The sequence below is a fragment of the Stenotrophomonas sp. Pemsol genome (genome assembly GCF_003586545.1).
Lineage (GTDB): Bacteria > Pseudomonadota > Gammaproteobacteria > Xanthomonadales > Xanthomonadaceae > Stenotrophomonas > Stenotrophomonas sepilia.
Map to the genome: position 1 here is coordinate 322,343 of NZ_CP025780.1, position 57,408 is coordinate 379,750.

The 57,408-nt window shown below is 66.3% G+C and carries 47 protein-coding genes, 1 other RNA gene, 2 pseudogenes and 1 riboswitch (1 of these 51 running past the window's edge); of the genes and pseudogenes, 30 read left to right on the plus strand and 20 right to left on the minus strand.

Features of this window, described 5'->3' with window-relative positions; translation table 11 throughout:
• Both PEM_RS01425 and PEM_RS01430 read right to left on the minus strand, forming a co-directional pair.
• A protein-coding gene (locus PEM_RS01425) for a hypothetical protein (protein ID WP_069139489.1) crosses the window boundary here: on the minus strand, positions 1 to 783 show its 5' portion. Its footprint begins 180 nt before the window's first position; only the first 783 of its 963 coding nucleotides appear in the window; the start codon lies at positions 781 to 783; the stop codon falls past the left edge of the window.
• 12 nt (positions 784 to 795) lie between these two features.
• Positions 796 to 1,443, minus strand: coding sequence for a hypothetical protein (locus PEM_RS01430; protein WP_111128406.1), 648 nt, complete (start codon positions 1,441 to 1,443; stop codon positions 796 to 798).
• Positions 1,444 to 1,536: 93 nt separating this feature from the next.
• Here PEM_RS01430 and PEM_RS01435 point away from each other — a divergent pair, with 93 nt between their 5' ends.
• Positions 1,537 to 2,727, plus strand: coding sequence for a hypothetical protein (locus PEM_RS01435; RefSeq protein WP_240431578.1), 1,191 nt, complete (start codon positions 1,537 to 1,539; stop codon positions 2,725 to 2,727).
• Between the two features lie 44 nt (positions 2,728 to 2,771).
• Here the strand turns inward: PEM_RS01435 and PEM_RS01440 are convergent, their stop codons facing one another.
• Positions 2,772 to 3,656, minus strand: coding sequence for a hypothetical protein (locus PEM_RS01440; RefSeq protein WP_111128402.1), 885 nt, complete (start codon positions 3,654 to 3,656; stop codon positions 2,772 to 2,774).
• A 150-nt stretch (positions 3,657 to 3,806) separates the two neighbouring features.
• Entirely contained in the window at positions 3,807 to 4,427 is a 621-nt protein-coding gene (locus tag PEM_RS01445; protein WP_005415264.1) for a hypothetical protein, read from the minus strand.
• Positions 4,428 to 4,720: 293 nt separating this feature from the next.
• Positions 4,721 to 4,866, plus strand: a riboswitch (FMN riboswitch).
• Between the two features lie 74 nt (positions 4,867 to 4,940).
• Here PEM_RS01445 and PEM_RS01450 point away from each other — a divergent pair.
• The 5 genes from PEM_RS01450 to thiL all read left to right on the plus strand — a co-directional run bounded on the left by PEM_RS01450 (position 4,941) and on the right by thiL (position 8,862).
• Positions 4,941 to 5,567, plus strand: a complete 627-nt coding sequence (locus PEM_RS01450; RefSeq protein WP_111128400.1) for a riboflavin synthase — start codon at positions 4,941 to 4,943, stop codon at positions 5,565 to 5,567.
• A complete protein-coding gene (gene ribB, locus PEM_RS01455) occupies positions 5,564 to 6,664 on the plus strand; it encodes a 3,4-dihydroxy-2-butanone-4-phosphate synthase (protein WP_005415266.1) in 1,101 nt (366 codons plus the stop codon). The genes PEM_RS01450 and ribB overlap by 4 nt, the downstream gene beginning before the upstream one ends.
• 171 nt (positions 6,665 to 6,835) lie before the next feature.
• Positions 6,836 to 7,303, plus strand: a complete 468-nt coding sequence (gene ribH / locus PEM_RS01460) for a 6,7-dimethyl-8-ribityllumazine synthase (RefSeq protein WP_005415267.1) — start codon at positions 6,836 to 6,838, stop codon at positions 7,301 to 7,303.
• The gene (gene nusB / locus PEM_RS01465) at positions 7,300 to 7,779 is read left to right on the plus strand and encodes a transcription antitermination factor NusB (protein WP_005415268.1); all 480 of its coding nucleotides are present in this window, start codon (positions 7,300 to 7,302) and stop codon (positions 7,777 to 7,779) included. Before ribH ends, nusB begins: the two co-directional genes overlap by 4 nt.
• A gap of 120 nt (positions 7,780 to 7,899) precedes the next feature.
• Positions 7,900 to 8,862, plus strand: coding sequence for a thiamine-phosphate kinase (thiL, locus tag PEM_RS01470; protein ID WP_111128398.1), 963 nt, complete (start codon positions 7,900 to 7,902; stop codon positions 8,860 to 8,862).
• A gap of 192 nt (positions 8,863 to 9,054) precedes the next feature.
• Here thiL and PEM_RS01475 read toward each other — a convergent pair whose 3' ends face one another.
• The 7 genes from PEM_RS01475 to PEM_RS20540 form a co-directional block, all read right to left on the minus strand.
• Positions 9,055 to 9,426 (minus strand): DUF805 domain-containing protein, encoded by a 372-nt coding sequence (locus PEM_RS01475; RefSeq protein ID WP_111128396.1) that lies wholly within the window; start codon positions 9,424 to 9,426, stop codon positions 9,055 to 9,057.
• Positions 9,427 to 9,554: 128 nt separating this feature from the next.
• On the minus strand, positions 9,555 to 9,965 hold the full coding sequence (locus tag PEM_RS01480; protein ID WP_111128394.1) for a hypothetical protein: 411 nt from the start codon (positions 9,963 to 9,965) through the stop codon (positions 9,555 to 9,557).
• Positions 9,966 to 10,413: 448 nt separating this feature from the next.
• Positions 10,414 to 10,806, minus strand: a complete 393-nt coding sequence (locus PEM_RS01485; protein ID WP_162911569.1) for a DUF805 domain-containing protein — start codon at positions 10,804 to 10,806, stop codon at positions 10,414 to 10,416.
• Between the two features lie 117 nt (positions 10,807 to 10,923).
• On the minus strand, positions 10,924 to 11,337 hold the full coding sequence (locus tag PEM_RS01490; protein WP_111174759.1) for a hypothetical protein: 414 nt from the start codon (positions 11,335 to 11,337) through the stop codon (positions 10,924 to 10,926).
• Between the two features lie 655 nt (positions 11,338 to 11,992).
• Complete coding sequence (locus tag PEM_RS20425; RefSeq protein WP_240431579.1) at positions 11,993 to 14,644, minus strand: autotransporter outer membrane beta-barrel domain-containing protein; 2,652 nt, start codon at positions 14,642 to 14,644, stop codon at positions 11,993 to 11,995.
• A gap of 415 nt (positions 14,645 to 15,059) precedes the next feature.
• Complete coding sequence (locus PEM_RS01500) at positions 15,060 to 17,399, minus strand: autotransporter outer membrane beta-barrel domain-containing protein (protein WP_111128389.1); 2,340 nt, start codon at positions 17,397 to 17,399, stop codon at positions 15,060 to 15,062.
• Positions 17,400 to 17,551: 152 nt separating this feature from the next.
• Positions 17,552 to 18,208 carry an autotransporter outer membrane beta-barrel domain-containing protein gene (locus PEM_RS20540; RefSeq protein ID WP_276117406.1) on the minus strand — a complete coding sequence of 219 codons (657 nt, stop codon included), beginning with the start codon at positions 18,206 to 18,208 and terminating at the stop codon, positions 17,552 to 17,554.
• A 335-nt stretch (positions 18,209 to 18,543) separates the two neighbouring features.
• Here PEM_RS20540 and PEM_RS01510 point away from each other — a divergent pair, with 335 nt between their 5' ends.
• Together PEM_RS01510 and PEM_RS01515 are read left to right on the plus strand one after the other, a co-directional pair.
• Positions 18,544 to 21,774, plus strand: a complete 3,231-nt coding sequence (locus PEM_RS01510) for an autotransporter outer membrane beta-barrel domain-containing protein (protein WP_111128387.1) — start codon at positions 18,544 to 18,546, stop codon at positions 21,772 to 21,774.
• 215 nt (positions 21,775 to 21,989) lie between these two features.
• Positions 21,990 to 23,990, plus strand: coding sequence for an acyltransferase family protein (locus PEM_RS01515; protein ID WP_111128381.1), 2,001 nt, complete (start codon positions 21,990 to 21,992; stop codon positions 23,988 to 23,990).
• Between the two features lie 110 nt (positions 23,991 to 24,100).
• On the opposite strand, the gene PEM_RS01520 is transcribed toward PEM_RS01515, so the two are convergent.
• From PEM_RS01520 to PEM_RS01535, 4 genes are all read right to left on the minus strand, one after another.
• Positions 24,101 to 25,486 carry an FAD-linked oxidase C-terminal domain-containing protein gene (locus tag PEM_RS01520; protein WP_111128380.1) on the minus strand — a complete coding sequence of 462 codons (1,386 nt, stop codon included), beginning with the start codon at positions 25,484 to 25,486 and terminating at the stop codon, positions 24,101 to 24,103.
• Entirely contained in the window at positions 25,483 to 26,064 is a 582-nt protein-coding gene (locus PEM_RS01525) for a metal-dependent hydrolase (protein ID WP_111128379.1), read from the minus strand. Before PEM_RS01525 ends, PEM_RS01520 begins: the two co-directional genes overlap by 4 nt.
• A gap of 85 nt (positions 26,065 to 26,149) precedes the next feature.
• Entirely contained in the window at positions 26,150 to 26,518 is a 369-nt protein-coding gene (locus PEM_RS01530; protein WP_170944933.1) for a YraN family protein, read from the minus strand.
• Positions 26,508 to 28,229 (minus strand): penicillin-binding protein activator, encoded by a 1,722-nt coding sequence (locus PEM_RS01535; RefSeq protein WP_111128433.1) that lies wholly within the window; start codon positions 28,227 to 28,229, stop codon positions 26,508 to 26,510. The genes PEM_RS01530 and PEM_RS01535 overlap by 11 nt, the downstream gene beginning before the upstream one ends.
• Positions 28,230 to 28,310: 81 nt before the next feature.
• On the opposite strand from PEM_RS01535, the gene rsmI reads away from it, so the two are divergent.
• The 4 genes from rsmI (at position 28,311) to rnpB (ending at position 31,141) form a co-directional block, all read left to right on the plus strand.
• A complete protein-coding gene (rsmI, locus tag PEM_RS01540; protein ID WP_061478399.1) occupies positions 28,311 to 29,129 on the plus strand; it encodes a 16S rRNA (cytidine(1402)-2'-O)-methyltransferase in 819 nt (272 codons plus the stop codon).
• Between the two features lie 334 nt (positions 29,130 to 29,463).
• On the plus strand, positions 29,464 to 29,781 hold the full coding sequence (locus PEM_RS20205) for a hypothetical protein (protein ID WP_070489890.1): 318 nt from the start codon (positions 29,464 to 29,466) through the stop codon (positions 29,779 to 29,781).
• 118 nt (positions 29,782 to 29,899) lie between these two features.
• On the plus strand, positions 29,900 to 30,709 hold the full coding sequence (locus PEM_RS01545; RefSeq protein ID WP_162911570.1) for a PDZ domain-containing protein: 810 nt from the start codon (positions 29,900 to 29,902) through the stop codon (positions 30,707 to 30,709).
• An 80-nt stretch (positions 30,710 to 30,789) separates the two neighbouring features.
• Positions 30,790 to 31,141, plus strand: an RNA gene (rnpB, locus tag PEM_RS01550) — RNase P RNA component class A.
• 88 nt (positions 31,142 to 31,229) lie between these two features.
• On the opposite strand, the pseudogene PEM_RS01555 reads toward rnpB, so the two are convergent.
• A pseudogene (locus PEM_RS01555) lies at positions 31,230 to 31,708 on the minus strand (DM13 domain-containing protein).
• 354 nt (positions 31,709 to 32,062) lie between these two features.
• A complete protein-coding gene (locus tag PEM_RS01565; protein ID WP_069139503.1) occupies positions 32,063 to 32,851 on the minus strand; it encodes an NRDE family protein in 789 nt (262 codons plus the stop codon).
• A gap of 324 nt (positions 32,852 to 33,175) precedes the next feature.
• Here PEM_RS01565 and mraZ point away from each other — a divergent pair, with 324 nt between their 5' ends.
• From mraZ to lpxC, 15 genes and pseudogenes are all read left to right on the plus strand, one after another.
• Positions 33,176 to 33,622 carry a division/cell wall cluster transcriptional repressor MraZ gene (mraZ, locus tag PEM_RS01570; RefSeq protein WP_004143635.1) on the plus strand — a complete coding sequence of 149 codons (447 nt, stop codon included), beginning with the start codon at positions 33,176 to 33,178 and terminating at the stop codon, positions 33,620 to 33,622.
• A gap of 14 nt (positions 33,623 to 33,636) precedes the next feature.
• A complete protein-coding gene (gene rsmH, locus PEM_RS01575; RefSeq protein ID WP_012479154.1) occupies positions 33,637 to 34,605 on the plus strand; it encodes a 16S rRNA (cytosine(1402)-N(4))-methyltransferase RsmH in 969 nt (322 codons plus the stop codon).
• Positions 34,602 to 34,865 carry a cell division protein FtsL gene (gene ftsL / locus PEM_RS01580; protein ID WP_005415286.1) on the plus strand — a complete coding sequence of 88 codons (264 nt, stop codon included), beginning with the start codon at positions 34,602 to 34,604 and terminating at the stop codon, positions 34,863 to 34,865. Before rsmH ends, ftsL begins: the two co-directional genes overlap by 4 nt.
• Positions 34,862 to 36,706: a penicillin-binding transpeptidase domain-containing protein gene (locus PEM_RS01585; RefSeq protein ID WP_005415287.1), complete on the plus strand. Its 1,845-nt coding sequence runs from the start codon at positions 34,862 to 34,864 to the stop codon at positions 36,704 to 36,706. Before ftsL ends, PEM_RS01585 begins: the two co-directional genes overlap by 4 nt.
• Positions 36,703 to 38,211: a UDP-N-acetylmuramoyl-L-alanyl-D-glutamate--2,6-diaminopimelate ligase gene (locus PEM_RS01590; protein WP_065178759.1), complete on the plus strand. Its 1,509-nt coding sequence runs from the start codon at positions 36,703 to 36,705 to the stop codon at positions 38,209 to 38,211. The genes PEM_RS01585 and PEM_RS01590 overlap by 4 nt, the downstream gene beginning before the upstream one ends.
• Positions 38,208 to 39,602 (plus strand): UDP-N-acetylmuramoyl-tripeptide--D-alanyl-D-alanine ligase, encoded by a 1,395-nt coding sequence (murF, locus tag PEM_RS01595; RefSeq protein WP_005415290.1) that lies wholly within the window; start codon positions 38,208 to 38,210, stop codon positions 39,600 to 39,602. Before PEM_RS01590 ends, murF begins: the two co-directional genes overlap by 4 nt.
• Complete coding sequence (gene mraY / locus PEM_RS01600) at positions 39,592 to 40,677, plus strand: phospho-N-acetylmuramoyl-pentapeptide-transferase (protein WP_005415291.1); 1,086 nt, start codon at positions 39,592 to 39,594, stop codon at positions 40,675 to 40,677. The genes murF and mraY overlap by 11 nt, the downstream gene beginning before the upstream one ends.
• A gap of 1 nt (position 40,678) precedes the next feature.
• The gene (gene ftsW / locus PEM_RS01605; RefSeq protein ID WP_005415292.1) at positions 40,679 to 41,998 is read left to right on the plus strand and encodes a putative lipid II flippase FtsW; all 1,320 of its coding nucleotides are present in this window, start codon (positions 40,679 to 40,681) and stop codon (positions 41,996 to 41,998) included.
• Entirely contained in the window at positions 41,995 to 43,083 is a 1,089-nt protein-coding gene (murG, locus tag PEM_RS01610) for an undecaprenyldiphospho-muramoylpentapeptide beta-N-acetylglucosaminyltransferase (RefSeq protein WP_111128375.1), read from the plus strand. The genes ftsW and murG overlap by 4 nt, the downstream gene beginning before the upstream one ends.
• A gap of 40 nt (positions 43,084 to 43,123) precedes the next feature.
• Positions 43,124 to 44,560, plus strand: coding sequence for a UDP-N-acetylmuramate--L-alanine ligase (gene murC / locus PEM_RS01615; RefSeq protein WP_005415294.1), 1,437 nt, complete (start codon positions 43,124 to 43,126; stop codon positions 44,558 to 44,560).
• Complete coding sequence (locus PEM_RS01620) at positions 44,557 to 45,519, plus strand: D-alanine--D-alanine ligase (protein WP_005415295.1); 963 nt, start codon at positions 44,557 to 44,559, stop codon at positions 45,517 to 45,519. The genes murC and PEM_RS01620 overlap by 4 nt, the downstream gene beginning before the upstream one ends.
• A pseudogene (locus PEM_RS01625) lies at positions 45,516 to 46,190 on the plus strand (cell division protein FtsQ/DivIB); the annotation flags it as partial. The gene PEM_RS01620 and the pseudogene PEM_RS01625, both read left to right, overlap by 4 nt.
• 71 nt (positions 46,191 to 46,261) lie before the next feature.
• The gene (ftsA, locus tag PEM_RS01630; protein WP_005408083.1) at positions 46,262 to 47,497 is read left to right on the plus strand and encodes a cell division protein FtsA; all 1,236 of its coding nucleotides are present in this window, start codon (positions 46,262 to 46,264) and stop codon (positions 47,495 to 47,497) included.
• 169 nt (positions 47,498 to 47,666) lie between these two features.
• Positions 47,667 to 48,902 carry a cell division protein FtsZ gene (ftsZ, locus tag PEM_RS01635; protein ID WP_005415297.1) on the plus strand — a complete coding sequence of 412 codons (1,236 nt, stop codon included), beginning with the start codon at positions 47,667 to 47,669 and terminating at the stop codon, positions 48,900 to 48,902.
• Between the two features lie 205 nt (positions 48,903 to 49,107).
• The gene (gene lpxC / locus PEM_RS01640) at positions 49,108 to 50,019 is read left to right on the plus strand and encodes a UDP-3-O-acyl-N-acetylglucosamine deacetylase (RefSeq protein ID WP_005415298.1); all 912 of its coding nucleotides are present in this window, start codon (positions 49,108 to 49,110) and stop codon (positions 50,017 to 50,019) included.
• A 281-nt stretch (positions 50,020 to 50,300) separates the two neighbouring features.
• On the opposite strand, the gene PEM_RS01645 is transcribed toward lpxC, so the two are convergent.
• Positions 50,301 to 50,750 (minus strand): DUF721 domain-containing protein, encoded by a 450-nt coding sequence (locus tag PEM_RS01645; protein ID WP_049413132.1) that lies wholly within the window; start codon positions 50,748 to 50,750, stop codon positions 50,301 to 50,303.
• A 12-nt stretch (positions 50,751 to 50,762) separates the two neighbouring features.
• On the opposite strand from PEM_RS01645, the gene PEM_RS01650 reads away from it, so the two are divergent.
• From PEM_RS01650 to PEM_RS01660, 3 genes are all read left to right on the plus strand, one after another.
• A complete protein-coding gene (locus PEM_RS01650) occupies positions 50,763 to 51,719 on the plus strand; it encodes a M23 family metallopeptidase (RefSeq protein ID WP_053498833.1) in 957 nt (318 codons plus the stop codon).
• 302 nt (positions 51,720 to 52,021) lie between these two features.
• Positions 52,022 to 54,754 carry a preprotein translocase subunit SecA gene (gene secA, locus PEM_RS01655; protein ID WP_005415301.1) on the plus strand — a complete coding sequence of 911 codons (2,733 nt, stop codon included), beginning with the start codon at positions 52,022 to 52,024 and terminating at the stop codon, positions 54,752 to 54,754.
• Between the two features lie 101 nt (positions 54,755 to 54,855).
• The gene (locus tag PEM_RS01660) at positions 54,856 to 55,809 is read left to right on the plus strand and encodes a Nudix family hydrolase (protein ID WP_065178756.1); all 954 of its coding nucleotides are present in this window, start codon (positions 54,856 to 54,858) and stop codon (positions 55,807 to 55,809) included.
• Positions 55,810 to 55,911: 102 nt separating this feature from the next.
• Here the strand turns inward: PEM_RS01660 and PEM_RS01665 are convergent, their stop codons facing one another.
• The gene (locus PEM_RS01665; RefSeq protein ID WP_053498830.1) at positions 55,912 to 56,496 is read right to left on the minus strand and encodes a DUF4124 domain-containing protein; all 585 of its coding nucleotides are present in this window, start codon (positions 56,494 to 56,496) and stop codon (positions 55,912 to 55,914) included.
• Between the two features lie 40 nt (positions 56,497 to 56,536).
• A complete protein-coding gene (gene metF / locus PEM_RS01670; protein WP_005415304.1) occupies positions 56,537 to 57,364 on the minus strand; it encodes a methylenetetrahydrofolate reductase [NAD(P)H] in 828 nt (275 codons plus the stop codon).
• Positions 57,365 to 57,408: the final 44 nt, after the last annotated feature.

A 57,408-nucleotide genomic window follows, 5' to 3' on the forward strand; every position in this document is an offset into this window, starting at 1 on the left:
ACCACCGAACGGCATGTCCTTTCTTGAGGTAATCGTTCCGCCCTGAATCCTGACAGTTCCTGCAATCAGCTGATCGGACACCTTCTGTAGATCGTTCGAGGCAAACGGGAGAGAAAGCTGGGATGCGACAATCACCGAGGGTTGGCGGCCTTCGGGATCCGTATCCAGTTCGCCAGCCGTGAGCAGCATTGCCGAGCTTGAGAGCGTATCGATCAGCCGGAACGGCGGCTCCGGCGTGAGGGTGAAAGGCAAAGCCGCAATCTTCTGTTCGCGTGTGGCCTGTGCGCCGATCGTTACCGAGGAAAGGGCCTGCATCGCTTGGCTGTGCGTCAGTGCATGGTCGCGTGGAGCTTGCACCGTGATCATGACAGTGGGGGAGCCGCGGAAAAGCGCCATCCACTTCTCGAAGCTGTAACCGTGCGCCACCTGGCTGCCAATGACTACGGGAACCGTTCGCCCTTCGATGCTGAGCGATTCCAGTCGATCGACGTGGACGCCCTGGCTGGCAAAGCGGTTTCGCGCAGCGGGCTCATCCACGAAGAGTGCTCCGACTGCGCTGCTGGCCTCGGCGGGCAGTTCGGCGATCAGGATACTGGCTCGTCCATCTTCACTGACAAAGCCGGAGAAGTTGGGGGCGAGGGTGAACCCGGGAGGCGGCGACAGGCTGACGACCGAGCCGGGTACGGCCATTGGCGGTTGTGAGGCCTGTGAGCAGCCCGCGAGCAGCACGGCCTGCAGGAAAAGCAGGGCCGAGCGCGCGATACTGTGGAAGTGGGTGAGCATCTCGAAAGCCCTCTATTCTGCCCGGACCTGATCAGTGTCTTCCTCAGCTTCAATACGCTCGTTCCAAGCGGAGAACGGCATCAGCTCCTTCAGTAGATTCACGCCAAGGAACAGCATGTCCGCACTGCTCCATGGACCCTTGTCGCCAATACGCGAGAACTCCGCCCTCGCCATGTACGTGGTGTCAGGCGCGTCGCGCAGGGTTCTCGCATAGGTCCCAAGAAAATCCCTGAACGCATCGCCATCCGGGTCCCCGGCGCGTGAGCGAGCCAGATTCTCCCGATAGGCGTCAAAGGCGCCAGAAACATCGGGGAGCGTGCACTGATAGTCCACAACGCCGCGACGGGAGGAACTGTCCTCTTCGATCGTGACTGCACGGCAGTGGATGGTTTTCCGGCGCGCGGTGATGGCACTGGCCGTGGGTTCTTCGAACCCAGCGGCAAGATTTCCGAAGGCATACAGCGCATCAACGATGTCTCCGATGTCCGGGTAGTCGTCCGTGCCTGCCGTGCGCAGGCTGTTGCGCAAGGCGGCCTTGGCGTCCTCGTCATTCTGGGTGATGACGCGCGCATAGGCATCGAAGGTGTCTTCCAGTGACAGCGCAGCAGCATCTGCGGCCAGCGGCGCGCACAGCAGCAGGGCGAAAAGAGCTCTCAACATGGCGTGGGCGGAAGCGGGAAGATTCGCTGAGGATCAGCGGCGTTCCATGCATCGGTCCATGCAACTTCTCTGAAAATCTACGGATTGCTGTCTGTGGCAGCAACCTCGGGAGAATTTGAAACTTTCTTCATAGCTGCCTTCGTGACGCGAATGCAGAGTGCTGGGTTTCCCACAGCGGTGACCATCGTGGCGCAATCCTTCCGGATCCGTATGCTTCCTGCGCTCGTTGCGCTTGGGATGGTTGTTTCACCTGCCGCATTCGCAGATGGCGATGAGCCCGGTGCCGTGCGTACCATCACAAGCGAACAGGCGCTGCAGGATCTGACCGCCGTCATTGAGTGCCGGGCTCCTGCTTCGGTGCAGAAACCGTTGTCGCGCCACCTGTGGGCGGTCGCGCTGGGCGACGAGGTTGCGCATCCGTTCGATTCGTGGGTCGTCGCCGAGCAGCCCAACGCGTCCCTGCGCGAAGTCGTTCTACCGTCGTCAATCACGGTGTTCGGCCATCCGACGCAGCGCATTGCAGTGCTTTCCGAAACGGTGATGGCGATCATCGACGGTGTATCGCTGGACGAGATTTCGAGTCAGTTGCAGACGCGGCCATTGAGTGAAACGGTCGCCCCTCATATCCACGTTCGGGAGCTTTCACTTCGAAACAGGGGAGCCTTCGGTTTCCAGGTGCGCTCGCTGACTGCATCGCGTATCTCCAGCCATACCGGTGCCGTGCTGATAGGTTGCGAGGATCGCTATGGCGACCGGATGTCGCAGCTGCGCAGGCGTGGCAAAGAGCCAGATACCATGTTCGCGCCAGGCATTGATGTCGCTGCAGAGCTGGACGATGTGCTGAGCTGCAGGGCCGATGCGCTCCGCGCCTATACGGCGGGTTGGGCGGTGGGCATGTCAGCCCACACGGCTGACCCGCGCTTCAGGGATTGGAAGACTGGGGAGGACGAAGAGGGCTATTCCTGGTGGGCGCCGCCGTCGCCGCTGATGATCGCCGGCAAGCCCGTTTCGCGTTTCGTGAAGCTCGGTCAGACCCTCTATGCCGAGCTCGATGGAGACATCGCGCAGGCCCTGGCTGAAGACTGGGATCTTCCTCCCTACGACGGCTGGGACGACGTCGCCTACGTCGGCTTCCACGACACCGACACGGCGGCCGATGGCTGGCTGGAAGATCGCGCGCGCATCGTACGCGCGTGGGCGCCCGGCAAGACCCTGCACGGCTGCGAATACCAGCAGAACCGTCCGGAGTTCGGTGAACATCCGGACGATGATGACGACGGCTGAGGACCGCAGGGAATCGCTGGGCACGCCCCGGCGCTACATCGTGCTCATGTGCACTCGTCCGTCCACATCATCTCGGCGATCGGGCGCAGTGCCTTGCACTCCTGCGTCATCTCATCGGCCGACTTCACCTGTGCCTTGGCCTTCAGTTCCTCGGCCATCGCATCCACGCCGCTGATCTGGTCGGGTGCGATCTTCGCCACGCAGCTGCGGTGCTGCTGCAGCAGCAGGTCGCAGCCGGGTACGCCGGTCACCTTCGGTGCGCTGGCCGCCTGCACGTCCTGCATCCATTCCTCGAACGGTGCCAGCGCCCCGGTCACGGTGCCCACCAGATCATCGAAGTTGCCGCTGTACCAGTAGCCGTTGTCCTTGGCCGGGTACAGGGTGAAGGTGCCGCTGACCGGCACGCGCGCGCCGCTCTGCAGCGCCTGGGTGTAGGCGTCGGTGAACTGCTTGCGCGAGGCCGGGCGGGCGTCGGCGGCAAGGCTGGCGGCGAACAGCGGACGTACCTTGCCCAGGTCGGGCACCTGGCAGCTGAAGGTGATGCGCGCCAGCTTCTGGTCGTCCACGTACTCGTTGTCTTCAATCACGCTCTTGCTGGCACGGCACTTCGAGTCACGCAGGGCCTTGACATACATCGCCTCGCTGGTGGCCGCGTCGGCCTTGGCGCCGGTGCTGGCAAGCACGACCTGCCACGGTTCGGCCAGCGCCTTGGCCAATGCGCCCGGGTTCGGGGTTACCGCGTCCTGGCCGTCGAAGGCGGGCTTCAGCGCATCGTTGAGGGTGCGGGTCGCGGCGGCGTCGTCTTCCAGCAGGACGCGGGCATACAGATCGAAGGCCTGTTCGGGCGTCAGTGTGGCCGGGGCGGCGCTGGCCAGCAGCGGGGCAGCCAGCAGGGCGCTGGCCAGCAGGGTACGCAAGGGGGTCTTCATGACGGTGTTTCCTGTTCCAGAGGCGCGCAAGCCTAGCGCATCTTTGCGCAGGCCCGACGGCGCCCTGTGATCACGTGCCGACGCGCGGGGCAAAAAAAACGGGCCCCTTGCGGGGCCCGTTCGATCGCACGACGAGGAGCGACCGTTGGATCAGAAGCTGGCGCGGACGCCGGCCGAGTACTGGGTGACGTCGCGGTAGCCGGAGATCTCGCCCACCAGACCCCAGGTCTTGGTGAAGTTGATCTGGCCGCCAACAGTGCCGACCCAGGTGCCCTTGTAGTTGTTGCCGCCATCCATGTAGCCGGCCTTGGCCCAGGCTTCGGTCATGCGCGACGGCTTGCCGCGGATGCCCATGGTGACGCGGCCCAGGTTGGTGTGGTCCTTGCCGTGGTAACGCACACCGTCATAACGCAGGGTCGATTCGGCGTTCTGGCGCACCCAGGCGGCATCGGCGGTGAAGTCCAGGCGGTCGGTCCACGGCATGTGGTAGCCGATACCCAGCTCCGGCTGGTTCAGTTCCAGCTTCAGCGAATCTTCGCCGTAGTGGCGGGTCTTGCTGGTGCGCGACCAGCCACCGAACACGTAGACCTGCTCGGCCAGCGCGACCGAACCGCGCAGGTAGCCACCGTCGACCTTCGGGTCGTCCAGCAGGTTGTCGTCAACCTGGACCTGGGTCCAGCCGCCTTCAACGTAGGTGTAGCTCAGGGCCTCGGCCGAAGCCGAGAACGGGGCGGCGGCCAGCAGGGCGGCCACGATCAGGATCTTGCGCATGGGAATTCCTGTGAGTTTCAGTCCATTGGCGGGCCTGCCCTCGCGGCTGCCCGTGGCGACCTCATGTCGTCCGCTGCGGATTTTAATGAAAGTTTTACAAAATGCGAGAGACGGCCGTCACAGGCTGGGGCGGACCGGGGTTGGGGATTGGATCCGTTTGCCATCGGGAAACGGCCCTGACCCCAGTGCTGCTGCGCCACCGGTCCATGGGGTCAGAGCCCTTTCCTGCGGAAAGGGATCCGACCCCGTTCAGCACGGGCTGGTACACTGCGCGGGCCGGTTCGCCGGTACACAAACGTCTTCAGGGCGGGGTGCAATTCCCCACCGGCGGTAGGTGCGCAAGCACGAGCCCGCGAGCGCCCCGGCCCACGGCCGGGGGTCAGCAGATCCGGTCCAATGCCGGAGCCGACGGTCATAGTCCGGATGAAAGAAGACGGTGCCACAGGGCTCTTGCCCTGCGTGCACCTGTTTGCCTTGCGGCGTTTTTCGCTCACTTTTCGCGGAGAACGTTACTTGTTTACTGGAATCATCGAAGGCGTCGGCCGTCTGGCCGCACGCGAATCCATCGGCGGCGATGTCCGCTTCACCTTCAATGTCGGGAATCTGCCGTTCGACAACGTGCAGATGGGCGAGAGCATTGCCATCAACGGCGTCTGCCTCACCGTCATCGCGTTCGACGCCCGCAGCTTCCAGGCCGACGCCTCCACCGAGACTCTGGGCCTGACCACGCTGGGCCAGCTGGGCGAGGGTGCGGTCATCAACCTGGAACGGGCCATGCGCCCGACCGACCGCCTGGGCGGCCATCTGGTCAGCGGCCACGTCGACGGCCTCGGCCAGGTGCTGTCCATCCATGAAGATGCACGTGCCCAGCGCTGGCGCTTCGCCGCGCCGGCCTCGCTGCGCCGCTACATCGCCAGGAAGGGTTCGATCTGCGTGGACGGCGTCAGCCTCACCGTCAACGAAGTGGACGATGAAGGCTTTGAAGTCGCCCTCATTCCGCACACCGTGGCCAACACCGCCTTCTCCGCCACGGGCGTGGGCAGTCCGGTCAATCTGGAAATCGATCTGGTCGCCCGTTATGTGGAGCGGTTGATCAGTGTGCCGACCAACGGTCAGCACCCACACGGAGATGCCGCATGAATTTCGCCCCGATTCCGGAAATCCTGGAAGACATCCGCCTGGGCCGCATGGTGGTCATCGTCGATGACGAAGACCGAGAGAACGAAGGCGACCTGATCATGGCCGCCGAGCTGGTCAAGCCGTCGGACATCAACTTCATGGTCACCCATGGCCGTGGCCTGGTGTGCCTGCCGCTGACCCGCACCCGCGCCGCCGACCTCGGCCTGGCGCCGATGGTGCAGGCCAATACCGCGCAGTTCCAGACCAACTTCACGGTCAGCATCGAGGCCGCCGAGGGCGTTACCACCGGCATCTCGGCTCACGACCGCGCCCACACCATCCGCACCGCAGTGAAGCCCAACGCCAAGCCGTCGGACCTGCACCAGCCGGGCCACATCTTCCCGCTGATCGCCCAGCCGGGCGGCGTGCTGACCCGCGCCGGCCATACCGAAGCCGGCGTCGACCTGGCCATGCTGGCCGGGCTGGAACCGGCCGGCGTGCTGGTGGAGATCCTGAACCCGGATGGCAGCATGGCGCGCCGCCCGGAACTGGAAGTGTTCGCCCGCGAGCACGGCCTGAAGATGGGCTCCATCGCCGACCTGATCGCCTACCGCCTGGCCACCGAAAAGACTGTTGAACGTGTGGACGAGCGCGACATCGACACCGAATTCGGCCCGTTCAAGCTGGTGACCTACCGCGACCGCATCGCCCACGACCTGCATTTCGCCCTGGTGCGCGGCACGCCGGATGCGGAAACACCGACCCTGGTGCGCGTGCAGGTGGAAAACCCGCTGGCCGACCTGCTGCACTGGCGCCGTGACGACTTCGGCGTGGCGGCCACCGACGCCCTGCGTGCAATCGATGCCGAGGGCGCAGGCGTGATGGTGGTGCTGTCGGCCCCGCGCGATGGCGAAGCCCTGCTGGCCCGCCTGCGCCAGCAGCCGGCGCCGGTGGTGCCGGGCAAGGACAAGGACGTGGGCCAGTGGCGCCGCAACGGTGCCGGCGCACAGATCCTGTCCGACCTGGGCCTGGGCAAGCTGCGCGTGCTGGGCACCCCGCGCCGCCAGATCGGCCTGGCCGGGTACGGCCTGGAAGTGGTGGAGACGGTGACCCTGTAATGAGTAGTGCCGGCCGCTGGCCGGCAACCGCATCCCCGGGATTGCCGGCCAGCGGCCGGCACTACCGGTGGGGGCCGACCGTTGGTCGGCACACCCTGCAGGCCCCCGCCAGCCACGGCCGGGGCCCATCCACGCTAGAATTACCCCCTTATCGAGTCCCCCAAGCCGCATATGAGCCACTACGAAGGCGATCTTCGCACTCCCGAGTCGGCGCGCTTCGCCATCCTGGCCAGCCGCTGGAACGCCCGCATCACCGACGCGCTGGTCGCAGGCGCCCGCCTGAGCCTGGCCGGCAACGGCATCACCGAAGCCAACATCGACGTGATCCGCGTGCCGGGTGCCTGGGAACTGCCGCTGGTGGCTGCACGCCTGGCCGCCGCGCATGAACACGCCGCCATCCTCACCCTGGGCTGCGTGATCCGTGGCGACACCCGCCACTACGAACACGTGGCCGACCGCTGCGCCGAAGGCCTGATGCGCGTGCAGTTGGATTTCGGCGTGCCGGTGCTGAACGGCGTGCTGGCGGTGGAACGCGTTGAAGACGCCGAGGCCCGCGCAGGCGGCAGCCACGGCAACAAGGGCGAGGAAGTCGCACTCGCCGCACTGGAAATGGTCAATCTGCTGGAGCAACTGCCATGAACAAGAACACCCAGGGCAAGCCCTCCGGTAAACCCGTCCGCCGCGATGGCGTCGATCCGGTGCTGCGCTCGCGCGCCCGTCGTCGTGCCGTGCAGGCCATCTACGCCTGGCAGATCTCCGGCGGCAACGCGCAGTCGCTGATCGCCCAGTTCGCCCACGAGCAGGCCCGCGAAATCGCCGACCTGGCGTACTTCGAGGCGCTGGTGCACGGCGTGCTCGACAACCGTCGCGACATCGACGAAGCGCTCGGCCCGTACCTGGACCGTGGCATCGAGGAAGTGGATGCGATCGAACGCGCGGTGCTGCGCCTGGCTGCCTACGAGCTTCGCTACCGCCTGGACGTGCCGTACCGCGTGGTGATCAACGAGGCCATCGAATCGGCCAAGCGCTTCGGTTCCGAACATGGCCATACCTACGTCAACGGCGTGCTGGATCGTGCCGCCGTGGAATGGCGCAAGGTCGAATCGGGTCACTGACCCGCCTGTGGTAGTGCCGGCCGCTGGCCGGCAGCTGCAGGGATCCTGAGGTTGCCGGCCAGCGGCCGGCACTACCGCCCACCGCGCCTTGCGCGGCTCGTACAACAGCGGGAACGCCCCATGTCCCTGGCCGAATTCGCCCTCATCGACCGCATCCGCGCCCGCACCCTCGAGCGCGACGACATCCTGCTCGGCATCGGTGACGACGCCGCGTTGCTGCAGCCGCGTGCCAACGAACAGCTGGTGGTCACCGCCGATACGCTCAACAGCGGCGTGCACTTCCCGGTTGAGACGCCTGCCTTCGACATCGGCTGGAAGACCCTGGCGGTCAATCTGTCAGACCTCGCCGCGATGGGCGCGCGCCCGGCGTGGTGCACGCTGGCACTGTCGCTGCCGGAAGCATCTGAAGATTGGATCGAGGCCTTTGCCGATGGCTTCTTCGCCCTGGCCGACCAGCACGACATCGCGCTGATCGGTGGCGACACCACGCTCGGTCCGCTGTCGCTGTCGGTGACCGCGATGGGCCAGGTCGGGCGCGGCCAAGCCCTGCGGCGCGACCGCGCACAGGCAGGCGATGACATTTGGGTCAGTGGCACGCTCGGCGATGCCGCCGGTGCGCTGCGCCTGTGGCAACAAGGTGCGTTGAGCATCGCCACCGCCACGCTGCTGGCCGACTACGAAAGCCTGCGCCTGCGCCTGCTGCGGCCGACGCCGCGCGTGACCCTCGGCCTGCGCCTGCGGGCCTTCGCGCACGCGGCGGTGGATGTGTCTGACGGCCTGCTGGCCGACCTCGGTCATATCGCCACGCGTAGCAACCTGGCCGCGCACGTGGATGCCGATTTGCTGCCGATCTCGCACGCACTGCGGGAACTGCTCGGTCGTGAGGCCGCACGCGACTGCGCACTGCGCGGTGGCGACGACTACGAGCTGTGCTTTACCGCCGCCGCCGACCAGCGCGACGCGCTGCACTACCTGGCCGAATCGCTGGACGTGCCGCTCACCCGCATCGGCCGTATTGCCGAAGGGCAGGGCGTGCACGTGGACGGCGAAGCCGCCGGCGGCGGTTACCAGCACTTCGCGTAGCCGCAGCGGTACTGCCCTGCTGGGTCAACCTTCGGGGTGGGGTCAGATCCCTTTGCGCCGCAAAGGGATCTGACCCCAAGTGAAGCACATCGATGTTGCTCTGGTAGGTGCCAACCTGGGTTGGCACGAACGTGTCAGCCGCCGGTGGCAACACCGTGCCGACCAAGGTCGACACCTACCAACGCGGGCTGGTTACACGTGCGGAACCGGCGCACCGAAGCGGTTGCCACCCGGCGTGCCGGGCAGCAGCAGGAACACCAGCAGCACCAGGCTGACGAACGGCACGAACCCCAGCAACAACCACCAGCCCGAACGATCGGTATCGTGCAGGCGGCGGATGGTGGCCGCGATGGACGGCAACACGAATGCCAGCCACATCACGACGCCCAGGCCGGTGGCGACCAGCGCCAAGCCCTGCGAACCGCTGTAGCCGGCGTAGAAGCTCAGCAGATACAGCGGGATCGAAATGATCATGATGAACAACTGGAACCACCAGAATTCGCTGCGGCTTGCGCGGCCAGTGAACTGCGCATAGCGGGTGAGCGGAACCATCATCTTGTGCATCGATACACTCCCTGGAAAGAAGTGCGCACTATTGGTGCTGCCGTGACGATGAGCCATCGGAATCATTGCAATCGCCAGTGGCAGGCGACTGAACTGGGCGCTCCTCCGCAGTTCAGGACGCGAGCTGCTCACGCTGCCCGCAACTGCACATCCACATACTCGGCCAGCCCGCGACACGCCAGCAGCAGGCCCTCGCGCGCGCCATCACCCATCTGCTGATCGATATCACCGTCCACGCGTACGCGTTCGGTGGCGTGCAGCAGTTCCAGCAGGAAACTCAGCCCCGCATTGGCGCGATCGATGCGCGCCAAGGCCAGGCGCTGCCCGGGTGTACGGTTGTTGCCGGGCCACGGCTGGCCATCGGCGGCATCGCCCTGGCGGATGTACTGCAGGCAGGCCTGCAGGGTGATGGTGCCAGCGCTGTTACCGGTCTGCAGCGCAACGAAGGTGTCTTCCAGCGTGCGGGCGAGGTCATCGGGCAGGCGCGTGGCGGCCTCGCCCAGGGTGGCGAACAGGTGCGGGTAAGGGGAAGCGGTCATGGCGGCGTCCTTGTGCAAGCGGCAAGGGGCCACCCTGCTTAACAGCGAGGGTGGCGGACGGTGCGTGGTTCCAATACCGGTGGCTAACGTCGTCAAACGCCGGCGGGCACGAGGCCCCCACGCACCGCCCGCCATAGATGCGCGGACAGAATGCCTGCCGACGCCACCCAACAAGGAAAGGGCGACGCCGGCAGGCAAGCGTAAACGACATTAACCAGACGGGATTGGAAGCCCGTGCCACCCGTTGTCGGTGGCGGTCCATCATTTGCACGCAGCGCCAATGCTGCCAATGAGAAAAATTGGAAAGTAGAAAAAATACGAATGTTCGCAGCGCTCTGGCGAAAGCCGTCAATGCATGCAGATCGCGACATCATTTGTAGTGCCGAGCCGATGCTCGGCTTATCACGTGCAGCCGCGTGCTCGGCATCTACAAAATGCGAAATTGGATCTAGCGTGGCGCAGGTCCATAGACGTTATCGCCCTCCTGACCAGGGCGAAGCATCTGCAGCAGTACAAAGGCGGGTCCAACTGCAGGGACCATGAACGTAAGGCACATCCAGCCAGACTGCCCCAGATCTCGAAATCTACGAGCGACGAGCGCGTAGAACGGGACAAGGCTGAGCATGATGTAGCCAAACCAGATGTACGCAAACAGATCGCTCAATCGCATGCCCTCCCCAAGGACATCAGGTGGAAATCGGCGGGAGGCGTATGCGGCGATACCGACGATCAGTAGGCTCACCATGACCTGCAGGAGCGAGAACAGCCAGAACTCGCGTCTTGATGATCGCCCTTTGAAACAGGCGAAAAGACGAAAGGGGCGTAGTGCAAGACTGATCATGTTGAAGATGGATGATGGGCCGGTCGCCGAGCGTACCGGCCTTGTCCGGAGCATGCGATACAACAAGTTGCAGATTGATCGCTCTTCAACGCCGCCCCGTCGATTGACGAATCGGCCCTAGTGATGGGTGGGATCTCGCGTCGTGAGCTGGATCTGCTCTGATTTCGCAAAGGCGTCTTGGGCGTCACTCAGCCTCTGGAGGTCTGTATCCATGCGCTCGATGGCGGGTTCCAAGCGAGCCAGAAGCGATGCGGATTGCTCAGGGGTGTAGCCATCTGGAAGCTCTGCCAGGGCCACCATGATGGAGAACATGTCTTCGACGCTTTGCAGTGATATGAGGAGATGCCGGTGCAGATCCGCTGCCTCAGAGCGATGTGTCATGCGTTCTGCAGCTGCTCGCCGCTCGACGGCATTCTTGTGCGCCACCTGTAGTCGATACTGAAACTTTGAGAGGTCATCCCCATTATTGATCGCACCATAGAATTCATCTGCCCATGGGCCGTCGTTCCACGTATTGATCGTTTCGACCATGCTGTTCCACTTCGCTACGTTCTCCTCCAGGTAGCGGTCATTCGGATATGTGTAGCCCCGCGCATGTGGGAGAGCATCACATGCCGCAAGAAGGCCAATAGCCAGGAGCAGCAGAAGACGGGTCGCGCATTTCATATGAGTTATCAACGGCTGGGAGGAAGGGCCTAAGCTGGCGTGGTCAGATGGACCAGAAGCAGCTGCGACGCTCGACTCGGTGCTCGGGCATCCAGTGGATGGTGAGTCTAGGAGCGCAGATGTGAGGCGCTCAAGGTCAAAGGCGACAAGGGGGTGTCGTCGTGGTTGAGTCGTAGGTACTCCCGGTGAGTGATCCAACCGTCATGACGCCTTTCTGACGACGCGTGGGCATATTGATGATCCGCGTGTGCGAGTCGATTGCACCCATCGTGCTCGGAGCGGGTCGCTCTTTGTCAGGTGGACTGGAACAACAACTGAGGCTCATGGCGCGGGGTAGCGATGCGATAGACGATGGACTGGTTCGTATGACCTGCGATGTCGTCCGCCAGAGGCGACCTGCTCGCCGCAGTCGCCGGTAGAATGGACGCCTTCGGCGCTGCGGACGAGCGGCCGAGCATGGCCCGGCTCTACAGAACGCAGTACGGCGCCGGAATCATCCGGCGCCGTGCGTGTTTCTACATTACCAGCGGTACGACATGCTCAGATTGGCGGTGGCTTCGCGGTACCCATGGTCACCGCGCATCACACCAAATCCACCCCAGGCACTCAGCCCAGAACGGAAGTCCACACGTGCACCGGCATTGAGCTCGTAGCGGTTGCGCGGCACGCTGGCCTTCAGCGCTTCATCATCGAACGCCATGCCGTTGCTGGCGCCATCGCGGTACCAATTGGCCACCACATACGGGCTGACCGAGGCACCCGCTGCCGAGCGGGATTCGCCCTGCAGGCGCAGGCCCACGCGACCGGACAGGCCGCTGTCGCCCAGGCTGCGCACCACGGTGCCGTTGGTTTCCTCGTGGCGATCGGTGCTGGCGTCGGTGTAGACCAACTGCAGTTCCGGCTGCAGGCTCAGCGCGGTGCGGCCGATCTGGCCGATGCCGAAACGGTAGCCTGCTTCCAGCGACGACTGCCAGATGTCCGAGTCGTAGCGTTCCTCGGCCAGGCCTTCGCCCTGCACGCGGTTGCGGAACTGGCCGCGCTGAACGCTGGCATCCACATACAGTGCATCGTTGCTCCAGTTGCCGTACACGCCCAGCGCGCCGCCGTTGACCTTGCCGCGTGCGCTGTAGCCGGTCAGCTGCGAACGCGAGGTGGCATCGGACTTGGCCAGCGTACCCATCACGCCCACGCGGCCCTGGCCGTTGTCGAACACGCCGATATCTGCACCCAGCTGCAGGCGCGAGCGGTCCACGCGCAGGTCCAGCTGGTCTTCCACCGCCGACAGCTTGCTCTGCGTGGCATCCACGCGAGCCCAGCCACGCACGCCCTCAACGGCGGAGGTGCTGCCGCCCTGGCGGTCGCGCCAGCCGTGGCGCAGCAGTTGGTCCATTGCGAATTGGTTGGCCAGGTACGCACCCGCTTCCGGGCGCAGCACCGGGGTGGGGTCGACGGGATCGATCGGGTCAATCGGATCGATGGGTGTGCACTCAGGGAGTGTCGGGTCTACCGCGCATGGGTCTGGGTCGGCGCCGGCCTGCGAACGCAGGTACCAGTTGCCATTGGCATCCTTCACCAGGAAATACTCGTACTGCCCGCCTACCGCGCGACCAATCAGGTCGAACTGCGCGTTGGATGTACCACCGATGTCGATCAGCTCGATGCCGCGGTTGGTCTTCGCACCAACACCACCGGCATTGAGCACACGGACATTGGCTTGACCGTTGGCATCGCCGTTAATCACCAACTTGTCGGTCGCCGAGGTGTCGTCGCCCAACGCCGTGTTGAAGACCACCAATGTGCCATCGGCGTTGAACTCATCGACGGTCAAGGTGTTGAAGGTGCTGCCATCGCCCAGTTCGAGAATGGTCGAGCCGCGCATTGACAGGCGTCCCGTCGCGCTGTCTCCGGTCATTCTCCAGCGGGAATCGTTGATCCTGATATCGTCGATGTTGCTGGCTGCTCCAACCAATGCACTGTTGTTCTCGAGCAGCACGGAAACGTTCGTCCTCTGCTCAGCAACGAGGTTGCCGATGAGATGGGACTCGGAGGCCGTCAGCGCAACGGTGCCGCCGCCAAGCGCGTTCAGCGCAACCGCACCGGTGACGAGTGAACCATCGGCCAGGTCGATGAATGCGGTTGTTCCAGGATTGCCGCCCGCAAAGAGGCCCGGCCCTGTTCCCCCGCTGACGGACGAACCTTGTAACTGCAGGGTGCTGTCCGATGATGCAGCGATAACAGCGACGCCTTCCTCAGCGCCGGACAGTGATGATCCACGAACCGCTGCGGCGGCGTTGTTGATCTGCAGGGCACTGCTGTTGGAGGACGTGCCTCCAACAAGGGTCGAGTTGGATATCTCCAGCGTCGCACCGTACACCGCTGCCGCCAGACGCCCGGCGGAGATCGTACTGTCGGATAGCTGGATGACGCCGCCGGGGGCACTTCCAGGTCCGGTTCCTATGCGAAGTCCTGTCCCATCGCTGTTGATCGTCGATCGACGCATTTGTGCATCACCCGCACGGATCTCGACGCCGATGTCGGCAGACGTCACGCGTAGATCCTCGGCGGAGAGGTTGCCGCCGATCTGCAGGATTCCCTGCACGCCGCCGGCCGTGCCACCCCGTCCTTGGGCGATCACATCCACGTTGCGCAGTTCGAGCGTGCCGCCCTCCTTGCTGAACGCTCGGGTTGCCACAGTGATAGTACTGTTGGCCATATCCACGTGCGTGTCGTACTGGCGGAAGCCTGTGTAGTCCGACTCAACCGTCATGTTCTGCATCGAAAGGCTACTGCCTGACCGAATGACGCCCGCATACGGATCGAACCCCCCTGTCGCGATGATGCTGCTGTTTGCCAGCGTGGCCTGGGAGGAATCCTGGAGCCAGAGACCATCGGCGATGCTTGCACCATCGGCAATCAGTGTCGCGCCTCTTGCGGTCACACTTCCACTTGTTGCCCCCCGTGCCAGAGTGAGCGTGGCACCTGTTTCCACACTCCAGTTATCAGTGGCATCACCTTCATTGACGGTGTGCGAGGTGCCCGGCGCAACCGTGCCGGCCAACGCCGCCACGGGTGACATGGAAAGGGTAATGAGGATAGGCAATAGGCCCTGCACAAGCGTGCGCCGCGTCAGAGGGCGTGGTTGGAAGTGAACGGTCATGGTCTTGTCCTTCATGGTTGGAAGTCGCGAGACTCCGCATGACGTCAGAAGATCCCTATTCACGCATGCGCGTATTATGTTGACGCGACGTGAAGAGGGCGTGGTTCAGTGTCGTTTGCGCCAGTACTTGTCTGGAATGAAGTCAGTCTCGCGAAACCGCCCCCCAACGACCATGCAAATAGTTGCAAAGCCAGCTCTCGCCAGACCACTTGGCCTCGTGTGTTCAGTGTCTGTCAGTCGCTATTGGGTCTGTGGCAGCCTGCACGCAGTTTGAGATTCCCGGCACGGACCTGTGCGTTGGCTCCATGCCGGGCCATCTCGTTAAATGGGGACGATTGGATAAGCCGGGATGCAGCGCAGCCGAGCATGGCTCGGCTCTACAGAAAGCAGCACGGCGCCGGAAACATCCGGCGCCGTCCTTTCAATTACATCACCAGTTGTACGACATGCTCAGATTTGCCGTCGCTTCGCGGTAGCCGTGGTCACCGCGCATCACGCCGAAGCCCCCCCACGCACTCAACCCGGAACGGAAGTCCACGCGCGCACCGGCGTTCAACTCGTAGCGGTTGCGCGGCACGCTGGCCCTCAGCGTTTCATCATCAAACGCCATGCCGTTGCTGGCGCCGTCGCGGTACCAGTTGGCCACCACATACGGGCTGACCGACGCGCCGGCTGCACTGCGGCCTTCGCCCTGCAGGCGCAGGCCCATGCGGCCAGAAAGTCCACTGTCGCCCAAACTGCGCACCACGGTGCCGTTGGCTTCCTCGTGGCGGTCGGTGTTGGCGTCGGTATAGACCAGCTGCAGCTCCGGCTGCAGGCTCAGCGCGGTGCGGCCGATCTGGCCGATGCCGAAGCGGTAGCCGGCTTCCAGCGAGCTCTGCCAGATATCCGAGTCGTAGCGTTCCTCGGCCAGTCCTTCGCCCTGCACGCGGTTGCGGAACTGGCCGCGCTGCACGCTGGCATCCACATACAGCGCATCGCTGCTCCAGTTGCCATACACGCCCAGCGCGCCACCGTTGACCTTGCCGCGTGCGCTGTAGCCGGTCAGCCGCGAACGCGAGGTGACATCGGACTTGGCCAGCGTGCCCATCAGGCCCACGCGGCCCTGGCCGTTGTCGAACACGCCGATGTCCGCGCCCAGCTGCAGGCGCGAGCGGTCCACGCGCAGGTCCAGCTGGTCTTCCACTGCCGACAGCTTGCTCTGCGTGGCATCCACACGCGCCCAGCCACGCACGCCCTCAACGGCAGAGGTGTTGCCGCCCTGGCGGTCGCGCCAGCCGTGGCGCAGCAGCTGATCCATCGCGAACTGGTTGGCTAGGTAGGCGCCGGCTTCCGGGCGCAGCACCGGTGTGGGGTCGACTGGGTCAATGGGATCGACCGGGTCTACCGGTTCAACAGGATCAACAGGATCAACCGGTTGGCACTGCGGTAGTGCGGGGTCGGCATCACACGGATCCGAGCGCAGGTACCAGTCGCCGTTGGTGGCGTCCTTGAACAGGAAGTACTCGTACTGCCCGCCCACCGCGCGGCCCTGCAGGTCGAACTGCGCGTTGGACGCACCGCCGACGCGGATCAGCTCGATGCCCTTGTCGGTCTTGGCGCCTGCGCCGCCGGCATTGAGCACGCGCACGTTGGCCTGGCCGTTGGCATCGCCCTTGATGATCAGCTTGTCGGTGGCCGAGGCATCGTCGCCCAGTTGGGTGTTGAACAGCAGGGTGCCGCCAGCGCCATCGAAGGTATCCATGCTGAGCGTGTTGAACGTGCTGCCGTTGCCCAGCGCCACGGTGCCGGTGCTGCCCAGGGCGAGGTGGCCGACGTTGCTGCCGCCGGTCATCAGCCAGGTGCTGCCGCTTTCGATGCTGGCCGAGGTGACGTTGATAAAGCGGCCATCGATCTGTGCCTTGTTGCGCAAGCGAACATCCAGTCCGCCATGGCTGACACCTGCCGTGTCCAGAACAATGTCGCCGGCCACGCGCGAATCATCCACGGCAAACCTGATCGATGCAGGACCCGGGTTGCCAGGACGATATGCAGCCACCTGTAGCAGCGTCCCGTTTCCTGCGTGAACACGTGTGCCGTTTGCGAGGGTGATCTCGAAGCGATCCTGTGCGCCCATCGTGGCAACCCGTATGGCAGGCCCCCGGCCGGAGCTCAGCGTCGAGGCGTCGACTGTCAGTCGCACCGGAGCTGTAGCGTAATCGTCACCGTAGAGCAGCGCGCCGACGTTGGCCGCCTCGATGCGGGAACCATTCCGGATCGAAGTCCGGCCATGACCCAAGCGCAACCCGAGACCGTCCTGATTGTCCCAAGGTGTAGATCCTCCGTCATCGACCTGGATGAGGGTTGAATCAATGACCGCGACGCCATCGACAGCCTGGAGGACTGCCGAACTCAGATCCACACCGATGGACTGTATCGCGGAAGGGTCCAGGCCTTCGCTGCGTGTCACCAGGATGCGGCTGCCGGTCAGGTGCACAGAGGCGGAGCCCGCCACGATCAGGCCCTTGCCGCGGAAGGTTGAGTCGCGTGCGGTCAATGACGAGGTGTCGCCCAGCAGCACGGAGCCTGGTTCCCAGGAGGAAGGATCGCTGATCGTGGCACCATCAAGTTCGACCACGCTGTCATCGAATGCCTCGATGCCGAGCGCTTCCGCGTTCTGTACGTGCAGGCTTGAGCCTGCGTACAGCGTCCAGGTCTCTACGGGGTCTCCGGCGGAGACAAGTGCGGACTCACCGACCAGTTCACGGGAGAATGCCGCGTTGCTATGCATGGCAAGTAACGCCAGCAACAGGCCAGAACCTAGTGGGTGCAAGCGGAGATTCGTCGGAAGGACGAGGGCGTTCGGATTGAGCATGGCGTTATCGAGAGGCTGGAGAAAGGAGAGGCCCACCCCGTCGCTCTGCGATAGGGCGGGCAAGACGACTACCAGCGATTGGCCACCACGTGCGGCCTGACCGACGCACCGGCGGCACTGCGGCCCTCGCCCTGCAGGCGCAGGCCCACGCGGCCGGACAGGCCGCTGTCGCCCAGGCTACGCAGCCCTACCGCGCGGTCCTGCAGGTCGAACTGTGCATTCGATGCACCGCCCACGCGGATCAGCTCGATACCCTTTTCGGTCTTGGCGCCTGCGCCACCGGCATTGAGCACGCGCACGTTGGCCTGCCCGTTGGCGTCGCCCTTGACGATCAACTTGTCGGTGGCCGAGCTGTCGTCACCCAGCTGGGTGTTGAACAGCAGGGTGCCACCGGCGCCATCGAAGGTATCCACGCTGAGCGTGTTGAACGTGCTGCCATTGCCCAGTGCCAGGTGGCCGACGTTGCTGTCGCCGGTCATCAGCCAGGTGCTGTCGCTGTCGATGCTGGCCGAAGTAGCGTTGATGGCTTCTGCACCCTGCAGGTCAAGCCAGGCGCCATTGCGAATCGTCCATTCTTCAATGGGGGTGCCCGCTTCGATCGTGGCTTCTGTGCCGTCCAGCGTACCGGCAAAGGCATTGGATGCCGGCAGCGGGGCCAGCGCTGCCGGCAGGCAATGCGCCAGTGACTGCATCGGCAGGGGTACCAGTCGGCAACGATCTTGCATGATCATCTCCATAGGCGAGAAAAACGTTCAGCTCGGCACTGACTGCAATCCGGCTTAGGGGCGATTCAGGCAGTAGGCTTATAAGTCAATACTTCGTGAGGGTGACGTCATTTCGTGGCACTAGCGTCAGTCTGTGCTGCGAGGGGCCCAGTTTCTCCGTGGCGCCGCACCGCGACCATGCAACTAGTTGCAAAGGACGCTTACCCGCTGTCGCGCCCCAGATTGTGTTCAGTTACATGTGGTAGCCGGCTGCGGCCACCCGGAATTGCAAGAGATTCGATGTCTGTGGCTGCAGCAATCTTCAACCATGCCTCCCACTTTTCCGGAGGCATGCCATGCACTTCCCCATTTCCCAACCATCCGCTCTGGCGCTGTCGTTGGCCGCCGCACTGGCCTCAACTGCACCCGCGCTGGCGCAGCAGATCATTGCCGACGGCGACGAGCAGACTCCAGCGGCGGGTGACTACGCCACCACAGAACCCGTCGAGCCTGGCAACCCTGCGGGCTACGCGTTCCATGCCATCAATGGCGGCAGCATCGTTCCCGCAGGTGAGGTCAATCTTCGAACCGAAGGCATGCGAGCGGCCGCCGCGCGGGCCGATGGCACGGGGAGCCGTGTCGAGCTCCAGCAAGGGAGTGCGACCACCACCGGCTATGGTGCTGCAGGTCTCTCCGCCGCCAATGACGGGCTGGTGCAGGCCACCGGTACGCGTATACAGACCTTTGGCACGGCATCCAATGGCGCCGAGGCAATGGGTGGCCAGCTGGTACTGGATCAGGTTCATATCACCACGCACGCGGCGCTGTCACACGGTGTCTCGGTGAAGGGTGGCAATGCGCATGTGGTGGATAGCGTGATCGAGGTCAATGCCAGCCAATCCAATGGACTGGATGCGGATGCCGGCAACGTGGTCGCAGAGCGGACCCGCATCGAGATTGGTGGGAGTGGCTACGGTGTCTCGGTCAAGAACGGCGGGGACGTGCACCTGCGCTCGGTCCAGATCAATGGGCGTGGCGCGGGTGCTACGGGGGTATTGGCCGCATTGGGAAGAACGATACTGGAGGATGTGGACATCAACCTCAGCCATGAGCGCTCCGGCGCCGGTTTGATGATTGGTGGTGACGTCGAAATGCGCGGGGGCAGCATCCATGCCGGCGGAACCAATGCCAGTGTGATCAGTTTTGCCACTGGCAGCAGCGGAACGTTGCTGTTGGAGGGTGTTGAGCTGTCCGGCCACCACGGCATCCACATGACTGCAGGTGCCGAGTTGACCATGCGCAACAGCCGCCTGGAGAGCACTGCGGTGGGCATCAACATCAACCAGCGCGACGGCGTGGCCAGCGTGGCGGGCTCTTCCATCACCACGCGCGATGGTGTTGGCATCCTGATGATGGGCAAGGGTGAGCTGGATGTGGACGGCTCGGAGATCACCGCGGACGGTGAGTTCTGGCAGGCCATCTCGGTGCTGGATGGAACCGCCCGGGTGGCGTCCAGCCGATTGCGCACGCTCGGCCAGAACGGCCACGGCCTGTATGCGGAGGGTTCCGGCGGGAAAAATCCGCAGGTGAGCGCAGGCATGACCGACATCCTGACCGAAGGACACGGCGCCATCGGCGCGATCGCGCGCTTGGGCGGTACCGTGCACTTGTCCGACAGTGTGGTGCGCACCACCGGCATCAACTCGCACGGTGTGTTGTCGGGCGGTACAGGCGAAATGACCCTGACCAATACCCATGTACGCACCGAAGGCGAGGGCGCATGGGCGGCAGTGATCAACGACAACGGTCGGATGCGCATCGACGGCGGCTCGCTGGTGAGTGCGCAGCACGGCGGCGTGTGGCTGCGCAGCAGCCGCGACCCGGGCCTGACGTTGTCCAATGGTGCCTTGGTGTCGGGTGGCAACGGCATCGGGTTGGCGTTGGACGCCGCTGTGGCCGGGCGCTTCGATCTGGTGCTGGACGGTCGCTCGCAGCTGGTGGGTGACATCGTCATCACTCCCGAAGATGACGACGCCGGGCTGGTGCCGCAATCCGAAGTGCATGCGCGCCTGGCCGACGGTTCGCTGTGGCAGGGTTCATCCGATCTGGTGCAGACGCTGGCGATCGAGGGTGGCAGCCAGTGGACGCTCACGGGCGATGCCACGGTTGGTGGACTGCAGGTGCTTGGCAGCGGGCTGGCGTTGTCCGATGGCACCGGTCGCTTCAACACGCTCACCGTGGACGGCGACCTGCACAGCGAGAACGCCATCTTCCTGTTCCAGGGCGCGCTGGCAGGCGATGACAGCGCGATCGACCGCCTGCATGTGCGCGGCGACAGCTCGGGCGATGCAAGCATCCTGGTGAAGAACATGGGCGGTGTGGGGGCGCCCACGGTGGATGGCATCCGGTTGATCGAGATCGACGGTGCGTCCCTGGCGAGCTACACGCTGGCCGGGCGTGCGGTCGGTGGGTCGTACGAGTACTTCCTGTTCAAGGGCGGTGTGACCGATCCTTCCGATGGCAACTGGTACCTGCGTTCGCAGTGGTTTGATGCCTGCAAGGACAACCCGGCCGGGCCAGGATGCGTGGTCGATCCTGGCCCGGATCCGATCGATCCGACCGACCCTGTGGACCCGGTGGATCCAGTCGATCCGATCCTGCCGCCGCCGGTACTGCGCCCGGAGGCCGGTGCCTACCTGGCCAACCAGTCTGCAGCGATCAACCTGTTTGCACACCGCATGCATGAGCGCAGCGGCACCCGTTCGCGGGGCACTGAGCGCCAGGCCTGGGCACGGGTGGGCCGGCAGCAGGCCGATTCCAGCGCGGTCGGCAGTCAGCTGTCGGTGGACGGCGCCGCCTCGGTGCTGCAGATCGGCAGCGATCTGCTACAGCGTGGCAATGCCGCGTTCGGCGTCGTGCTCGGCAGCGGCCGCGCCGACAATCGTGCCGTCTCGCGGCTGACCGGCTACAGCGCCACCGGCCGGGTGCGTGGCAACGCAGTGGGTGTATACGGCACCTGGCTGCAGGATGCTGGAGGCGCGCAAGGTGCCTACGTGGACGCAGCGCTGCAGTACGGCCGCTTCGACAACCGGGTGCAGGGCATCGGCCTGGAACCGGAGCGCTATGACTCACGCATGGCCAGTGCGTCGCTGGAGACCGGCTACACCTTCACCGTGTGGCAGGGCCCCACCAGCGCGCTGTACGTGCAGCCGCAGCTGCAGCTGAGCCATGTCGACTTCCGCGCCGATCGGCACGTGGAGAGCAATGGCACGGTGGTCGACCAAGCCGATGCCGGTGGCCTGAGCGGGCGCCTGGGCGTGCGCGTGTTCGGTCACGGCACTGCAGCCGGCAACACGGTGCAGCCGTACCTGGGCGTGAACTGGTTGCGTGGCAGCGGCAGCAGCACGTTGCAGTTCAACGGTGAGACGCTGGGCGCGGACCTGCCACGCAACCGCTACGAGATGCAGGCCGGTGCCGAGCTGAAGCTGGGCCAGCGCTGGGGTGCGTGGGGCGGCGTGAGCGTGCAGCGCGGCGAAGGCGGCTATCGCAACGTGGGTGGCCAGGTGGGCCTGCGCATGGCCTGGTAAGCGGGCGTGCAGCGGGGTCGGATCCCATTGCCATGGCAGTGGGCTCTGACCCCTGGCTGCTGCCGTAGAGCCGAGCCTATGCTCGGCTCACCGCGATCTGAACGAAGAGCAGCCGAGCATGGCTCGGCTCTACAACCGCGTCGAGCGGGGGCGGGACCTGAACGATGTCCATGTCTGTCGCGATCGTCCATTGAATGACTACGCAAACGGTGGCGATGCTGCCGGATCGCTCGCTGCCGGTCACCCGCATGTCTGCTCCCGAACGTTCCCACAACGCTGCCATTGACGGCCTGCGTGCATTGGCGGTGCTGGCCGTCATCCTGTTTCACACCAACGCAGCCTGGTTACCGGGTGGCTTCACCGGTGTGGACCTGTTCTTCGTGGTGTCCGGCTTCGTGATCAGCCAGTCGTTGGCTTCGCGCGCCCATGCGTCGCTGGGCGCGATGCTGCTCGACTTCTACCGGCGCCGCGTGCTGCGCCTGTTGCCGGCGCTGCTGGTGATGCTGGTGACCACTTTCATACTGTCTGCGCTGTTCATTCCCCGCGCGTGGCGCAATGAGCAGTTCGACCAGACCGGCTGGGCCGCGCTGGTCGGCTTCAGCAACATCGTGCTGGCTGGCCAGCAGGACGACTACTTCTCACCCGGCGCGGAACTGAACCCGTTCCTGCACACGTGGACGCTGGGGGTGGAGGAACAGTTCTACCTGGTCTTCCCGCTGCTGTTCTTCGTCTGGCTGCGCGGGCGTGAGCGCTGGCCGTGGTCGCGCTGGTTGTTGCCGGTGCTCACCCTGCTGTCGCTGGCGTGGGCAGGCTGGCAGGCGCAGACGGCACCGGCGGCAGCGTTCTACCTGCTGCCGGCGCGGTTCTGGGAGCTGGCTGCGGGCGCGTTGCTGTACCAGTGGATGCGCACGCGCACGCCGGGCCAGAACGGTGATGCGGTTGCAGTGGTCGGTCTGGCACTGCTGGGTGCAGGCGTGGTGATCGCACCGCAGCTGGCGATGCCGGTTCCCGGCGTGCTGGCCACCGTGGCCGGTACCCTGCTGCTGTTGGCAAGCGTGTCGATGCCGGGGACATCACGCCTCGCCCGCGCGCTGGGCTGCGCACCGCTCGCCTACCTGGGGCGCCTGTCCTATTCGCTGTACCTGTGGCATTGGCCGCTGCTGGTGCTGCTGCGCTGGACCTACGGCCTGCACGGCGCCGCGCTGTGGCTGTATCCGGTACTGCTGCTGGCGCTATCGGCTGTGTCGTATCACTTCATCGAGCGTCCGCTGCGCAGTGCGTTGCCGCTGCTGCGCCTGGCACCGGCCAAGGTGCTGGCGATGGCGTTGCCGGTGGTGGCGCTGTGTGGTGCGGGTGCGTGGGCCACCGTGGAGTACCACGAGCAGGTCTCGCTGAGCGTTACCCGTGACGGCTATGCATGGCAGGCGCGTCGCTACCCCGCGTGGCGCCCATTGGAGCCGGTGAGTGCGCCGGCGCTTGAAGGACGGCGCCTGTTCGTGTCCGGCGATTCGCACGCGGCGGCGTATCGCACCATGACCAGCATGGTCGCGCGCCAGACCGGCATGGAGGTGCGCCAGCAGGATCGCGGCGGCTGCAGCTTCGTCAATCTGCTGCGGGCCAGTCCAGCCGATTGCCAGGACTTCATTGAGCACACGCTGTCGACCATCGAGCGCGAGGCACGCCCGGGTGACATCGTGCTGCTGGCGGCCTTGCGCATGCCGGAGCTGCGTGGATTCGACTGGCAGCGTCAGGATGCGCAGGAAATCTACCGTCAACTGCTCGCCGAGCGCACCCCGACCGATGCGCAGGCCGCGCGTGATGAGGCTGATCATGTTCTTGGACGTCTGCAGAAGCTGGGCGTGCAAGTGGTTTTGGATGCACCGCTGCCGTTGTTCAAGGCCGGTGCGTACCGCTGTTCGGACTGGTTCAACCGCCGCAACCCGGCCTGTGCCGGTGGCCTGAGCATGCCGCGCGATGATCTGGAGAGGCTGCGTGCGCCGCAGATGGCGTTGCTGGCCGAGCTGGCAGCGCGCTATCCATCGCTCACGGTGTGGGATCCGCTGCCGCTGCTGTGCGGGCCAACAACCTGTTCGGCGGTGGAAGACGGGGAGCCGCTGTTCTTCGACAACGATCACCTGAGCGGGCATGGCAACCGCGTGCTGTTGCCCAGTTTCCGGCAGACCCTGATCGATATTGCAGGCGACACGCCGGTGTAGAACCGAGCTCACGCTCGGCTTGCCACGCGGTGCGGGCTTCATCGCGATGTGGCCGAAGAGCAGCCGAGCATGGGCTCGGCTCTACAGGAGTGCGAAGGAGTGTGCGCGGTCTATGCCGGCGGCAGTACCTTGCCCGGGTTGAGGATACCGTCCGGGTCAAGCGCGGCTTTGATCGCGCGCATCGTCGCCAGCGTAGCCGGTGTGAACGCCCGTGCCATGAAATCGCGCTTGGCCAGGCCGATGCCGTGTTCGCCCGACAACGTGCCACCCAGTGCCAGCGTCAGCTCGAAGATCTTCGGCAGCGCGGCATGCGCGCGCGTGTTTTCATCTGCATCCTCCGGGTGATAGAGGATGTTGACGTGCAGGTTGCCGTTGCCGGCGTGGCCGAAGGTGACGATGGTGAGCGCGTAGTCCCGTGCCAGGGCCTGCACGCCGGCCACCAGTTCCGGAATGCGCGACACCGGAACCACCACGTCTTCATTGATCTTGCCCGGCGCGACGCTGCGCAGCGCAGGCGACAGCGCCTTGCGCGCCGCCCACAGCTGGTCGCGCGCGCGGCCTTCCATCGCCACGTCCAGCTCGATCATGCCGTCGCCTTCGGCGGCGCTGGCCAATGCCTGCAACAGATAGGGCAGGGTGTCGTGGTCACCATCGGCCTCGACCAGCAGCATCGCCCCTGCTTCCGGCACATCGGCACCATTCAGCCGCAGCAGTTCCAGGCTGCGCGCATCCATGAATTCCAGGCGGGTGGGTACCACCGGCTGCGACATCAACCGCGACACGGCGGCCGCAGCAGCATCGGCATCGCGGTACAGCACGCGCAGGCCGGCCTGGCTGACCGGCAGCGGGGTCAGTTTCAGCGTGGCTTCCACGATCAGTGCCAGCGTGCCTTCGCTGCCTACCAGCAGGTGGGTGAGGTCGTAGCCGGTGGCATCCTTGGTGTAGGCGCCACCGCAACGGATCACGTCGCCGGTTCCGGTCACCGCCACCAGGCCCAGCACGTTGTCGCGGCTGGTGCCGTACTTCACCGCGCGCGGGCCGCCCGCATTGCAGGCCAGGTTGCCGCCGATGCTGCAGATTTCGGCGCTGGACGGGTCCGGCGCCCAGAACAGGCCGTGCGACGCCAGCGCCTGCTGCAGCGTGCCGTTCAACACGCCCGGCTGCACGACCGCGCAGCGATCACCGGCGCGGATCTCGACGATGCGGTCCATGCGGGTGAACGAGAGTACGATGCTGCCCGGCTGCGGGACCGCGGCACCGGTGGTACCGGTGCCGGCACCGCGCGCGACCAGCGCCACGCCATGCACGCGGCATGCACGCACCAGCGCCTGCACCTGATCGATGTCCGCCGGAAACGCCACTGCAGCCGGCCGCTGATGGCGCCATGAGTTGTCCTGTGCGTTGGCCTCCAGCGCGCCGTCATCCATGCGCCAGCCCTCCGCGCCCAGCAGGGTGGACAGTTCAGTAACCAATGCGGTGGGCAGGGCAGGACTCATGACGGATCTCGTGGGGCAGCAGGAGCGGGTTGGATCAGTTTCCAGGCGACAACGGCGCCGGCCAGTGGCAGCCACACCCAGCGCAGTTCGGAGAGCAGGGTAGCCACGCCGCGTGCGCTGAAGAACTGTGGCGCGAACGGTGACACGCGGATGGGGCGCCACGGCGCGAAGAAGCGGTGTTCGCTCCACGGCCAGGCCAGCGCAACGCCCAGGCCACCGGAGGTCATCGCATCCAGCAGCGGATGGCTGGCGGCGCAGACGAAGACAAATACCGCCGCTTGCACGGTAGATACCAACCTTGGTTGGCACACACCCGCCGACCAAGGTCGGAGACTACCAAAGAACGCCAACACCGCAGCCAATGCTGCCAACACGCCGGCAAACAGCAGTGAATGACTGGCGCCACGATGGCCGAACGCATCGGCGTAGGGAATATGCAGCGCAAAGGCCAGTACATCGGCATCGGGCAGCATGGCGGCGATCACGCCGGCGGCCAGCAGGCGCGGTGGGATGCGGCCACGATCCGCGGCGCACCACAGCGCCAGCGGCACAGCGGCATGGGTGATGATCGACGGCATCAGTCACGCGCCATGGTCGTACCGGCCGCGGGCCGGCTGCAGGTCCGACGGGTAGTGCCAGCCGCTGGCCGGCAAAGAGTAGCCATCAGCAGTCATCCAATCGGAACGCATCCCGCAGCCAATGCAGCTGCGGCGGTTCGCCGGTGGCTTCGACCACATCGAAACGGCAGGGTGCATTGGCCAGCGCCGGGTTGTCCTGCAGGTACAGTTGCGCGGCATGGGCCAGGCGCCGGCACTTGCGCGCATCCACTGACGCGGCGCCGCCACCGAAATCGGATCGCGCGCGGTAGCGCACTTCCACGAACACCACGGTGCCGGCATCGTCCATCACCAGGTCCAGTTCACCGCCGCGATAGCGCACATTGCGCGCACGCGGCTGCAGTCCGGCCTGTTGCAGGTGCTGCTCGGCGGCGGCTTCCACCGCCGAGCCCCGTTGGCTGCGTTCAGCGACCACCGACGATCGGCATCGGCCGGCCGCCATTGAAGGTCGACCAGGCCGGCTGGCGCAGGATGTTGCCGTTGCTGTCCAGGAACAGGGTGCCGGTGGCACCGTCCAGGCCGCCTTCGTTGGACAGCTTGTCCAGGTAGGCGGTGATCTTCCAGGCGTCGGCACCGAAGGCGAACAGGCGGCCGGCCGCACCGCGTGCGCTCGGCAGGGTGCTGGCCACCTGGCTGGCCGACGGCAGGCCGGACACACTGCGCACGTTCCAGGCTTCGTTCGGATAGACGATGCCGTCCAGCGCGACGTCTTCTTCCACCTTGCCGCTGCCAACGGTCAGCTGCGAGGTGCCAACGCGGGTCGCGCCGCCTGCACCGGCCAGCGCCAGCTGCGGCGCCAGCAGGCGCGCCTGCGGCGCACGCACGGCGAGGAACACGGCATCGACCTGGCCGGCGTTGCGCACCTGCGCGCCGACATCGCCGACGGCATCGGTGACGCCGATCGTGGCCACCACCTGGCCACCGCGCTGCGCGAAGCGCTGGGCAAAGGCGGCGGCGGCACGGCGGCCGGTGTCGTCAGCGCTGTTGATCACCAGCGCCTTGCCGCGCTCGCGGCCACGCAGGTACTCGGCGGCGACGATGCCATCGTCTTCCGGCGCCAGCGAGAAGCCGGCACTGCCGGCCGGCGGTGCGTCCTTGCCGCGGTTCAGGGCCAGCACCGGCACCTGCAGCTGCTGGCGGCCGTACACCGCGTCCACTTCGTCGCGGCCCAGCGGGCCGACCACGAAGTCGGCGCCGGAGGCGACGGCCTTGTCATAGGCGGCCAGGGCACCGGCCGGGGTGCCGGCGGTGTCGAAGAAGTTGATGTCCGGGCGGCGCCGGCTTTCACCGTAGTAGGCGCTCAACAGGCCATCGCGCACCGGCTGTGCGGCAGTGGCCAGGCGGCCGCTGAGCGGCAGCAGCACGGCCAGCTTGGCCGGCGGGCGGTAACCGTCGCTCATCGCCGGCGGGCGCTTGCTGGTGTCGAACTGGGCCGCGCCATCGCGGTCGAACGGGCGCGGCAGCGGCAGGCCGCGCGCGATCAGTGCACGGCCGGCGAAGTTGTAGAGCGGGTCGTTGGCCGGCAGGGCAGCGGCACGGCTGCGGAGGGTGGCGTCGTCGAGGGTGCCGAGCAGGCCGGCAATGGCGGCCTGGTTCTCGCTGCGCGCGCTGCCGGTCAGGCTGGAATGGGCGCGGGCCCGTTCGGTGGCGGCACCGAAGGCATCGCCGGTGCCCTGCAGGGCACTGGCGCGGGCCAGGTACCAGCGTGTGCGCAGGGCCGGCAGCACGTTATCGCCGTGGTCCTTCAGCAGGGCCAGTGCCTGCGCCGGCTGCTTGTCGGCCAAGGCGAGCTCGGCACCGGTCAGCTGGTAGCGCTGCAGGCTGGCGCCGGACAGCTGGCGCGCGGTGAGCTGGCCGAGCAGGCTGCGCGCGCGGGCACTGTCGCCGGCGAGGTGCCAGGCCCAGGCCGCATCGGCCAGTGCGTTGCTGCGGGCGCCGCCGCGCAGGGTGGAGGCCAGGCCTTCCAGCTGCAGCGCGGCATCGCGCGGCTTGCCCTGTTCGATCAGCGCCAGCGCCTGGCTCTGGGCCGGCGAATCGGGCGTGCTGGTCAGGCTGGTGGTGGCACAACCGGCCAGCAGCATCAGCGACAACGACAGGGCGGAGATCCGTGCGGCGGGCTTGTTCATGATCGGGTCCATGCGATGGGGGCAGCGGCCTTGGCCGGGTACACGCTACGATTCTACCCTTGCCCCGTGAGTACCGCTGAAATGAGTGTGCCAACCCTGTACGTCGTCGCCACGCCGATCGGCAACCTGGCCGATCTGAGCCCGCGCGCGCAGGAGGTGCTGCGTTCGGTGGCGGCCATCTGTGCCGAGGACACCCGCCGCAGCGGCCAGCTGCTGTCCCATTTCGGCATCCAGCAACCGCTGGTGGCCCTGCACGAACACAATGAAGAGGCCCTGGCGCAGCGCCTGGTTTCGCGATTGCAGGCCGGCGAGTCGCTGGCGCTGGTCAGCGATGCCGGTACCCCGCTGGTCAGTGACCCCGGTTTCCGCCTGGTGCGTGCTGCGCGCGCGGCGGGCATCAAGGTCAGCCCGGTGCCCGGTGCCTGCGCCGCCATCGCCGCGCTGAGCGTGGCCGGCCTGCCCAGCGACCGTTTCAGCTTCGAGGGTTTCCTGCCGGCCAAGGCCAGCGGCCGCCGCGACCGCCTGCAGGCGCTGGCCGGCGAAGTGCGCACGATGGTGTTCTACGAATCCTCGCACCGTATCGCCGAGTCGCTGGCCGACATGGCGGCGATCTTCGGCGGCGAGCGCCCGGCGGTACTGGCCCGCGAGCTGACCAAGCTGTTCGAGACCGTCCTTGATGGTGACCTGGCCGGCCTGCTGGCCAGGGTCGAGGCCGACGAGAACCAGCGCAAGGGCGAGTTCGTGGTGATGGTGCAGGGCGCCGGCGATGACGAGGAAGCGCAGCTGGCACACGGCCGCCGCGTTTACGCGAAGCTGAGCGAGCACCTGCCGCCGTCGACCGCCGCCAAGCTGGCCGCGGAACTGACCGGTGCGCCGCGCAAGGCGTTGTACGGCAGTTGATCGCTCGCTCCGGGCCATGCCCGGGCAGCGCGCGGCGCGAAATGCAAAACGGTTCGGATCCGCCGGAGGGTCGCCGATCTCTGGCGCGTGAATGTGCTCACGTGCGCGGCTGAGGGACGAATCCGGGGCTAGGGAATGTCGTGATGAGCATCAATGACCGACCCACTGATGATCGTACGAACCCAGCAGCTTTGGGTATTGCGGGACGTCCTGCAGGGCGACATTGAGATCAGTCGAGCCCGCGCGGATACTCCCGATGCGGAAGGGTGTCCGTAGTGTGACCCCATTTCCGAGGCCTCTGACGCGTGAGGACCGGTGCTCGGGATGTCTTCAAATGCCTGTCCTGGGCGAAGACGCTCCGGCACACGCCTCTTCATTCCCCACTTGGGAGCAATTGTTCGAGATGGCATTGACAGCCTACCTTCAGGCTCATTTCCTGCCAAAGGATGTGTTCGCCGCATTCTGCAATGTGTCAGAAGAATGGCTAAGTCGCCTGATTGCAGTGCGCGCGGTGCCGGAGCCCACCTGCACCTGCGAGGAAGGCACCATCTATGCGCGTGCGTCGATGCCGTTCTCGCCGACCGAGTATGACCGTAGCAGTAGAAAGCGGTTGGTCGACGATCCTCGCCGGGAGCTGGGCGAAAAGTCCTGAAAGGCGTGCAGACCTGCATGGCTCGTTCACAGACTGGGACGCTGGAACACGGCAGCGGCCGAATTCCGGGGGGGCTAAGGGGCGAAGCTCTCAAATTTCCTTCAGGGAGGAAAGACAGATGTTTGAAAAGGGACTGTTCCTGCTGTTCGCACTGGCCGATGTGCCAGCTCCTGCAGCTGAAGCGCCGCCACCCGCAGCCATTACCGAAGCCGATCTGGGCCCGGACTATGTCGGCTACCTGCTGTTCGATCCGGGGTTGGTCGAGTTCAATCGGCTGCAGTCGGTTCGCGATTACGGCAATTACCTGACCTACCGCGCGGCACGTGACGCGTTGGAGAGCTACGAGGCATGTCTGCAGGTGGGGGCCGACAACCACGCACAGATCGAGGCGGCCTACCAGCAGTTGGTGAACAGCCAGCAGCGGTACGTCAGCGCGGCGCAATGGCGCGACCTGCGGCAGGCCCTGCGTGCGAGGCGCGAGCCGGTGCCCGAGCGCGCGTCGTGGCAATGCGCCGCATTCGTGGACAACGCGCCCTATTTCGATGCGGCGTTGGACGATGCACTGCTGGGCGCCACCGAATTGGCGCGCGAGCAGGCCGGGGAAGGGGATTCGCGTAGCGACGCGCTGCGCCCGGTCCTCGGCGTTCAGATGGGGGGCGCGACCGTGATCGAATCCGAGCCTGACGAGGGTCCGGCCCATCGCGCCGGCCTGCGCAAGGGGGATGAGGTGCTGGCCGTGGCGGGTACCCGAGTGAAGACCGTCTTCGGTGTCGGCCAAGCGTTGAAAGCCTACGCGCCGGGCGATCGCGTGGACGTGCGCGTCCGCCGCATTGAATGGGACGGTTCGCAACCGCAGGTGCGGGAATTGATCGTAGGTGTGGTGCTGGAGTCGCGGGCGGTGGTGATGGCGAGGGCGAAGGGCCGCTAGAGCCACGCCACGCGTGGATGAACCGGCCGCCGCGATCGGCACGGCAGGAAGGGCGTGCGTACGCTAGAATACGCGCTGGCGGAGCCGGCCAGACAGTCGCGTCATCCCTTCGGGGGTGCCGAGGAAAGTCCGGGCTCCATAGGGCAAGGTGCCAGGTAACGCCTGGGCGGCGCAAGCCGACGGAAAGTGCAACAGAAAGATACCGCCTACGTCTTCTTCGGAAGGCCGGTAAGGGTGAAATGGTGCGGTAAGAGCGCACCGCGAGTCTGGCAACAGACCGGCACGGCAAACCCCACCTGGAGCAAGACCAAATAGGGATCCTTTGGCGCGGCCCGCGTTGGATCCGGGTAGGTTGCTTGAGCGTTGCGGTGACGTAACGCCTAGAGGAATGACTGTCCACGACAGAACCCGGCTTATCGGCCGGCTCCGCCTCTTTTTCCGGTAAGCCGAGCACGGCTCGGCTCTACAGTACAGCCGAGCCATGCTCGGCTGCTTTCCGTCCAGACGCTCGGGATGTTGTTCAGCCCGGCGTGCGGTACTGCCCGGCGGAAATGAACTGCGAGAAGCGCTCGCACCACACCACCACCGTGGTGTAGTCGTCCACGTCCACGTTCGCGGGCACCTCGACCAGGAAGCGGTTGAAGGTCTTTACCTCGCCGATGCGCTGGGCCTGCGCCTTGATCTTCAGGAAGTCGGCCTTGTTGTCGACGAAATCGCGAACCAGATAGACCTTGTAATCCGGGCCCGGTCCCATCTTCCCGTCGAAGGCGACCTGGTGGCGCTGACGCTGACCTTGCCTTCGGCCCAGTGCACCGCATCGCTGCCTTTGAGGTCGCGGCGGAAGGTGGTGCGGTAGGTGGCGTCTTTCATTGCGGCCTGTACCTGGGCGACCGGCGGGTCATCGGGGGCGATCAGGATCGGCAGCAGATAGACGCCCAGGCCGAAGCCCAGGCCGAGGGTGAGCAGATGGGTGGCGAGCAGGATGAGGATGCGGCGCATGGGGCCTCCTTGTGGTTGCGGTCGATCGCGCGGCGTGCTGCCGGGCGCGACCACCCTGGGAGGTCAGGGCCGACATTTATAGACACAGTGCCGATTGCGAAAAGGGCACAGTCGGGTGGCGGCGATGCTGAAACCCCTGGGGTGCGGACGGATCGTGGTCGCGGCTGGAAGCTGAATGACGTTTCAGGCCCGCTGCGATGGCGACGGCCGTCACGTGGATCGCGACAGCAAGCTGCGGGTAGTGCCGGCCGCTGGCCGGCAGCTTCATGGCGAATCCGAGCATCCAAAGGCTGCCGGCCAGCGGCCGGCACTACCCTCGCCAAGAGCATCCGGCCAGGGGCCGTCATGACCGGGTCAGAAAATGACGTGGCTTTGTCCGCTCGGTGCACCCTGCGGGCCGAAACGGCGTTCGTGGATCTCGCCGTGGCCGTCGGCGTCGATCAGCAGTACGGTGCTGGCGCGGGTGCCGTAGTCGTCGCCGCGGATGAAGGCCGGGCTCAACCAGCGCTCGCGTTCCAGGCCAATGCCGGTGTCGGGCAGGTCGCTGTCGGCGGGGCGGTGTTCATCGGCCAAGGCATTCCAGAGCGGGGTCAGGTCCGGGGTCAGATCCCTTTCGCGCTGCGAAAGGGATCTGACCCCGTCTGCTTCCAGCCATGCCGACAGCGCGGCCATCAGCCGTCGGGTCTTCGGCCAGGGCGCGTCCAGCGCGCCGTTGGACATGCCGTGGACGCCCGGGCCAAGCGTCTGCCGTTCGGCGGGATGGTTGCCCAGGTACTCCAGGCTGTCGCCATCGGCCAGCAACAGATTGAATGGGGCGTAGGCACCCGCCACGGTTGCCAGCCGCTCGATATGCACGGCGGCCGGGTCGCGGCCGCGCAGGAAGTCGGCCACCAGCGCGCCCCGCGACGGTCCGGTCTGGGCCGCCAGCGGGTCGCGGACGTTGGTGACCACCGCCATCCGGCCCGAGGCGCCGACCCCGGCCCAGCCACCGCCGGAGCGCAGGTCGCGTCCCCCGATGACGGAGGTCTCATCCTGCCAGGGGGCCAGCGCCGCGGTGGGGCGGGCGTGGAACTCATCACGGTTGCCGGTCATTACCAGCCGCCAGCGCGGGTGGTGCATCCAGCCAAGAGCGAGCAGGCACATGGCCTCATTGTGCACCGTTTGCGCATTACGGCGCCGTTTCCGGCCAGGCCGGGATGAATGCGCGGTCGATGTTTCACGCCCCGTCCACGCCCCTGAACTTCCGTTCAATCTCAAAAATTGAGACGGATCAGCAACTTGTGGATAAGCCTTGAACAATTCTCTAAAGGTTGTTGCAAGCCATTGATGCGGCTGGCGATTTCCCTGCTGAAAAGTTGTTGACAACCCTCGGCCCGCTGCTAAGGTGGGCATCAGAGGGAAATCCGGGTGTTTTGTGGGTTTTCGTGGTTCAATGTTTCACCGGGCGAAGGACAAGGTGCAGGCGTCGTGTTCCAGGGCGAGACGGCCATCACAGTTGACGACAAGGGGCGCATGGCGGTTCCCACCGCTTACCGCGACCTCGTCGCGCGCGCCAGTAACAACCGTCTCGTGCTGACCTACAACCCGTTCGAAGCCGGCTGCCTGTGGCTGTACGCAGAGTCGGAATGGGAACGGGTCCGCGACGATGTGATGTCCAAGCCCAACACCCAGCGCGTCGTGCGCCTGTTGCAGCAGAAGCTGGTCGGCTCGGCCGCCCATCTGGAACTGGACGGCAACGGTCGCATCAGCATCCCCGCCAGCCACCGCGGTGCGGTGGGCATTGAGAAGAAGGCGGTATTGCTCGGCATGGGCGACAAGTTCGAATTGTGGAGCGAGCAGGCACATCGGGCCCTGATCCAGCAGACGTTGTCTGACGAGGATCTGGGTGATGGGTTGCTCGACCTGAAGTTGTGAGCCGGGGTGCCCGGATGCGCCCAGAAGCGCAGACCGGTCACCTTCCGGTGTCGCAGTCGCCGGCGGTGCACCTGCCGGTCCTGTACACCCAGGTCCTTGAAGGCCTGAGGGTGATCGAAAACGGACGTTATCTGGATGGCACGTTCGGTCGTGGCGGTCATGCACGTGGCGTGCTTACCCAGCTCGGTCCCGAGGGGCGCCTGCTGGTCATGGACAAGGATCCGGAAGCCATCGCCGTTGCCGAGCGCGATTTCGCGCCGGATCCGCGCGTGTCCATCTTCCGTGGCAGCTTCGCCCAGCTGCTGCAGTGGGATGCCACGGCCGAAGGCCTGGACGGCGTGCTGTTCGACCTGGGCGTGTCGTCGCCGCAGCTGGATGTGGCCGAACGTGGCTTCAGCTTCGGCAAGGACGGCCCGCTGGACATGCGCATGGACCCGGACAGCGGTGAAAGCGCCGCGCAGTGGATCAACCGCGTGGAAGAGCGCGAGATCGCCGATGTGCTGTGGACCTACGGCGAAGAGCGGCAGAGCCGGCGCATCGCCCGCGCCATCGTGGCCCGCCGCGAGAAGCAGCCGTTCTCCCGCACCGCCGAACTGGCCGAGCTTATCGCCTCGGTGATGCCGCGTGGCAAGGACAAGATCCACCCGGCCACGCGCAGCTTCCAGGCCATCCGCATCCACATCAACCGCGAGCTGGCAGACCTGGAAGCGGGGCTCGATGCGGCGGTGGAAAGGCTCAAGCCCGGTGGCCGTCTGGCGGTGATCAGCTTCCATTCGCTGGAAGACCGCATCGTCAAGCAGTACATGAACCGCCTGGCCAAGGCGCCACCGGCCAACCGCCGCCTGCCCGAGGCCGTTGCGTTCGTGCCGACGCTGGACCTGATCGGTGGGGCCATCAAGGCCACCGACGAAGAGCTGGCCGCCAACCCGCGCGCCCGCAGCGCGGTGCTGCGCGTGGCCCAGAAGCGGGAGGCCGACGCATGAGCCGGTTGCTGCTGATCATCCTGTTGGCCTGCACCGTGGCCTCGGCGATCGGCGTCGTGTTCGTGCGTCACCGTCATCGGCAGACGTTCATCGAGCTGTCGCGCGCCGAGCGCAAGCGCGATGACATCAACCTGGAATTCGGCCGCCTGCAGCTGGAGCAGGCCACGTTGGCCGAAGCCAACCGTGTCGATCGCATCGCCCGCGAAAAGCTCGGCATGAAGTTCCCCGAGGCCGCCGACATCGTGGTGGTGCGCCCATGAGCAAGGCCGGTCGCAATCGTCCACGCAATGCCTTCAACCTGCGCCAGCGCCTGCGCTGGGTCGCGCTGGCGCTCGGCCTGTGCTCGGTGTCGCTGGTCGGCCGCGCGGCCTACGTGCAGATCATCAACAGCGACTTCTACCAGCGCCAGGGCGAGGCCCGCTATCTGCGCGAGCTGCCGATCAAGACTTCGCGCGGCATGATCACCGACCGCAACGGCGAGCCGCTGGCGGTGTCCACGCCGGTTGCCTCGATCTGGGTCAACCCGCAGGACCTGCTGCGTTCGCCCGAACGCATCCCCGAGCTGGCCCAGGCGGTCGGCATGTCGGTGGATGAGCTGAGCAGCCGCCTGTCGCAGAAGTCGGACAAGGAATTCATGTACCTGCGTCGCCGGATCAATCCGGACGAGGCAGAGAAGGTGGTCGCGCTGAAGATTCCGGGCGTGGCCGCGCAGCGCGAGTTCCGCCGCTTCTACCCGCAGGGTGAGGCGATGGCGCACGTGCTGGGCTTCACCAACATCGATGATCGCGGCCAGGAAGGCCTGGAACTGGCCTTCGACGAATGGCTGCGCGGCAAGCCCGGTGCGAAGCGGGTGATCCGCAACCGCAAGGGGGAAACCGTCGAAAGCGATCTGCTGCGTGCCGCTGAGCCGGGCAAGGACCTGACCCTCAGCATCGACCGCCGCATCCAGTACCTGGCTTTCAAGGAGCTGCGCAACGCGCTGGTGGCCAACAAGGCGGCCGGCGGTTCAATGGTGATCATGGACGTGACCACCGGCGAGATCCTGGCCATGGTCAACCTGCCGACCTACAACCCGAATTCGTTGACCGGCGCGATCCCTGATACGCGCCGCAACCGTGCGGTGACCGACCTGGTCGAGCCGGGTTCGACGATGAAGCCGCTGACCATCGCCACCGCGCTGCAGGCCGGTGCGGTGACCAAGGACACCATCATCGACACCAACCCGGGCTACATGACGCTGGGTCGCTTCACCATCCGCGACGTGCCACGCAACAACGGCGTGCTGAACGTGACCGGCGTGATCACCCGCAGTTCGAACGTGGGTGCAGCCAAGGTTGCGGCGAAGATGCCGGACCAGACCTTCTATGACGGCGTGCGCCGCTTCGGCTATGGCTCGGCGCCGCACAGCGGCTTCCCGGGTGAATCGGCTGGTGTGGTGATGCGTCCGGCGCGCTGGTCGGGGACCACCAAGACCACCATGTCCTACGGCTACGGCCTGTCGGTCACGCCACTGCAGATTGCCACCGCCTACTCGGCGCTGGCCAACGGCGGGCGCCTGATCGCGCCGACCTTCGTCAAGGGCCAGCGCAACGAAGGCCAGCAGATCATCGACGAGAACGTCGCCAGGCAGGTGGTGGCGATGATGGAAACGGTGGTCACCCAGGGCGGCGCCAAGCAGGCGGCGGTGCTGGGCTACCGCGTGGCCGGCAAGACCGGCACTGCACGCAAGGCTGGCCCGGGCGGTTACGAGCGCGGGCATTACAACGCGCTGTTCGCCGGCGTGGTGCCGGCCACCAACCCGCGCTTCGCCACCGTCATCGTCATCAACGATCCGCAGGCCGGCAAGTTCTACGGCGGCCTGGTGTCGGCGCCGGTCTATCACAACGTGATGGAAGGCACCCTGCGCCTGATGGACGTGCCGCTGGATGACCTGCAGTCGTGGCTGGCCGCACAGCAGTCGGGCAAGGTCGGCCATTCGGCCTCGATCCTGCCCGCACCGCCGGCCGAGACCGCGCTGCCGGTCGATGCCGCCGCTGAATTCGATGCTGCGCTGCCGAGCGCGCAAGCCCAGACGCCGCCCGTTACGGGAGGCACGCAATGAGTCCTTCGATGTTGCTTTCGCAGTTGCTTCCGGACGTGGCCCTGGCGGGCCATGATCCCGTTCTGACCGGCCTGGTACTGGACAGCCGCGCCGTGCGCCCCGGCAATGCCTTCGTCGCGATCGCCGGCTTCGGCGCGCATGGGCTGGGCTTTGTCGAGCAGGCCCGTGCGGCCGGTGCCAGCGTCATCCTGTTCGAGCCACCGGCACCGGCCGAGCTGCCGGCGCCGGCCGATGCGATCGCCGTGCCGGGCCTGCGGGCGCGCATGGGGGCGATGGCCGACCAGTTCCATGGCGCGCCGTCGCGGGCGATGGCGATGGTCGGCGTGACCGGTACCAACGGCAAAACCTCCACCGTGCAGCTGCTGGCCCAGGCCTGGCACCTGCTCGGAACGCCCAGTGGCAGTATCGGCACGTTGGGCGCCGGACTTTATGGTGCGGTCGAGCCGACTGGTTTCACCACGCCGCTGGTGCTGCAGATGCATGCGCTGCTGGCACAGCTGCGCGACGCCGGTGCGCGCGCGGTGGCGATGGAAGTCAGCTCGCACGCGCTGGACCAGGGCCGCGTGGATGCCGTGCACTACGACGTGGCGGTGTTCACCAACCTCACCCGCGATCATCTGGACTACCACGGTGACATGGCCAGCTACGGCGCGGCCAAGGCGCGGCTGTTCCATCGCCCGGGCCTGAAGGCGGCGGTGGTCAACCTGGACGACGCCTTCGGTCGCCAGCTGTTCGCTGGCCTGCCTGCTGGCGTGCAACCGATCGGCCTGAGCTCGCGCGCTGCCGCTGACGCCAGCGTGCGCGCCGAGGCGCTGCAACTGGATGGACGCGGCATTGCCTTCGAGCTGGTCATCGACGGCCAGCGTGCTGCGGTGCAGTCGCCGCTGCTGGGCCGCTTCAACGTGGACAACCTGCTGGCCGTGGCCGGTACTCTGCATGCGCAGGGCCAGCCGCTGCCGCGCATCGCCGAAGTGCTGTCGGCGCTGCAGCCGATCCGTGGCCGCATGAACCGCCTGGGTGGTGAAGACGGTCTGCCGACCGTGGTGGTCGATTACGCCCATACCCCGGACGCGCTGGAGCAGGCGCTGGACAGCCTGCACGGCCATCTGCAGGGCACGCTGTTCTGCGTGTTCGGCTGCGGTGGCGAGCGCGATACCGGCAAGCGTCCGCAGATGGCGGCGATTGCCGAGCGCCTGGCCAACCAGGTCATCGTCACCGACGACAACCCGCGCGGCGAGGATGGCGACGTGATCGTGGCCGACATCCTGGCCGGCTTCCAGCACGCCGATGCCGTGACCGTGCAGCGCAACCGCGCGCGTGCGATCGGCCTGGCGGTGAAGCGTGCCGGTGCCGGCGACATCATCCTGATTGCCGGCAAGGGCCATGAGCCGTACCAGGAAGTGAATGGCGTGCGCCATGACTTCGACGACACCGAAGTGGCTGCGGCTGCACTGGCGGCCAAGGCCGGTGTTCTGCAGGCAAAGGCCGGGGAGGGCGCCGCATGAAGCGCACCCTGCTTTCGCTGATCGCACACTGGGCCGGCGGCGAGATCCATGGCGACGACGTGGCCATCGATGCAGTCAGCAATGACACCCGTAGCCTGGGCCCGGGCAGCCTGTATGTGGCGCTGCGCGGCGAGCGTTTCGACGGCCATGACTTCGCTGCCGACGCGCAGGCGCGCGGTGCCAGTGCGCTGCTGGTCGAGCGGCTGCTGCCGATCGAGCTGCCGCAGGTACTGGTGGCCGACAGCGAGCTGGCACTGGCGAAGATCGCCACCGGCATGCAGCGTGACCGTGGCACCGAGGTGTTCGCGATCACCGGCAGCAATGGCAAGACCAGCGTGAAGAGCCTGCTGCTGTCGATCCTGCAGCAGGTGGCCCAGCACGCACACAAGGTGGTCTACGCCAACCCGGGTAACCGCAACAACGAGATCGGCCTGCCGCTGGCGGTGATCGACGCGCCGGAAGATGCCGACTACGCCGTCTACGAGATGGGCGCTGGCAAGCCTGGCGATATCGCCTACCTGACCGACATCGCCCGCCCGCGCTATGCGCTGGTCAACAACATTGCCCCGGCACACCTGGAACGCATGGGCAGCCTGCTCGGCGTGGCGGTGACCAAGGGCGCGATCTATGCCGCGCTGCCGGCCGATGGCGTGGCGGTGATCAACGCCGACGATGCCTACGGCCGCTGGTTCGAGCAGCACTTTGTCGGTCGCCCGCAGCGTTGCCGCGTGCTGCGCTATGGGCTGGAACACTCGGCGGACGTGACCGCGCGCGACATCCGCGCCGGTGCACAGGGCAGCCAGTTCACCCTGGTCGCCCCGACCGGCGAAGCCCGCGTGGTGCTGGGCCTGCCGGGTCGCCACAACGTCAGCAATGCGCTGGCCGCCGCCAGCCTGGCGCTGGCGGCCGGTGTCGATCTGGCGCTGATTGCGGCCGGTCTGGCCGAGGCGCAGCCGGTACCGGGACGCCAGATTGCCCATCAGCTGCGCAACGGCGCGGTGCTGGTGGACGACAGCTACAACGCCAATCCCGGCTCGCTGGCTGCGGCCATCGATGCCCTGGCCGCTGCCCCGGAAGAGGGCTGGCTGGTGCTGGGTGACATGCGCGAGCTGGGCCCGGACGCCGAGGCGCTGCATGCGCAGGCCGGCATCCGCGCACGCGCCGCCGGCCTGAAGCGCCTGTACGCGCTGGGCCCGCTCAGTGCCGCCGCCGCCACCGCCTTCGGCGACGGCGGCCGTCATTTCGCCACCCACGACGCGCTGTCGCAGGCGCTGAAGGACGAGCTGCACGCCGGCGTGCGCTGCCTGGTCAAGGGTTCCCGTGGCAGCGCCATGGACACGATTGTCAAAGCGCTGCTGGCGCAAGGAGAGGAATCCCCGCATGTTGTATGAACTGGCTCGATGGTTGCAGCAGTTGGAGAGCCTGTTCGGGCTGTTCAACTACCAGACGTTCCGCGCCATCCTTGCCGCGCTGACGGCCCTGTTCCTGTCGCTGTGGCTTGGCCCGGCGATGATCCGCAAGCTCGCCCAGTTCAAGGGCGGCCAGCCGATCCGCCAGGACGGCCCGCAGACCCATTTCTCCAAGGCCGGCACGCCGACCATGGGCGGTTCGCTGATCCTGCTCACCATCACCCTGTCGGTGCTGATGTGGGCCGACCTGCGCAACCGCTACGTGTGGCTGGTGCTGGCGGTGATGCTGTGCTTCGGCGCCATCGGCTGGTATGACGATTGGATCAAGATCGTCCGCCGTGACCCGAACGGCCTGAAGTCGCGCTGGAAGTACCTGCTGCAGTCGATCTTCGGCCTGGCCGCGGGCCTGTTCCTGTTCTACACGGCCGACGTGCCGGCAGCGCTGACCTTCTACATCCCGATGTTCAAGTCGGTCGCGCTGCCGCTGGCCGGCATCGGCTTCGTGGCCATCGCCTACTTCTGGATCGTCGGCTTCTCCAACGCGGTGAACCTGACCGACGGCCTGGACGGCCTGGCAATCATGCCGACCGTGCTGGTGGCCTGCGCGCTGGGCGTGTTCGCCTATGCCTCGGGCAACGTGGTGTTCGCCAACTACCTGCAGATCCCGCAGATCCCGGGCGCCGGCGAGCTGGTCATCATCTGCGCGGCCATCGCCGGAGCCGGCCTGGGCTTCCTGTGGTTCAACACCTATCCGGCCATGGTCTTCATGGGCGACATCGGCGCGCTGGCGCTGGGTGCGGTGCTGGGCACCATCGCGGTGATCACCCGCCAGGAACTGGTGCTGGTGATCATGGGCGGCGTGTTCGTCATCGAAACCCTGTCGGTGATGATCCAGGTCGCCTCGTTCAAGCTGACCGGCAAGCGCGTGTTCCGCATGGCGCCGATCCACCACCATTTCGAACTGAAGGGCTGGCCGGAGCCGCGCGTGATCGTGCGCTTCTGGATCATCTCCGTCGTGCTCGTGCTGATCGGCCTGGCCACGTTGAAGGTGCGCTGAGATGAACGACCTGTCCCGCCAGGCAACACGCCTTGAAGCCATCGAAGGCAGCTACGACAAGTGGCTGCTGGGCGCGATCATCGCGCTCACCGGCGTGGGCGTGGTGATGGTGGCGTCCAGCTCGATCGCCTTGATGAGCAGCCCGTTCTACTACCTCAACCGCCACCTGATCTTCCTGGCGGTGGGTATCGTGCTGGCGGTCATCGCCGCCCGCACCGAGCTGAAGTCCATCGAGCAGTACAACCAGATGCTGCTGCTGGGCTGCTTCGTGCTGCTGCTGGCGGTGTTCGCGCCGGGCCTGGGCAGCACGGTCAACGGCGCACGCCGCTGGATCAACCTGGGCATCTCCAAGTTCCAGACGGTCGAGGCGGTGAAGGTGCTGTACATCGTCTGGCTGTCCAGCTACCTGGTGCGCTTCCGCGACGAGGTCAATGCGACCTGGCCGGCGATGCTCAAGCCGCTGGGCGTGGCCGGTGCGCTGGTGGTGCTGCTGCTGCTGCAGCCGGACTTTGGTTCTTCGACCCTGCTGCTGGCGATCACCGCCGGCATGCTGGTGCTGGGCGGGGTGAACATGCCGCGCATGTCGATGCCGGTGGTCATCGGCCTGGTCGGCATGAGCGCGCTGGCGATCATCGAGCCGTACCGCATGCGCCGCATCACCTCGTTCCTGGACCCGTGGGCCGACCAGCAGGGCGACGGCTACCAGCTGTCCAACGCGCTGATGGCGGTGGGCCGTGGCGAGTGGACCGGCGTCGGCCTGGGCAATTCGGTGCAGAAGCTCTACTACCTGCCGGAAGCGCATACCGACTTCATCTTCTCGGTCACCGCTGAGGAATTCGGTTTCCTGGGTACCTGCGTGATCGTGGCGCTGTACGCGCTGCTGGTCGGCCGTACCTTCTGGCTGGGCATGCGCTGCGTGGAAATGAAGCGCCACTTCTCCGGCTACATCGCCTTCGGCATCGGCCTGTGGATCAGCATGCAGACCTTCGTTTCGATCGGCGTGAACCTGGGTATCCTGCCGACCAAGGGCCTGACTCTGCCGCTGATCTCCTCCGGCGGCTCGTCGGTGCTGATGACCTGCGTGGCGATGGGCCTGCTGCTGCGCGTGTCCTATGAGCTCAAGCGCGCCGAGCGTCGCCAGGCCGTGCGCATCGGTGGCGCCGAAGAAACGGCTGCCGAGCCGATGGACGCCGCCGCCACGCCGGTGGCCGCCAGCGTGCCGGCGAGCGCCGAGCCGACGGCTGCCGCTGCGGCGAACGCAGCGCGCGGCACCAGCCGCCTGCAGTCGCGCATCGAACCGACCTTCGGGAGGCTGTCATGAGTGCAGCCAACGAGAAGGTGCGCCCGGTGATGATCCTGGCCGGTGGTACCGGCGGTCACATCTTCCCCGGCCTGGCCGTGGCCCGCGTGCTGCGCGAGCGTGGCGTGCCGGTCACCTGGATGGGCGCCGAAGGCGCGATGGAAACCCGCCTGGTGCCGCAGCACGACATCGCCATCGACACGCTGGCGATCACCGGCCTGCGCGGCAAGGGCAAGCTGGCGCTGCTGGCGGCGCCATGGCGGCTGATGCGCGCGCTGCGCGCGGCCGGCATGATCATCCGCAAGCGCCAGCCGCGTGCGGTGGTGGCCTTCGGTGGCTTCGCCTCCGGCCCGGGTGGCATGGCTACGCGCCTGCACCGGATGCCGCTGATCGTGCATGAGCAGAACCGTGCACCGGGCCTGACCAACCGCATCCTGTCGCGCTATGCGCGCCGGCTGCTGACCGGCTTCCCGGGTACCTTCGCCCAGCGCGAGGAGTTCGTCGGCAACCCTGTGCGTGCGGAGATCGCCGCCATTGCGCCGCCGGAACAGCGCTTCGCCGACCGCAACGGCCCGCTGCGCGTGCTGGTGGTGGGCGGCAGCCAGGGTGCGCGCGCACTCAATGCCGGCGTGCCGCAGGCGATTGCCGCGCTGGGTGCCGGCGTGCCGGTCCAGGTGCGCCACCAGAGTGGCGAGAAGATGCATGCCGAGGCGGTCGAGGCGTATGCCAAGGCCGGCGTGCAGGCGGAAATCACCCCGTTCATCGCCGACATGGCCGAGGCCTTCGCCTGGGCCGATCTGGTCGTGTGCCGCTCCGGTGCGTCGACCCTGGCCGAGCTGTGCGCGGCCGGCGTCGGCAGCGTGCTGGTGCCATTCCCCGCTGCCGTCGACGATCACCAGACCCGCAATGCGGAGTACCTGGTCGAGCGCGGCGCGGCGGTGTTGCTGAAGCAGGACGGAACGCTGGCCGACGGCATTGCCGCACTGCTGCGCGATCTGTCCGAAAATCCCGCCCGCCGCATGCAGATGGCGCAAGCCGCGCGTGCCCTGGCCAAGGTCGATGCCGCCGAGCGCATCGCCGATATCATTCTCGAGGAAGCTGTATGAAGAAGGCATGCCACCGCGCCTGCCCTGCGCGAGGCCGCGCATGATCCGTCGCCTGCACGACACCAACGACCTGGTGCGCGCGTTCCCGCGCGTGCATTTCGTCGGCATCGGTGGCACCGGCATGAGTGGCATCGCCGAAGTGATGCTGACGCTGGGCTACGAAGTGTCCGGCTCGGACAACGCCGACAACGTGGCAACCCGCCGCCTGGCCAGCCTGGGAGCGCGCATCATGCGCGGCCACTCGGCAGCCAACGTGCTGGGCACCGACTGCGTGGTGGTCTCCAGTGCCATCCGCGAAGACAACCCGGAACTGATGGAAGCGCGAAGCCAGCGCATTCCGATCATGCCGCGCGCGGCGATGCTGGCCGAGCTGATGCGCTTCCGCCGCGGCATCGCCGTGGCCGGTACCCATGGCAAGACCACCACCACCAGCCTGACCGCAGCGGTGCTGAGCGAAGGTGGCCTGGACCCGACGTTCGTGATCGGTGGCCAGCTGCTGGCTGCCGGTGCCAACGCCAAACTGGGCGGTGGGCAGTGGCTGGTGGCCGAGGCCGACGAAAGCGATGGCAGCTTCCTGCGCCTGAACCCGCTGATGTCGATCATCACGAACATTGACGCCGACCACCTGGAAAACTACGGCAACGACTTTGCCCGCGTGCAGGCGGCGTTCGCCGAATTCCTGCAGCGCCTGCCGTTCTACGGCCTGGCGGTGCTGTGCATCGACGATCCGGAAGTGGCCGCGCTGGCCGCCAGGACCCCGCGCCACGTGATGAGCTACGGCATGAGCCCGCAGGCCGACGTGCGCGCCGAGAACGTGGTGCAGGAAGGATCGCGCATGCGCTTCACCCTGCGCCTGCCGCAGGGCACCAGCCAGGAAGTGGTGCTGGCGCTGCCGGGCAGGCACAACGTACTCAACGCGCTGGCCGCCGCCGCGGTGGGCTGGCAGCTGGGCGTGGCACCGGACGCCATCGCGCGCGCGCTGGAAGGCTTCGCCGGTGTCGGCCGCCGCTTCAATGACCTGGGCGAAGTGACCACCGCCAGCGGTGCCAAGGTGCGCATCATCGACGACTACGGCCATCACCCGAGCGAGCTGGAGGCGGTGTTCGCCGCCGCCCGCGGCGGCTGGGCTGACAAGCGACTGGTGGTGGCCTTCCAGCCGCACCGCTACAGCCGCACCCGTGACCAGTTCGACAAGTTTGCCGCGGTGCTGTCCAGCGTCGACGCGCTGGTGCTGAGCGAGGTCTATCCGGCCGGTGAGGAACCCATTGCCGGTGCCGACTCGCATGCGCTGGCCCGCGCCATCCGCGCGCGTGGCCGCAGCGAGCCGGTGGTGGTGGGCAAGGCCGCCGAGCTGGCCAGCGTGCTGCCGGACGTGCTGCAGGACGGTGACCTGCTGCTGATGATGGGGGCCGGCGATATCGGTGCCGTGGCCGCCCATATCGCGGTGGAAGGCTTCCAGGGGGAGGGCCAGGCGTGAGCGCGCTGACTTTCCCGCCGCTGCGCGTGACCGACCCGGCCGTGTTCGGCCGCGTCGCCGTGCTGCTCGGCGGCAGTTCCAGCGAACGCGAGGTGTCGCTGGATTCGGGCCGCAACGTGCTCGAAGCCCTGCAGTCGCGCGGCGTCGATGCGTTCGCCGTCGATGGCATTCCGGCGCTGGCCAGCGCGCTCGCCGCCGGTGGCATCGACCGCGTGTTCAACATCCTGCATGGCCACAACGGTGGCGGTGAGGACGGCATCGTGCAGGGCCTGATGGACGCCTTCGGCGTGCCGTACACCGGCTCGGACGTGCTGGGTTCGGCGCTGAGCATGGACAAGATCCGCACCAAGCAGGTGTGGCTGTCGCTGGGCCTGCCAACGCCGCAGTACCGGAAGGTCGACGCGTCCACGGTGCATGCACTGGCGGCAGAGCTGGGCCTGCCGGTGGTGGTGAAGCCGGCCAACGAAGGCTCCAGCGTGGGCATCAGCCGGGTCACCGACGAGGCTGGCCTGGACGAGGCCGTGGCCCTGGCCGCGCGCTACGACGGCCAGTTGCTGATGGAACAGATGGTGGTGGGCGATGAGCTGACCGTGGCCATCCTTGGCGACGTTGCCCTGCCGTCGATCCGCATCGTGCCCAAGGGCCAGTGGTACGACTACAACGCCAAGTACATCGCCGAGGACACCCAGTACCTGTGCCCGGGCCTGGACGGTAGCGACGAAGACGAGATCCGCCGCATCGCGCTGGCCGCATTCCGCGCCGCCGGCTGCCGTGGCTGGGGCCGCGTGGACGTGATGCGTGACCGCGCCAGCGGCCGTTTCTTCCTGCTGGAAGTGAACACCGCGCCGGGCATGACCAGCCATTCGCTGGTACCCAAGGCGGCCCGCCAGGCCGGCATCGGTTTCGAGGAACTGGTGTGGCGCGTGCTGGAACAGACCCTGGAGGCCACGCACGCATGAACGCGCTGCTGCGCATCTTCGTCTGGCTGTTGGCACTGTCGGTGGTTGCACTGCCGGTGGTGGCCGTGGTCAATGGCTGGGTCGGCGCCGAGCGCTGGCCGCTGGCGAAGCTGCGCGTGCATGGCGAGTTCAAGCGGGTACCGGCCGAGCAGCTGCAGCAGGTGCTGCTGCCGTACGCGCGCGCCGGGTTCTTCGCGGTCAAGCTGCAGGATGCGCAGGACGCGCTGGAAAAGCTGCCGTGGGTGGAAAGCGCGCAGGTACGCAAGCAGTGGCCGGACGTGCTGGAAGTGACCCTGGTCGAGCACAAGCCGTTCGCACGCTGGGGCAACGACCGCCTGGTCTCCGAGCAGGGCAAGCTGTTCCCCACGCCGAAGAAGCTGTCCGACCTGGAACTGCCGGAGCTGGATGGCCCGGACAGCCAGACCCAGGAAGTGATGAAGCTGTACAGCGACTCGCGTGCCTTGTTCGCACCGGCCGGCGTCGACGTGCGCCGGGTGACGATGGATGCACGCGGCAGCTGGTCGCTGGTACTGAGCAACGGCACCGAAGTGGTGGTCGGCCGTGACGACGCGCGCTCGCGCATGCAGCGCTTCGTCAAGGTGCTGCCGCAGCTCAACCGCCAGGACGCGCCGATCGAGCGCGCCGACCTCCGTTACACCAATGGTTTCACGCTGAGCTGGGGTACCCCGGCCACGCCGGCGAAAACGCCGGCGACCCCGGCCAGAAGCACGCAGGAAAGGACATGAATCGCAAGGGTGACAAATCGCTGATCGTTGGCCTGGACATCGGCACCTCCAAGGTGGTGGCGCTGGTGGGCGAGTATTCGCCGGGCAACCCGATCGAAGTGATCGGCATCGGCTCGCACGAATCGCGCGGGCTGAAGCGTGGCGTGGTGGTGGACATCGAATCGACCGTGCAGTCGATCCAGCGTGCGGTGGAAGAAGCCGAGCTGATGGCCGGCTGCGAGATCCGTTCGGTGTACGCCTCGATCTCCGGCAACCACGTGCAGTGCAAGAACTCGCCGGGCATCGTGCCGATCCGCGACGGTGAAGTGACCTGGGGCGACCTGGATCGCGTGCTCGACGCAGCCAAGGCGGTGGCGATCCCGGCCGACCAGAAGATCCTGCACGCGATTCCGCGCGAGTACGTGCTGGACGATTCGCAGGAGGGCATCCGCAACCCGGTCGGCATGACCGGCGTGCGCCTGGAGGTACATGCGCACCTGGTGGTGTGCGCGCAGTCGGCGGCGGCCAACATCAGCAAGTGCGTGCAGCGCTGCGGCCTGCAGGTGGACGACCTGGTGCTGTCCTCGCTGGCCTCCAGCGTGGCGGTGCTGACCGCCGACGAGCGCGAGCTGGGCGTGGTGCTGGTCGACATGGGCGCCGGTACCACCGACATCGCGGTGTTCGTGCAGGGCGCGATCTGCCACACCGCCTCGCTGCCGATCGCCGGCGACCACGTGACCAACGATATCGCGCACATGCTGCGCACGCCGACCCCGGAAGCCGAGCAGATCAAGGTGCGCTATGCCTGCGCTCTGGCCCAGCTGGCCACGGCCGAGGAGAGCATCCAGGTGCCGTCGGTCGGCGACCGCCCGCCGCGCCGCATGCCGCGCCATTCGCTGGCGCAGGCCGTGCAGGGTCGCTACGAGGAGATCTTCGAGATGGTGCAGGCCGAACTGCGCCGCTCCGGCTTCGAGGAACTGGTGCGCGCCGGCATGGTGCTGACCGGGGGCGCATCGAAGATGGAAGGCGTGGTCGAACTGGCCGAGGAAATGCTGCAGATGCCGGTGCGCGTGGGCATCCCGCAGCACGTCACCGGCCTGGGCGAAGTGGTCGGCAACCCGGTGCACGCCACCGGCGTGGGCCTGCTGCTGATGGGCAGCCAGATCGAGCACCCGCGGCGACCGTCGCTGCCGACCGGGCGCGCTGGAAGCATGTTCAAGAAGCTCAAGACCTGGTTCCGCGGCGAGTTCTGACGCGGAACCCGTAACTCCGGGCCCGGCCCGGCGCAACACCCGCAGTACCCGCATCACAACGCAACAACGCACTACACAACCCACACAGCCGCAACGGCAACATGACACGCGAAGGCAGGAGGCCCGACCGTCCATGCCACCGACAAGCGGATACAACGAGGACACGGACATGGCGCATTTTGAACTGATCGAAAAGATGGCACCCAATGCGGTGATCAAGGTGGTTGGCGTGGGCGGCGGCGGCGGCAATGCCGTGGCGCACATGGTCAACTCGGCGGTGGACGGCGTGGAGTTCATCACCGCCAACACCGACTCGCAGGCCATCAAGAATTGTGGTGCCAAGCTGCAGCTGCAGCTGGGTACCAACGTGACCAAGGGCCTGGGCGCAGGCGCGAACCCGGAAGTCGGCCGCCAGGCCGCGCTGGAAGACCGTGAGCGCATCATGGACGCGCTGCAGGGCGCGGACATGGTGTTCATCACCGCCGGCATGGGCGGCGGCACCGGCACCGGCGCTGCGCCGGTGGTGGCGCAGCTGGCCAAGGAAATGGGCATCCTGACCGTGGCCGTGGTCACCAAGCCGTTCCCGTTCGAAGGCCGTCGCCGCATGCAGGTGGCGCTGAAGGGCATCGAGGAACTGAGCCAGCACTGCGACTCGCTGATCACGATCCCGAACGAGAAGCTGATCACCGTGCTGGGTCGCAACGCGACCATGATCCAGGCCTTCCGCGCCGCCAACGACGTGCTGCAGGGCGCCGTGCAGGGCATCGCCGACCTGATCGTGCGTCCGGGCCTGATCAACGTCGACTTCGCCGACGTGCGCACCGTCATGTCCGAAATGGGCCTGGCGATGATGGGTACCGGCACCGCACGGGGCGATGACCGCGCCCAGGCCGCTGCCGAATCGGCGATCCAGAACCCGCTGCTGGACGATGTGAACCTGGCCGGTGCCAACGGCATCCTGGTCAACATCACCGCCGGCGCCGACTTCACCATGGCCGAGTTCGACGAGATCGGCCGCACCATCGACGGTTTCGCTTCGGAAGACGCCACCGTCGTGGTCGGCACCGTGCTGGACCCGGACATGCAGGACGAAGTGCGCGTGACCGTCGTGGCCACTGGCCTGAACCGCGTCTCGGCCAGCAAGACCCAGCGTCCGGGCGAGCGTGCACCGATCAAGCTGGTCCGCAACGCCACCACCGGCCAGCCGGAGTTCGGCGAGTTCGACAACGGCGGCGACGCCGTGTCCAAGGCCGTGGGCGGCATGGGCCTGGGCCTGCGTCGCGCCAGCAGCGATACCGCGGCGGCGTCGGCCCCGTCGGCCCCGGCGGCTTCGGCCCCGGCAGCGGCGGAACTGCCGAACGACTACCTGGACATCCCGGCCTTCCTGCGCCGCCAGGCGGACTAAGCGGGGCGGCCCGGGGTTGTCCTCCCCGGGTTGCGCCACCATGTCCTGAAAATGCGGGCGCCGGGCCAGGATGGGCCCGGCCGCCCTGCTTCACGCGCTTTCCCAGCGGCGTGCCGGTGTGTCCTGCCGGTGGCTGTCACTGGCGTTTCAGCCAGGGTAGGGGAGTGCGCGTGTTAATCTAATGTGTCACTTCCGGTCCATCCCCATGATCCAGCAACGCACCCTCAAGAACACGATCCGCGCCACCGGCGTTGGCCTGCATAGTGGTGACAAGGTCTACATGACCCTGCGCCCGGCACCGGTCAACCATGGCATCGTGTTCCGCCGCGTGGACCTGGACCCGGTGGTGGAAGTGCCGGCCAAGGCCGAACTGGTCACCGAAGTGACCCTGTGCACCGGCCTGACCTGCAACGACGCCAAGATCCAGACCGTCGAACACCTGATGTCGGCGCTGGCCGGCCTGGGTGTGGACAACATCATCGTCGAGCTGTCCTCGGCCGAGCTGCCGATCATGGACGGTTCGGCCGGCCCGTTCGTGTTCCTGCTGCAGTCGGCAGGCATCGTGGAACAGGATGCGCCCAAGCGCTTCATCCGCGTGCTGAAGACTGTGGAAGTGACCGAGGGCGACAAGGTGGCCCGCTTCACTCCGTACGAGGGTTACAAGCTGGGTTTCACCATCCAGTTCAACCACCCGATGATTCCGGCCAAGCAGTCGCGCCAGGAAATCGAGTTCTCGACGCTGGCCTACACCAAGGAAATCTCCCGCGCGCGCACCTTTGGTTTCATGCGCGACCTGGAGTACATGCGCGAGCGCAACCTGGGTCTGGGCGGTTCGATGGACAACGCCATCGTGCTGGACGAGTTCCGCGTGCTCAACGAAGACGGCTTGCGCTACGCCGACGAATTCGTGCGCCACAAGATCCTTGACGCCATCGGCGACCTCTATCTGGCCGGTGGCCAGGTGTTGGGTGCCTACGAAGGCTTCAAGTCCGGCCACGCGCTCAACAACAAGCTGGTGCGGGCCCTGATGGCCGATGCCAGTGCCTGGGAATGGGTCAGCTTCGACTCGCCGGCCACCCCGGATCCGGTGGAATACGCCACTCCGGCGTACGCCTGATTCCATAGGTTGTTGAATTTAAAGATAAGAACGCCGCCTTCCTGGGCGGCGTTCTTGTTTCCTCCGTCGCCGACGCATTCAGCGTGCTTGAAAGACGTCAAGGCTGGTTCAAGGTCACGGTTTTGTGAACCTGTTGGATCAGAAGCCTGAATTTAACGCAGTTTTAACAACAATCTAACGACAGGCCCCCGGATGGCCGCTAGGATGCGACCCGGCCCCCGAAATGTTTCACGCCGTGGTGACACGCGCGACGGGGAGCGGAGCCGGATGCTCCGTTGTCGTCAGGACCGCTTCTTCGGCTTCGAAGGAACGTCCTGCAGGCAAGCCAAGGCGTCGCGTAGCCCTTTGTGCGTGGCGGCTGAAACTGCGTGGGGTCCATTCCGGTTGTCGAGCGCTGGGGAGCGCGTGGGAGTGGGAGACGCAGTCTTGATGGTCACCCTGGTGGCCTTCAGCCCGATGGAACGGGCCGCGTCGAGCAGCTGGGCTTCGGCAAGCCGCAACTTGGCATGCCAGACCGGGGACTCGACGAGAAAAACGAGGTGTTCCCCGTCCACATTGGCCAGCCGGCAACGGCTGCGCAGAGGTGGCGGCAACTGGGGGCGCAACTGACGGTCCAGCGCGTCGAGCCACAGGGCACGCCGCAGCGGGTTCCCGCTTTTGTCCGCCATTACCGCATCCAGCGCCGGTTTCGGTGCCGACGCGGGGCGAACGCTGGATTTCGGCTCAGACATGAAAACTCACTGATGGCATTCAAAAAGATCGTAATCAAAACGCGTGAAGGACAGGCCAAATCGTCGCCGATCACGCGTTTGCGGTTCTATTTCGAGGACCGCCCCCGCGCCCTGCTGGGCAGCGTGCTCGGGGTAGGCTGCATTATCGGCCTTGCTGGCGGCATTGGCGCCAGCGCGCTGAATGATTCCCGGCTGCAGGCCAAGGTCGAGCGCCAGGATGCGGAGCTGGCCAAGGTAAAGCGCGATGCGCAGACCCAGGTCAATGCGCTGGCGGCTCGCCTCGGCGAGCTGCAGGCCCAGGCGACCCGCCTCAACGCCCTCGGCGAACGGCTGACCCAGATGGGCAAGCTGGAGGACGGCGAGTTCGACTTCAACGAGACCCCCGGCCTCGGTGACGGTGACGCAGGCGGCCCGACCAGCGACATCCCGGTCAAGGACGTCAACGCCGACTTACAGGTGCTGGAGCAGCGCTTCGCTGCTTCAGGCCGCCAGCTGTCGGTGATGGAATCGCTGATGTTCGACCACCAGCTGCAGCAGAACGCCGTGCCGTCGCGCATGCCGATCCGCAACAGCTACGTGACCTCCGGCTTCGGCACCCGTGCCGACCCGTTCGGCCGCGGCGCCGCCACCCACAAGGGCATGGACTTCCACGCAAAGGTCGGTGACCCGGTGATGGCCGTGGCCGAGGGCGTGGTCAGCTTCGCCGGCGTGAAGGGCGGCTACGGAAATGTCGTCGATGTCGACCATGGCAATGGCTATGTCACCCGCTACGCGCACAATTCGCGCCTGGTGGTGAAGGCCGGCGACCTGGTCCGTGCCGGCCAGGAAGTGGCCAAGGCCGGTTCCACCGGCCGTTCGACCGGTGCCCACGTGCACTTCGAGGTGTGGGAGAACGGCAACGTGGTCAACCCGCGCAAGTTCCTCGGCGACGGCGGCAACACGCCGGTCGGCCGCGTCAGCCGCGGCTGATGCGCGGGTCGGATCCCTTCCGCGCTGCGGAAGGGCTCTGACCCGATGTGGTTGATCTGGTAGTGCCGGCCGCTGGCCGGCAACCTCATGGATTTCGGCAGCATCGCGGATTGCCGGCCAGCGGCCGGCACTACCGGGAATGTTCGGATGCCATTGCCGCCAAAGGGTTGAAACCCCTTGCGGCCGTCCCAAGCTACAATGGGTGTTGCCATCGACAGGGCGCCAGGCGCCCTGTTTCGTTTGCGGCGGACGGATCCCCAGGGGGAGGCCGGGCGTCGTGTCCATCCAACCCGGTTCCTTCAATGATCAACAGCCTGCTTACCCGCGTATTTGGCAGTCGTAACGAACGACAGCTGCGCCAGCTCAACCGCATCGTCGCCAAGATCAATGCGCTGGAGCCGGAGATCGAGAAGCTGTCCGACGAGCAGCTTCAGGCCAAGACGCCGGAGTTCAAGCAGCGCATCGCTGGCGGTGAAGCCCTGGACAAGGTGCTGCCGGAAGCGTTCGCGGTCTGCCGCGAAGCCGGTCGCCGCGTGCTGGGCATGCGCCACTACGACGTGCAGCTGATCGGCGGCATGGTGCTTCACCTGGGCAAGATCGCAGAAATGCGCACCGGTGAAGGCAAGACCCTGGTGGCGACCCTGCCGGTGTACCTCAACGCGCTGGAAGGCAAGGGCGTGCACGTGGTCACCGTGAACGACTACCTGGCCCGCCGCGACGCCGCGCAGATGGGCAAGCTGTACAACTGGCTGGGCCTGAGCGTGGGCGTGGTGTACCCGGGCATGCCGCACAGCGACAAGCGCGAAGCCTACGCCGCGGACATCACCTACGGCACCAACAACGAATTCGGTTTCGACTACCTGCGCGACAACATGGCGCTGTCCAAGGCCGACCGCTACCAGCGCGGCCTGCACTACGCCATCGTCGACGAAGTCGACTCCATCCTGATCGACGAAGCGCGCACCCCGCTGATCATCTCCGGTCCGGCCGATGATTCCCCAGAGCTGTACATCCGCGTCAACCGTGTCGTGCCGCACCTGGTCAAGCAGGAAGCGGAAGACGGCGAAGGCGATTTCTGGGTCGACGAGAAGGGCAAGCAGGTGCACCTGTCCGAAGCGGGCATGGAGCACGCCGAGCAGCTGCTGGTCGAGGCCGGCATCCTCGATGGCGAGACCGAAGGCCTGTACGCGGCGCAGAACCTGACCGTGGTGCACCACCTCAACGCCGCCCTGCGCGCGCACGCGATCTACCAGCGTGACGTGGACTACATCGTGCGCGATGGCGAAGTGGTCATCGTCGACGAATTCACCGGCCGTACCCTGGCCGGCCGCCGCTGGTCCGATGGCCTGCACCAGGCGGTGGAAGCGAAGGAAGGCGTGCCGGTGCAGCGCGAGAACCAGACGCTGGCGAGCATCACCTTCCAGAACCTGTTCCGCATGTACAAGAAGCTGTCCGGCATGACCGGTACGGCCGATACCGAAGCGTTCGAGTTCCAGAGCATCTATGGCCTGGAAGTGGTGGTGATCCCGACCAACCGCCCGACCATCCGCAAGGACAGCCCGGACCAGGTGTTCCTCAACCGCAAGGGCAAGTTCAATGCGGTGCTGGCCGACATCGAAGAGTGCGCCAAGCGCGGCCAGCCGGTGCTGGTGGGTACCACCTCGATCGAAACCTCGGAAATGCTGTCCGAGCACCTGAGCAAGGCCGGCGTGAAGCACGAAGTGCTCAACGCCAAGCAGCATGACCGCGAAGCGACCATCGTCGCCAACGCGGGCCGCCCGGCGGCGGTGACCATCGCCACCAACATGGCCGGTCGTGGTACCGACATCGTGCTGGGCGGCTCGCTGGAAGCCGAGATCCACGCTCTGGGCGAGGACGCAACCGACGAGCAGAAGGCGGCGGTCAAGGCCGAATGGCAGAAGCGCCACGATGCAGTGAAGGCCGCTGGCGGCCTGCATATCGTCGGCACCGAGCGCCACGAGTCGCGTCGTATCGACAACCAGCTGCGCGGCCGTTCGGGCCGCCAGGGTGACCCGGGTTCGTCCCGTTTCTACCTGTCGCTGGAAGACAACCTGATGCGCATCTTCGCCTCCGACTGGGTGCAGAAGGCCATGCGCATGATGGGCATGAAGGAAGACGACGTCATCGAGGACCGCCTGGTCAGCCGCCAGATCGAAAAGGCGCAGCGCAAGGTCGAGGCCCACAACTTCGACATCCGCAAGAACCTGCTGGACTTCGACGACGTCAACAACGATCAGCGCAAGGTGATCTACGCCCAGCGCGACGAGCTGCTGGACGCCGAATCGGTGAAGGACAACGTCGACGGCATCCGTGACGACGTGATCTTCGACATCGTTGCGCGCTTCGTGCCGCCGAACTCGATCGACGAGCAGTGGGACCTGCGTGGCCTGGAAGCGACCCTGGAGTCGGACTTCGGCCTGCAGATGTCGCTGACCGACCTGGTCAAGCAGCATGAGGAACTGGACGCCGAGGCCATCGCCAGCAAGGTCCAGGAGCGCGTCAACCAGCACTTCGCCGAGAAGGAAGCCAGCCTGGGCGAAGAGACCATGCGCGCGCTGGAGAAGCACGTGATGCTGACCGTGCTGGACCAGAGCTGGAAGGAGCACCTGGCGCGCATGGATTACCTGCGCCAGGGCATCTACCTGCGTGGTTACGCGCAGAAGCAGCCCAAGCAGGAATACAAGAAGGAAGCCTTCGAGCTGTTCTCGGACATGCTGGAGAACGTCAAGCGCGAAGTGGTGACCCTGCTGGCCCGCGTGCGTATCCGCAGCGACGAGGAAGTGCAGGCCCTGGAGGCCGCCGAGCGGCAGCAGGCGCAGGCTCGCCTGAGCCAGTCGCAGTTCCAGCACCAGGATGCGGGCGGCTACAGTGCCGACGAGGAAGCTGCGCAGGTGCAGGCTGCGCAGCAGGGCGTCGCGCAGATGCAGCGCGACGAGCCGAAGATCGGCCGCAACGATCCGTGCCCGTGCGGCAGTGGCAAGAAGTACAAGCACTGCCACGGCCAGCTGAGCTGATCCCGAAGAGCCCCGCGAAAGCGGGGCTTTTCGTTTGTTGCGGGGGAGTTGCACCGGATCCGTGATTGCGCCGGCCGCACTGTTCTGGGCATGCTTCCCCCATGCCTTCCCCCACCCGATCGATCCACGTCGTGGCCGCCGTCATCACCGACGCCCGTGGCCGCGTGCTGCTCAACCGCCGTACCGAGAACCGCGACATGGCCGGCCTGTGGGAGTTCCCCGGCGGCAAGCGCGAATCCGGCGAGACCTCCGAACAGGCGCTGGCGCGTGAACTGCGCGAAGAGCTGGGCATCGAGGCCGATGTCGGGCCCTGGCTGATGGACGTGCCGCAGCGCTATCCGGACAAGCACCTGACCCTGGAAGTGCGCCATGTGCGCAGCTGGAAGGGCACCCCGCGCGGCCGCGAAGGCCAGGCGATCACCTGGGTGGCGCAGGACAAGCTGGGCCGCTATTCGATGCCGCCGGCCGACCTGCCGGTGGTGGCCGCACTGCGCCAACCGGACCGCTACCTGATCACGCCGGCGCCGGCTGACGATGCCAGCGGCGTGCAGCACTGGCATGACTGCCTGCAGCGCGCGGTCGCGGCGGGCCAGCAGCGCATCCAGCTGCGCCTGCCACCGGAACACCCGCAACGGCAGGCAATGATCGAACAGGCCGTGCGCGCGCATCGTCGCGGCGTGCAATGGCTGGTCAACCGCGATGTCGCGCTGGCACGCGCACTGGGCGTGGGTGTGCACCTGGGCAGCGAGCAGCTGCAGGACCTGCAGGAACGGCCCTTGCCGGAAGGGCAGCTTGTCGCCGCGTCCTGCCACGACCTGGAGCAGCTGCAGGCGGCGCAGCGGCTGGGCTGCGACTTCGTGGTGCTCGGCCCGGTGCAGGCCACGGCCAGCCACCCCGGGGCAGTGCCGCTGGGCTGGGAGGCCTTCGCCGCGCTGCGCGCGCAGGTGTCGCTGCCGATCTACGCGTTGGGTGGGATGGTCGCCGGCCATATCGCCGAAGCCCGTCGCCACGGTGGGCAGGGTATCGCTGCGATTGGCGGGTTGTGGCCGGCGTGAGCCGGCATGCGGGGCCCGATCCCTGCGCAGCGGGGCTCTGACCCCATCGCGGCAATCCGGGGTCGGAGCCCTTTCCGCTGGAAAGGGATCCGACCCGTCCGGTCACAACGTGATCCAGAAACACCCGTATTGACGCCGCAACCCCAGCACCGTCGAAGCGCGCGACACGCTGCCGGGCAGGGTCTGTTCCAGGCGCAGGCCGACCGGATGCCGCACGGCCGACGGCTCCGGGTCGGATACCTGCGCCGCAGGGCTCTGATCCTCATCCTGCGATTGCGGCAGCGCCTGCGAGGGATACACCGGTACCACGTCTACCAGCGGCCGCCGCGCCAGCGATTCCAGTTGACCGAGGATGCGCTGCGCACCGGCATCGGAGACCGCGCCCCACAGGTACAGCGACGACAACCGGTTCACATCGTTGCTGAGGATGCCGATGCGCAGCGCGTCCACCAGCTCGCTAAGGCGCCGTGGGCAGCGCGCCCCCAGGGTGTCTCGCCGCAGGGTGCTGCCGGTGGGCGCGGGCGGTGGCAATCGTGATCGGGCGCCGACGCTGTCGCAGGGCCGGTCGGTATACACGCTCTGGCCCTGCGCATCGGTGCAGCGGTTCAAGCGCGTGGACTGCGCATGGACAACGCTCGATGCCGAGCACAATGACAGCAGCAACAGCAGGAAGGAAAGCCGGTTCATCGACGCAGGGTAGCGCCGATCGCGGTGGCATGGCGTGCTTTCAGCCGTGCAGCAGCTTCAGCACCGACGTGGTCGGCTTGGCCAGGTTCAGGGTGTAGAAGTGCAGGCCCGGCGCGCCGCCCTCGACCAGGCGCTGGCACAGCCTGGCGACCACTTCGGTACCGAACGCCCGCACCGATTCGGCGTCATCGCCATAGGCCTGCATCTTGCGGCTGATCCAGCGCGGGATCTCCGCACCGCACTGCTCGGAGAAACGGCGCAGCTGGCTGAAGTTGGCGATCGGCATGATGCCAGGCGTGATCGGTACCTGTACGCCGAGCCGGCGCACGGCATCGACGAAGTGGAAGTACGCATCCGGGTTGTAGAAATACTGGGTGATCGCCGCGTCGGCGCCGGCATCGATCTTGGCCTTGAAGTGCTTCAGGTCGGCCAATGCATCGGAGGCCTGTGGGTGGGTCTCCGGGTAGGCACCTACCTCGATGCGGAACGCATCGCCGTGTTCGGCGCGGATGAACTCGATCAGCTCGGCGGCATAGCGCATGTCGCCGGGGAAGCCCATGCCGGAGGGCAGGTCGCCGCGCAGCGCGACCAGGCGATGGCAGCCGATGGCGCGGTACAGCTTGAGCAGTTCGCGGATTTCCTGGCGGGTGCCGCCGACACACGACAGATGCGGTGCGGCCTCGAAGCCATGGTGCTGGTTGAGATGGCGCACGGTCTCGGAGGTATAGCTCAGCGTCGAGCCACCAGCGCCGAAGGTACAGGACACGTACTCGGGGCCGTAGTCCTTCAGCTTGGCTGCGGCGCGATCCAGCTGGCTGCGCTGTTCGTCGGTCTTGGGCGGATAGAACTCGAAGCTGATGGCAGTCATGGCACGGGCGGCGGCGGCGGGTGCGGATCAGTATATCGCTTCAT

Excerpts from the sequence above, each read along its gene's own strand:
- PEM_RS01430 (WP_111128406.1), bottom strand. The coding sequence starts at position 1,443 with ATGTTGAGAGCTCTTTTCGCCCTGCTGCTGTGCGCGCCGCTGGCCGCA.
- PEM_RS01440 (WP_111128402.1), bottom strand. The coding sequence starts at position 3,656 with ATGAAGACCCCCTTGCGTACCCTGCTGGCCAGCGCCCTGCTGGCTGCC.
- PEM_RS01445 (WP_005415264.1), bottom strand. The coding sequence starts at position 4,427 with ATGCGCAAGATCCTGATCGTGGCCGCCCTGCTGGCCGCCGCCCCGTTC.
- ribB (WP_005415266.1), top strand. The coding sequence starts at position 5,564 with ATGAATTTCGCCCCGATTCCGGAAATCCTGGAAGACATCCGCCTGGGC.
- ribH (WP_005415267.1), top strand. The coding sequence starts at position 6,836 with ATGAGCCACTACGAAGGCGATCTTCGCACTCCCGAGTCGGCGCGCTTC.
- nusB (WP_005415268.1), top strand. The coding sequence starts at position 7,300 with ATGAACAAGAACACCCAGGGCAAGCCCTCCGGTAAACCCGTCCGCCGC.
- thiL (WP_111128398.1), top strand. The coding sequence starts at position 7,900 with ATGTCCCTGGCCGAATTCGCCCTCATCGACCGCATCCGCGCCCGCACC.
- PEM_RS01475 (WP_111128396.1), bottom strand. The coding sequence starts at position 9,426 with ATGCACAAGATGATGGTTCCGCTCACCCGCTATGCGCAGTTCACTGGC.
- PEM_RS01480 (WP_111128394.1), bottom strand. The coding sequence starts at position 9,965 with ATGACCGCTTCCCCTTACCCGCACCTGTTCGCCACCCTGGGCGAGGCC.
- PEM_RS01485 (WP_162911569.1), bottom strand. The coding sequence starts at position 10,806 with ATGATCAGTCTTGCACTACGCCCCTTTCGTCTTTTCGCCTGTTTCAAA.
- PEM_RS01490 (WP_111174759.1), bottom strand. The coding sequence starts at position 11,337 with ATGGTCGAAACGATCAATACGTGGAACGACGGCCCATGGGCAGATGAA.
- PEM_RS20425 (WP_240431579.1), bottom strand. The coding sequence starts at position 14,644 with ATGAAGGACAAGACCATGACCGTTCACTTCCAACCACGCCCTCTGACG.
- PEM_RS01500 (WP_111128389.1), bottom strand. The coding sequence starts at position 17,399 with ATGCATAGCAACGCGGCATTCTCCCGTGAACTGGTCGGTGAGTCCGCA.
- PEM_RS20540 (WP_276117406.1), bottom strand. The coding sequence starts at position 18,208 with ATGCAAGATCGTTGCCGACTGGTACCCCTGCCGATGCAGTCACTGGCG.
- PEM_RS01510 (WP_111128387.1), top strand. The coding sequence starts at position 18,544 with ATGCACTTCCCCATTTCCCAACCATCCGCTCTGGCGCTGTCGTTGGCC.
- PEM_RS01515 (WP_111128381.1), top strand. The coding sequence starts at position 21,990 with ATGCTGCCGGATCGCTCGCTGCCGGTCACCCGCATGTCTGCTCCCGAA.
- PEM_RS01520 (WP_111128380.1), bottom strand. The coding sequence starts at position 25,486 with ATGAGTCCTGCCCTGCCCACCGCATTGGTTACTGAACTGTCCACCCTG.
- PEM_RS01525 (WP_111128379.1), bottom strand. The coding sequence starts at position 26,064 with ATGCCGTCGATCATCACCCATGCCGCTGTGCCGCTGGCGCTGTGGTGC.
- PEM_RS01535 (WP_111128433.1), bottom strand. The coding sequence starts at position 28,229 with ATGAACAAGCCCGCCGCACGGATCTCCGCCCTGTCGTTGTCGCTGATG.
- rsmI (WP_061478399.1), top strand. The coding sequence starts at position 28,311 with ATGAGTGTGCCAACCCTGTACGTCGTCGCCACGCCGATCGGCAACCTG.
- PEM_RS20205 (WP_070489890.1), top strand. The coding sequence starts at position 29,464 with ATGCCTGTCCTGGGCGAAGACGCTCCGGCACACGCCTCTTCATTCCCC.
- PEM_RS01545 (WP_162911570.1), top strand. The coding sequence starts at position 29,900 with ATGTTTGAAAAGGGACTGTTCCTGCTGTTCGCACTGGCCGATGTGCCA.
- PEM_RS01565 (WP_069139503.1), bottom strand. The coding sequence starts at position 32,851 with ATGTGCCTGCTCGCTCTTGGCTGGATGCACCACCCGCGCTGGCGGCTG.
- rsmH (WP_012479154.1), top strand. The coding sequence starts at position 33,637 with ATGCGCCCAGAAGCGCAGACCGGTCACCTTCCGGTGTCGCAGTCGCCG.
- ftsL (WP_005415286.1), top strand. The coding sequence starts at position 34,602 with ATGAGCCGGTTGCTGCTGATCATCCTGTTGGCCTGCACCGTGGCCTCG.
- PEM_RS01585 (WP_005415287.1), top strand. The coding sequence starts at position 34,862 with ATGAGCAAGGCCGGTCGCAATCGTCCACGCAATGCCTTCAACCTGCGC.
- PEM_RS01590 (WP_065178759.1), top strand. The coding sequence starts at position 36,703 with ATGAGTCCTTCGATGTTGCTTTCGCAGTTGCTTCCGGACGTGGCCCTG.
- murF (WP_005415290.1), top strand. The coding sequence starts at position 38,208 with ATGAAGCGCACCCTGCTTTCGCTGATCGCACACTGGGCCGGCGGCGAG.
- mraY (WP_005415291.1), top strand. The coding sequence starts at position 39,592 with ATGTTGTATGAACTGGCTCGATGGTTGCAGCAGTTGGAGAGCCTGTTC.
- ftsW (WP_005415292.1), top strand. The coding sequence starts at position 40,679 with ATGAACGACCTGTCCCGCCAGGCAACACGCCTTGAAGCCATCGAAGGC.
- murG (WP_111128375.1), top strand. The coding sequence starts at position 41,995 with ATGAGTGCAGCCAACGAGAAGGTGCGCCCGGTGATGATCCTGGCCGGT.
- murC (WP_005415294.1), top strand. The coding sequence starts at position 43,124 with ATGATCCGTCGCCTGCACGACACCAACGACCTGGTGCGCGCGTTCCCG.
- ftsA (WP_005408083.1), top strand. The coding sequence starts at position 46,262 with ATGAATCGCAAGGGTGACAAATCGCTGATCGTTGGCCTGGACATCGGC.
- ftsZ (WP_005415297.1), top strand. The coding sequence starts at position 47,667 with ATGGCGCATTTTGAACTGATCGAAAAGATGGCACCCAATGCGGTGATC.
- lpxC (WP_005415298.1), top strand. The coding sequence starts at position 49,108 with ATGATCCAGCAACGCACCCTCAAGAACACGATCCGCGCCACCGGCGTT.
- PEM_RS01645 (WP_049413132.1), bottom strand. The coding sequence starts at position 50,750 with ATGTCTGAGCCGAAATCCAGCGTTCGCCCCGCGTCGGCACCGAAACCG.
- PEM_RS01650 (WP_053498833.1), top strand. The coding sequence starts at position 50,763 with ATGGCATTCAAAAAGATCGTAATCAAAACGCGTGAAGGACAGGCCAAA.
- secA (WP_005415301.1), top strand. The coding sequence starts at position 52,022 with ATGATCAACAGCCTGCTTACCCGCGTATTTGGCAGTCGTAACGAACGA.
- PEM_RS01660 (WP_065178756.1), top strand. The coding sequence starts at position 54,856 with ATGCCTTCCCCCACCCGATCGATCCACGTCGTGGCCGCCGTCATCACC.
- PEM_RS01665 (WP_053498830.1), bottom strand. The coding sequence starts at position 56,496 with ATGAACCGGCTTTCCTTCCTGCTGTTGCTGCTGTCATTGTGCTCGGCA.
- metF (WP_005415304.1), bottom strand. The coding sequence starts at position 57,364 with ATGACTGCCATCAGCTTCGAGTTCTATCCGCCCAAGACCGACGAACAG.